This is a genomic window from Variovorax sp. P4_B11, from assembly GCF_056402355.1.
On record NZ_JBFUHO010000021.1, the window covers coordinates 1 to 55,366 of the forward strand.

Here is a 55,366-nt window from a genome sequence, read left to right on the forward strand (position 1 = left end):
GGCCAGGGCCCGGCACGCGGACCGCAGGGACCGGCGCGCGCGCCGCACCATGCGCCGACGCACCACCAGAGCCACCTGCCGCATGAAGAGCGCCAGCCGCGCCACCATGGCAACAGCCACAGCCCGACGCAAGCCGACGCGGTGGCGCACCTGCGGGCCGAAGCCGTGGCCGGCGGTGATGGCCAGCCCGATCCGTTGCGCACCAGCGTCGACAGCCTGGGTGGCGGCCGCGGACGTCGCGGCGGCGGTGGCGGCTACGGCGGCAACCGTTCCGGCGGTGGCGGCCGTTCGGGTGGCGGCGGTCGCTCGGGCGGCGGCTACGGTGGCGGCGGTGGCTACGGCGGTGGCGGCGGTGGCCGCTCTTTCGGCCGCTGAATCTCAGCGACCCCCGCTTCTCCGACAAAAAGGGCGCGCTGCGCCCTTTTTCTTTTGGCCTTGAGCGCCGGCCTCCGGCAACGGGTGCCGGATGGCGCCGATCGCCGCGGCCCGAGCGCGCTCAGCTCAAGCGAGCGCCGGTCTGTCGGTCGAACAGGTGCACGCTGTCGCTGCCGATCATCAGCCCCACGATCTGGTCCGGCTGGGCATCGACCCGGCCATGCACCGCGAGGATCAGTTGGGCCCCGCCGACCTCGACCAGCAGCTCGGTCTCGGCGCCGGTCGGCTCGACCACGATCACCTTGGCCGGCACGCCGCTCGAGGCATCCGACAAGGTGATGTCCCCCGGCCGCACGCCATAGTGAACCGCCTGCCCGTCGATGGCCGAGGTGGCGACCGGTGCCGGCCACGATGCGCCCTGCGCCTCGACGCGGCATTGCCCGTTGGCGCGCCGCACCGTGCCCTCCAGCACGTTCATCGACGGCGAGCCGATGAACTGGGCGACGAACAGGTTGTCGGGCCGGTCGTAGAGCTCGAGCGGCGTGCCGATCTGCTCGACCGCGCCGTCGTGCATCACGACGATGCGGTCGGCCATCGTCATCGCCTCGATCTGGTCGTGGGTGACATAGACGGTGGTGGTCTTGAGCCGCTGGTGCAGCGCCTTGATCTCGGCGCGCATCGCGACCCGCAGCTTGGCATCCAGGTTGGAGAGCGGCTCGTCGAACAGGAACACCTTCGGGTCGCGCACGATCGCTCGCCCCATGGCGACCCGCTGCCGCTGACCGCCAGACAGCTCGCGCGGATAGCGCCCGAGCAGCTGGTCGAGGTTGAGGATCTTCGCGGCATCGGCCACGCGCTTGTCGGTGAGCGCTTTCTCGGCCTTGCGCAGGCGCAGGCTGAAGCCCATGTTCTCGCCGACCGTCATGTGCGGATACAGCGCGTAACTCTGGAACACCATCGCGATGTCGCGGTCCTTCGATTCGAGCTCGTTGACGACGCGGCCGTCGATCATGATCTGGCCGCCGCTGATGTCTTCCAGGCCGGCCAGCATGCGCAGCAAGGTGGACTTGCCGCAGCCCGAGGGCCCGACCAGCACCACGAACTCGCCGTCATCGATCTCGAAGCCCAGGCGCTCGATGATGCGGGTCTTGCCATAGGACTTCTGGACATCGCGAAAAGTGACTGAAGCCATTTTTTTCGTCTCTTTCTCTCTCTGTTGGCCCGGCGAAGCCCGGGCCTGTTCGGGGGACACCGCGGAACCGGCTTTGCCGGGCCGCCGGTGTCGCCCCCTGAAAGGGGGTGGGCGCCCGGACACGAAGTGCCGGGCAACCTGGGGGTCAGCTCTTCACCGCGCCAGCGGTGATGCCGCCGACCATGTAGCGCTTGAACGTGTAATAGATCGCCGCGGGCGGCAGTGCATAGATGAGACCGGTCGCCATCAGCAGCTCCCAGGGCGAATCGTCGGCCGCGAGAAAGTTGCCGAGCGCCACGGCCAGGGTCACGCTGCGGTCGTTCGACAGCAGCAGGAAAGCGTAGAGGTACTCGTTCCAGGCCAGCAGCAGCGCATAGGTTCCGACCGCCACCAGCGAGGGCACCATCAACGGCAGGTAGACCAGCCGGAACAGCTGCAGCGGCGATGCGCCGTCCATGCGCGCCGCCTCGTCGAGCTCGTAGGGCAGCTTGTCGGAGGCCTGCTTGAGCACCCAGATGCAGTACGGCGAGGCGATGGTCACCATCGCGAGGATCAGCGCCCACTGGCTGTTGAGCAGGCCGTAGTTGCCCATGGTCTTGTACATCGGCACGGCCAGGAAGGCGGCCGGGATGAAGTAGGTGAAGAGCGCCATGTTCATCACCGTGCGGCCACCGCGCACGCGCAGCCGGCTGATCGCGAAGGCCGCGGTGGTGGCGACGAACAGCGTGATCGCCCCGACAGCCACCGCAATGAACAGCGAGTTGCCCAGCTGCACCCAGAAGTGATCGAGGTAGAAGTGCTTCTGCTGGAACACGGTGCTGAAGTTGTCGAGGGTCGGCGACTTCGGCCAGAGCCGGCCGCTGGTCGCGGTGCCGCGCGGCGAGATCGCGAACAGCACCATGTGGTAGATCGGGATCAGCGTCCACAGCAGCACCGGGATGCCGATCAGCAGCAGCTTGGCTTCGTTGCCCGCCGACTTGAGAGTCCAGCGCTTGCGGCTCATTTCGACAACCTCTTCATCATGAAATAGACCAGGGGCAGGATCAACGGCATCGCGACCACGATGGAGGCCATCGACAGGTCGACCTGATCGAGCCGCAGATAGCGGATGCCAATGGTCGCGAGCACGTGCGTCATGTCGGCCGGGCCGCCGCCGGTCAGCAGGTAGACGCTGTTGAAGTCGCCCAGCGTCCAGATCATCGACAGGATCAGCGAGGTGACATAGAGCGTGCGCAATGCCGGCCAGCTGATGAAGCGGAACTTCTGCCACGAACTGGCGCCATCGACCGAGGCCGCCTCGTACTGCTCGCCCGGTATCGCGAGCCGCCCCGCCACCAGGATCAGGGTCCAGAACGGCAGCGACTTCCAGATGTGCATCAGCATCGAAAAGCTCAGGGCCAGGGTCGGCTCGTTGAGCCAGTTGGGGCCGTCGAGGCCGGTCAGGTGGAAGATGGTGCTGTTGATCACGCCCCACTCGGGATTCAGCATGAAGCGCACCGAGAGAATGGTCGGGATCGACGGCACCGCCCAGGGCAGGATGAAGATCCCCGCGAGGATCTTGATCCACCAGCGCGACTGCACGAAGAAACCCGACAGCACCAGCGCCACGAGCATCTTGATGTTGATCGCAACCACCAGGAAGACGATGGTGTTGATCACCGAGCGGAAGAAGATCGGGTCCTCGACCAGGTGCACGTAGCTCTGCGGATGGCGTGCCAGCCAGAGGCCGTAGCACACCGGATAGAGCACGAAGACCAGGAACACCAGCAGGTAGGGAACGACCATCAGCCGCCCCCAGAACTGCCAGCGTCCGAGCTTCGCGGGAGACGCCGCGGCACTGCCGGCCACGGTCACGGCGTTGGCTGTGGAACTCATGGTCGGCTTCCGCTTCAGCTCAACGCGCGACCGTCTTGATGCGCTCGATCATCTCGTCGACCGCCTTGTCCACCGGCACCTTGTCGCTCACGATGCGGTTCATCGCCTTGGCCCAGACGTTCTCGTTGTTGAGGATCGTGAACTTGTAGTTCTTGGTGAATTCGAAAGTCACGGTGCCGGCCGCGTACTGGTTGAACACCGACTTGCGATGCGGATCGGCCTGCCAGAACGGGCTCGCCTGCCCCGCCTTGGTGACCGGGAACCAGCGGCCCAGCGAGCCTTCGACGTAGGGCGTGAGGTTCTCTTCCTGCAGCAGGAAGGCGACGAACTCCTTGGCGCGCTGCTTGTTCTTGGCTTCCTTGAACACCACGCCGGTCTTGACCGCGGTGCGGTAGACCATCTTGCTGCCGTCGGGCTTGTTCGGGAAGCCCGCGGTGCGGATGCGCTCGGTGTAGTTCTTCTTGGCCTCCTCGCGCTGCTCGGGCGTGAGCGTCGCGTTGTTGGAGTCGTCGAGCCACTTGGCAGGCAGCGAGATGGTCGCGTTGTGCGTCATCACGGTGGTCTTGTTGTTGAAGGCGACGTTGTTGTCCGGGTCTTTCCAGCTGGTCGAGGACGGCGGCGTGCAGCCCGTCAGGTAGGGCTTGGTGTAATCGGTCATGGCCGCGACCAGGCCGGCGCGCACGGCCGGGTCGTCGACCAGCAGCTTGCCGCTGTCGCTGACCATCTTCACGTTGTAGGCGTCGGCGAAGGTCAGGAAGGAATAGAACGAATCGCTCGAATCCACGCCCATCGGCATGCCGATGCCGAAGTTGCGCTTGCCGCTCTTCTGGCGGCTGGCCGGCTGCACCTTCTCGCACCAGAACGACCAGTAGTCCTTCCAGCCCGTCGGGATGTCCGACTCCTTGAAGCCGGCCTCGCCGAGCATGTCGATCCAGTATTCGATATGCATCGTCTGCTGCTTGATCGGGAAGGCGTAGTAGGCCTTGGCCTTGGTCTTGTCGTCGTAGAGGAAGGTGGTCTCGATGGTGTTGGGCGCGAAGCGGGAGGCGATCGGCGCCATGACGCTGCTGATGTCCTCCAGCTTGTCGTCGAAGGCCCACTTGCCGGTGACCTGGAAGTCGTAGACGTCGGCATAGGCGACGTCGGGCGGGCTGCCCGAGTCGAGCGCCGAGACGGTCTTCGGGATCATGTCCTGCACGGGGTACTGGGACAGCTCGACCTTGACGCCCTTGTGCTTGTCCTCGAACTTCTTGATGGCGGCGAACAAGGCATCGTCCTCGGCCTTGTAGAAGCCCTTGACCCACCAGACGGTGAGCTTCTCCTGCGCCGAAGCCTGGCCGGCGACCGTGAGGCCCAGGGCCATCATCGCCGGGACCACGAGTGCTTTGAATTTCATGTGTCTTGTCTCCTTCTTCTTGCAGCTGAACAGCTCGGTGCACGAGCGGGGTGGGTAAGGGAAATCTCGGCGAGCCTCAGACGGCCGCCCGCAGGCGCGGCGGCGGACGCGACAAGCGGGGCAGCCGGCGGCGCGAGCCCAGCACTTCGTCGATGTCCTGGCGGGCGCCGTCGATCAGCTTGATGATGGCCCGCTCGGCCCGTGCGGGATTGCGGGCGATGACGGCGTCGAGCACCGCGCGATGCAACGGCAGCGACTGCGCTGGGCCGTCCTTCTTGACGGTCGAGATCTCGAAGCTGGTGCGCAGCAGCGCATGCAGGGCCTTGCTCATCTGGGCCAGCATGCGGTTGCGGGCGCTGCGCAGCAGGCCGTTGTGAAAGCGCAGGTCGAAAGTGACATAGTCGCCGCCGAATTCCACCGCGTGCTTCATGCCGGCATAGGCGGCCTCGATCTCCTCGATGTCCTCGGGCGTGGCGCGTTCAGCGGCCAGCCGCACGGCGGCGGGTTCGACCGCGCGCCGCAGGTCCTGCAGGTCGCGCAGGAACTCGGGCGTGAGGCCGGCCCGGGCCTGCCAGGTGATCACGTCGGGGTCGAACCAGTTCCAGTGCTCGTCGGGCAGCACGCGGGTGCCGAGCTTGGGCCCGGTGACGATCAGACCCTTGGCCACCAGGGACTTCACGGCCTCGCGCACCACCGTGCGGCTGACGCCGAAGGCCTCGCAGAGCAAGGGCTCGGCCGGCATCGGCGTGCCGACCGCGTACCGGCGCGAGACGATCGCCTCCCCCAGCAGATCGAGCGTGCGGCCATGGGTATTCTTGGCCATGGGCGTGCCGCTCAGGCGGCGACCGGCGTCAACAGCGGCTGGCCGGCGAAGTGGGCGCGCAGGTTGTCGAACACCAGCTGGCCCATGGCTTCGCGCGTCTGCCTGGTGCCGCTGCCGATGTGCGGCGTCAGCACCACATTGGGCAGCGCGCGCAGGGCCTCGGGCACGTTCGGCTCGTTGGCGAAGACATCGAGCCCGGCGCCGGCGATCGTGCCGTGGCGAAGCGCGTCGATGAGTGCCTCTTCGTCGACCACGCTGCCACGCGCCACGTTCACGAGGTAGCCCTCGGGGCCGAGCGCCTTCAGCACGCGGGCATCGATCAGGTTCTTGGTGGCGGCGCCGCCCGGGGTGATCACGACCAGGAAATCGACCGCCGCGGCCAGCGAGACCGGATCGGGATGGTAGGTGTAGCCGACGCCGGCGCGCGGCGAGCGCGCGGTGTAGGCCACCGACATCTTGAAGGCCAGGGCGCGCTCGGCGATCGCCTGGCCGATGCGGCCCATGCCGACGATGCCGAGCCGGCCGCCCGTGACCTTTCGGCTCAACGCGATCGGGCCATGCGTCCATTCGTTGGCGCGCACGAAACGGTCGGCTTGCGGAATGCGGCGTGCGGTGGCGATCAGCAGGCCGATGGCGAGGTCGGCCACGTCGTCGTTGAGGACCGAGGGCGTGTTGGTGACGGGCACGCCGCGCTCGCGCGCGGCCGGCACGTCGATGCCGTCGTAGCCGACGCCGAAGACCGAGATCACCTCGAGGGCCGGCAGCTGCGCGATCAGTTCGCGCGGCACCTTGGCCTCGCCGTTGGCGACCACCCCGCGGATCCGCGGCGCCACGGCGGCGAAGGCGGCCGGGTCGCTGAGATGGATGCGGTCGTGCAGCGTGTAGTGCTGCCGCAATTGCTCCAGCAGGAAAGGCATCAACGGTGCGACGAGCAGCAGCTCGGGCCGTGCGGCGTTTTCTGGGGTCAATTCATCTCCTGCTGAAACCATCCGTGCGCAAATGCACCCTTCGGCAGCGCCGGTCAACGGCCGCTGTTCGATCGAATCATATGATGATTGAAATGACAGTCGCGCAGGACAAACCCTGATGGCGAAGCGACGGCGCTAGCGCGCCGCGTTCACCGTGCGCTTCACGAAGCGCCCCGCGCGCGCACCCGTCGCGCGGCCTTCGGCCGTGTAGCTCAACACCCCATTGACCCAGACCCGCTCGATGCCTTCGCTGAACTCGCGCGGCCGCTCGAAGGTCGCGCCGTCCTTCACGCGCTGGGGATCGAACAGGACGATGTCGGCCATGTAGCCGGCCTTGAGCAGGCCGCGTTCGCCGATGCGGAAGCGCGCCGCCGACAGGCCGGTCATCTTGTGTACCGCCTGCTCGAGCCGCAGCAGGCCCTTCTCGCGCCAGTAGTTCGCCAGCACGCGCGGAAATGCGCCCCACAGCCGCGGGTGCGGCCGCTCGTCGTGCGGCAGGCCGTCGGAGCCGATCATCGCCAGCGGATGCGTCACGACGCGCTGCACGTCGTCCTCCCGCATCTGGAAGTAGCAGGCGTTGCCTGGCTTCAACCGGCGCGCGGCATCCTGCTGGGAGACGCCCCACTGCGCCGCGATGTCGGCCAGGTAGCGACCGCCGACCTCGGGATGCGGCTGGCTGCCGGTGATCAGGATGTCGATGATGCCGTCGACCAGGTCCTCGCGCAGCACGGTCGAACCGGCGGTGTACGGGTAGACGTCCATGCCGATCTCCTGGCCGCGCGCCAGCGCTTCGATGAACGGCAGGGTCTCGCGTGTGCGGCCCCAGTTGGCGGGGCCGGCGCACTTGTGGTGCGAGATCACGAGCGGCAGGCCGGACTGGCGCGCGGTCAGCGCGGCCTCCTGCAATGCAGGCAGGATGCCGGCCAGCTCGTCGCGGATGTGGGTCGCGTAGACGCCACCGTTGCGCGCCGCCACGCTGGCGACGGCGACCAGTTCCTCGACGTTGGCCGCGAAGGCCTCTTCGTAGAATACGCCCGAGGACAGGCCCAGGGCGCCCGCATCCATGGCCTCCTGCATGGCGGCTGCCATCGCCGACCGCTCGGCCTCGTTGGCGGGCCGGTCGAGCACCGCCATGTGGCGCATCCGCAGCGCCGTGTGGCCCAGCAGCGCGGCGACGTTGACGGCCGGCCGCGCCGCATCCACGGCCTCGGCATAGGCCCGCATCGTCGCGTGGCGGAACTGGCCCCGGCCCAGCAGCGACAACGGCGCCCCGGGCGAGTCGGTCACCATCGGCGCCAGCGAGATGCCGCAGTTGCCGACGATCACGGTGGTCACGCCCTGCGAGATCTTCGGCAGCATGTCGGCCTTCTCGATCGCGGCCGCGTCGTCGTGCGTGTGGACATCGATGAAGCCGGGCGCGACGACCAGGCCGGTGCATTCGATCTCGTCCACCGGCGCTTGCGCGCGCAGGTCCGCGAGGCATTCGGGCGGCGTCCGGCCGGGCGCCGCGACCGACACGATGCGCTCGCCGGCCAGCAGCACATCGCCCTGCCAGCCCGGCGTGTCGCTGCCATCGACGATCGTGCCGCCCTTGAGCAGCGTCGCGCGTCCGGCGCCCGCCGCGTGCTTGTCTTGCATCGTCATTGTTCGTCTTCGAAAGCTTCCGAGGCGCCGGAATACTCGGCGCTGTCGAAGCCGTGCTTGTGGAGCAGCTGCTTGAACTGCTGCAGGCCGCGCGTCGCGACCGGCCCGAGCTTCTGTGCCAGCCGGACCATCAGGATCTCGATCACCACCAGGTGCGCGAGATAGGCCTCGGTGCCGACGCGCATCACGGCGTCCTGCGGCACCGACACCGCGATCACCAGGTCCGCGGCCTCGGCCAGCGGGGTCTCGGGCTGCGTCAGCGCCACCACGGTGGCGCCCTGCGAGCGTGCGAAGCGCGCGGCCTCCAGCGTGTAGGGCATGCGGCCCACGTGCGAGATCACGAAGGCCACGCCGTCGGGTCCGAGCGTGCTCGCCGAGACCAGCTGCTGGTGGGCGTCGAAGATGGCGTTGGCGGTGCAACCCAGCCGGAACAGCCGGCTCTGCAGTTCGTTCGCCATGAAGGTCGAGGCGGCGCCGACCGAATAGCAGTCGATGCGCCGGGCTTGCGCCAGACGGTTCGCGACCCGGTCGAGCACGTCGACGTCGATGCGCCGGCCCAGCTCGGTCAGCGAGGACACGGCCGCATGAACGATCTTGCTCGCGACGTCGCCCGCACTGTCCTCGGCCAGCACGCTGCGGTGCAGGTAGGAGCCCGTGACGGCCAGGTCTTGCGCCAGCGCCAGCATGAATTCACGCACCGACTCGAAGCCGAAGCTGCGGCAGGTCCGCACGATGGTCGGCATCGAGACACCGGCCTGCTGCGCGAGCTGCTCCACGGTGGCGGCGACGGCGGCGCGCGGATCCTCGAGCACGCACTGGACCACGCTGCGCTGCGCGGCCGGCAGCTCGTCCATGCGCTCGCGCAGGCGCTGCAGCAGATGGATGGAAGCGTTGTGGGTCGCCGTCATCAGAAGCGCGTGCTGATGGCGCCCGTGACCGCCATGTCGTCTTCGACCAGCGCCAGCCAGCGCCACTTGTCGAAGGTCGTGCAGGGGTGCGAGATGCCGAGCGCCACCCGGTCGCCGACCTGCGGCCGCACGCCTGCGGGATCGAAGCGCAGATAGGCGTGCTGGTCATTGAGGGCGCTGATCTTCCAGCCAGTGGGCGCTTCGGCTGCCGCTCGCGCGCCGCGCGGCGCATGGCGCACCGGGATCGGCATCTCCAGGTCGTAGGAGATGTCGCGGCGTCCGCAGGTCAGCAGCGCCAGCCCGGGTTCGGGCACCGACTGCACCATCGTCCAGACTTCGAGGGCCGCGCGCAACGATGCGTCCAGCCCTTCGCGCTGCTCGACCTGCTTCAGGAAGCGCGCGTAGTTGCCGTTGTCGTGCGTGACGTAGCAGCCCGAGCGCAAGACGCCCTGCACCGGCCGCGACAAGCCCTGCGCGCGCAGCAGCGGCACGACCAGATCGAAGACCGCCGAGCCGCCGGCCGTGAGCATCACGGGGCCGTCGCCGAAGAGGCTCTCCGCATCGCAGCGGCGGGCCACCTCCAGGACGCGGCCCACCAGCGCCGTGACCTCGCGCGCATCGTGTTCGCTGTCGCAGCGGGCCAGCCCGCCTTCGTAGCACTCGATGCCCCCGAGCTGAACGACCGGCGAGCGCGCGATGGCGACAGCCAGCGCGAGCGCTTCTTCGAGCGTGCGGCAGCCGGTGCGCTGGCCGGGGATGCCGACTTCCAGCAGCACGTCGAAGCAGCGCCGGGAGTCCCGGCGCCGCGCCCAGTCCTCGATCAGGGCGAGCTGCGCGAGCGAATCGACCAGGAACCACACGCGCAGGTCGCTGTGGCCGGCGAGCAGCATGTCCAGTCCGTCGAGGTCGGCATCGCACAGCACCTGGTTGGCGATGATCGCGTTGCGCGCACCCGCTTCAACGCCGACGGCGAGCTGGAAGATGGTGGCGAAGGTCAGGCCCCACGCGCCGCCGGCCAGTTGCTGCGCAAACAGCTCGGGCGACATGGTGGTCTTGCCGTGCGGCGCCAGCGCAATGCCCTTGCGCTGCGCGTAGGCCTGCATCCACGCGATGTTGTGCACGAGCGCGGAACGCTGGATGACGGCGAGCGGGTACGACAGGTCGTCGGCCAGCACGTTCCACCCTTTCTCGCCGATGTCGGCCGCGCGGCAGGGCGCGGCCTCGAGCGGATAACTCTTGCTGCGGTGGTCGAGGATCGGATCTTGGGTCATGGTGTGCGAAGCTTACTCAAAGGTCGTCGCGCCAGCAGGCATGCCAGTGGCCAGTCTGCACCTCGCGCAGCTGCATGTCGATGCTCGCGCAGCGCGCCTCGGCCAACGGGCAGCGGGTGCGGAAGACGCAACCCGAGGGCGGATTCGCCGGGCTCGGCAGGTCGCCCTGCAGCAGCGGCACGACGCGGCGCTGGGCCGGGTCCGGAATCGGCGCCGCCGCCAGCAGGGCGCGCGTGTAGGGATGGCGCGGATTCGCATACAGCGCCTCGGTGGGCGCGATCTCCATCACGCGGCCGAGGTACAGCACGACCACCCGGTCGCAGAGGTACTCGACCACGTCGAGATCGTGGGAAATGAACAGCAGCGTGAGGCCCAGCGCTTCCTTCAACTCGCCGAGCAGGTTGACCACCTGGGCCTGGATCGATACGTCCAGCGCCGACAGCGGCTCGTCGGCGACGATGAACTGCGGCTCGACCGCCAGCGCCCGCGCGATGCCGATGCGCTGGCGCTGGCCGCCGGAGAACTCGTGCGGAAAGCGATCGGCATGCTCGGGGCGCAGCCCCACCTGCTGCAGCAATTGCTGGATGCGCGGCTTGCGCGCCGCACCCTTGGCGAGCCCGTGCGTGTCCAGCGCTTCGGCCAGCACGTCGCGGATCCGCATGCGCGGGTTGAGGCTCGCATACGGGTCCTGGAAGATGATCTGCACCTTCGAGCGCAGCGGCCTGAACTGCGACTGCGACAGCCGTGCCAGGTCCTGCGGCGCCGCGTCGGAACCCTGCGCCTGGTACAGCATCTCGCCGCCGGTCGGGTCGACCAGGCGGGTCAACAACCGGCCGATGGTGCTCTTGCCCGAACCCGATTCGCCGACCAGGCCCAGCGTCTCGCCCTTGCGGATGTCGAAGCTCACGTCGTCGACGGCACGCACCGGATGGCTGCCCTTGCCGAAGTATTTCTTCAGCTGGCGGATCTCGAGCAGGTTGTCGCTCGCCAATGTCGCGCTTGTCGTCATTCGGTAACCTCCACGCTTCGCGTTGCGGTATTCGCCTTGGGGGCGGCCCGGCGGCTCATGCCGCCATCTCCTCGGTGAATCCGATGCAGCGCACCATGCGCTCGCCGCCCGTGGTTTCGAGCCGCGGCATGCACGCATCGCAGGCCTCTCGGCGGAAGCTGCAGCGCGGTGCAAAGGCGCAACCGGGCGGCGGCGCGAACGGGCTCGACACCTGGCCCGGAATGGCCACCAGCTGCGCTCGCTTGCCCGCAACCACCGGCGAGCCTCGCCGCCGCGCCACGCCCGGCAGGCAGGCCAGCAGCCCGCGCGTGTAAGGATGCGCGGGCCGCGCGAACAGCTCGTGCACCGGCGCCGATTCGACGATGCGCCCGGCATACATCACGGCCACCGCATCGGCGTACTGCGCAACCACCCCAAGGTTGTGGGTGACGAACAGCATGCTCATGCCGGTCTCCTTCTGCAGCCGGCCCATCAGGGCGAGGATCTGGGCCTGGATCGTGACGTCGAGCGCGGTGGTCGGCTCGTCGGCGATCAGCAGGGTCGGGTTGCAGGCCATCGCCAGCGCGATCATCACGCGCTGGCGCATGCCGCCCGAGAGCTGGTGCGGATACTCGTTGACGCGCTGTGCCGCGGCCGGGATCTCGACCAGCTCGAGCATGCGCTGCGCATGCGCGTGGGCGGCCTTGCGGTCGAGCTTGAGGTGCAGGCGCACCGATTCGGCGATCTGCTCGCCGATGGTCAGCACCGGATTCAGGCTGGTCATCGGCTCCTGGAAGATCATGCCGAGCTCGTTGCCGCGCAGCGCGCGCTTCTCCCATTCCGGCATGTCGAGCAGGTTCACGCGGCGGCCGTCGCGCCTGACGAACCAGGCCTGGCCCTCGACCTGCGCATGCGAGGTCTTGGCATGCAAGCCCATCAGCGTGAGGCTGGTGACCGACTTGCCCGAGCCCGATTCGCCGACCAGCGCCAGCGTCTGGCCGGGGCGGATCGCGAACGAGACGTCGGCCACGCTCTGGATGCGGCCGGCCTCGGTGGCGAAGGAAGTCGACAGGCCCTGCACTTCGAGCCGCGCTGCGGCCATGGTCGTGTTCATGCGGCTTTCCTCAACTTGGGATCGAGCAGATCGCGCACGCCGTCGCCGAGCATCTGCAGCGACAGGGCCGTGAGCACGATCGCGAGGCCCGGACAGAAGATGGTCCAGAACGCGCGGTCGGCATAGTCGAGGCTGCCCGCGATCATCGTGCCCCAGGTCGGGATGTCGGGCGGCACGCCGACGCCGAGGAAGGACAGGCCCGCCTCGGCCAGGATGGCGTAGGCGAAGATGAAGGTCACCTGCACCAGGATCGGCGACATCAGGTTCGGCAGGATGTGCTTGCACAGGATGCGCGGCGTGCGCACGCCGAGCGCCCGTGCCGCGTCGACGAACAGCAGTTCGCGCAGCACCAGCGTGGTGGCGCGTACCACCCGCGCCACGCGCGGCGTGTAGACGATCACCAGCGCCAGCATCACGTTCCACAGCGAGACGCCGAGGATCGACACCAGCGCGATGCCGAGCAGGATGTCGGGGAAGGACATCATCGCGTCGACCACGCGCATCAACGGCGCATCGAGGCGGCGGAAAAAGCCCGCAAGCATGCCCATCAAGGTGCCGAACAGCACCGCGCCCGCGGCCGTGACGAAGCCGATCAGCAGCGAATAGCGAGCGCCGTGCACGATGCGCAGCATGACGTCGCGGCCCAGCTCGTCGGTGCCGGCCCAATGGACGAGCGAAGGCGCATGCAGGCGCTGGCCGATCTCGATGGCACCGGGGTCGGCATCGGACAGCATCGGGTACAGCAGCGCGACACCGACCACCAGCAGCAGCACCAAGGCCGCGGCCGCCACGATCTTGCGCGCGAACAGGCGGCGGGCCACCGGCATCGCACTGCACAACCAGGAAAGAACTGCGGCTTTCATTTGCCCTCCAGCCGGATGCGCGGATCGACCAGCGTGTAGACGAAATCGACGCCGAGGTTGATGAAGACGTAGATGGCGGCGATGACCAGCAGCGTGCCCTGGATCACCGGGTAGTCGCGCCGGAGCACCGCGCGCACCACCAGGTTGCCGACCCCGGGCAGGTTGAAGACGGTCTCGGTCACGACCGTGCCGCCGATCATCAGCGCCAGCGTCAGGCCGAGCACCGTGACGATCGGCACCAGCGCATTGCGCAGCACGTGCTTGACCATGATCACGTGCTCGGGCAGGCCCTTGGCGCGCGCGGTGCGCACGTAGTCCTCGCCGAGGATGTCGAGCATCGAGGCCCGCGTGAAGCGGATGATCAGCGCCGAATTCAGCAGGCCCAGCACCAGCGCCGGCAGCAGCAGGTGCTGCAGCCGCTCGTGCAGCGACGCGCTCGGGTCGCCGTAGCCCGAGGCCGGGAACCAGCCGAGCTTGACCGCGAAGAACTGGATCAGGATCAGGCCGAGCCAGAAACTCGGAATGCTGGCACCGAGCATCGCCACGCCGCTCACCGCCTGGTCGGCCGCGCTGCCGCGCCAGATCGCAGCGGCCATGCCGGCCGGAATGCCGATCAGCGCCGCGATGCTCACGGCGAACAGCGCCAGGAACAGCGTCGGCTCGGCGCGCTCCAGCAGGGCCTGCGCCACCGGCCGCTGCAGGAACAGCGACTGGCCAAGGTTGCCTTGCAGCAGTTCGCCGACCCACAGCATGAACTGGGTCGGCAGCGGCTTGTCGAGCCCGTACTGGATGCGGGCCTTCGCAATGTCGGCGGTGGTCGCCTGGTCGCCGAGCAGCAGCGCCACCGGGTCGCCCGAGGCCAGCCGGGTCAGCGCGAAGACCAGCACCGCGACGATGGCGAGCACCACCAGGGCCCCGGCCAGGCGGGTCAGCAAGAAGCGCAGCATGGAGCGTTCCGTGTCGGCTTACTTGGCCAGGCCGGTGTTCCAGAAGAAGGGCCAGATCGCGGGCGTGTAGCCCTCGAGCTTGGCCGAGCGCGCCGACAGCCCGTTGAACTTGCCGACCTCGATGAAGGGCACCTCGTCATACACCGTCTGCTGCACCGCACCCCACAGCGCGCCGCGCTTGGCGGGGTCGGTTTCCTGGTTGAAGGCCTCCAAGCTCGACTTCTTCGCGGCCGAGTCCCACCAGCCCGGCGCGTCGTCGCCCAGTTGCGGCGGCGACAGCATCGGCTCCGGGAACAGGCCCGAATGCGTGAAGTACACGTCCCACAGCTTGGCGTCGTTGCGGCGCTGCACCAGCGTGGCCCAGTCGACCACCTGCAGGTCGGTCTTGAAGCCGGCCTTCTTGAGCTGCTCGGACATCACCAGCGCCATGTTGTAGTGGAACTCGTACTGGCGGCTGGCCATGATCCGGATCGGCTGGCCGTTGTAGCCGGCCTTCGCCGCGGCTTCCTTGGCGGCTTGCGGATTGCGCGCGTTGTAGACGGTGCTGCCGGCCGCCGCGTAATACGGCGTGCCCTTCGGGAAGAAGTTCGGCTCGACCACGAAGAAGCGGTTGTCGCCGAAGCCGGCCGCCATCAATTCGCCCTGCCCGACCGCGGTCTGCACCGCGCGGCGCAGCGGCTGCGAGGCCAGCACGCCTTCCCTGGTGTTGAACACGATGTAGGGGAAGCCGAAGTTCTTGGTCACGATCGGCACCACCGCCGGCGCGCCCTTCTCGATCCGGCCGATGGCCTCGACCGGCAGCAGGTCGGCGTACTGGAACTGGCCCGAGAGCGAGCCTTCGACGCGCGTGTTGGCGTTCGGCACCGGCACGAAGCGCAGTTCGTCGAGCAAGGCTTCGCGCCGGCCGGCATAGCCGCTCGGCGCCTCCTTGCGCGCGCTGTAGCCGTCGAAGCGGGTCAGCACCGTGAACTGGTCGGGCCGGCGCTCCTTGAACTTGTAGGGGCCGGTGCCGATGAATTCCTTGAGCTGCGGCGCGATGCTTTCCTTGGCCATGATGGCGGCCATGCCGCTCGGCAGCGCCAGTTGCGCCAGCAGCGGCGCGTACGGGTTCTTCAGCTTCAGCTCGACGCTGAGCGGACCCTTGGCGGTCAACGACGCGACCTCCTTGCCGACCGACTTGCCGCGCGGCGAGAGTTCCATCCAGCGCTGCAGCGAAGCCACCACGTCGTCGGCATTCAAGTCGCGCCCGTTGTGCAGCTTCACGCCCTTGCGGATCGCGATGGTGTAGCTCAGGCCGTCCTTCGAGACCACCGGCATGCCTTCGGCCAGCATCGGCGCCACGTGCCAGTTGGCATCGAAGGTATAGAGCGGCTCGTAAACGTGCTGCATGATCGTGCCAACCAGGTCGGCGGTGCTGACCATCGGGTCGAGGCCCTGCGGCTCGCCGACCATCGCGAGGTTGGCGGCGCCGCCCTTGGGCAGATCGGCGTGCGCCACGCCGGCCCCCAGGCCGAGCGCCACGGCGGTGGCGAGCGCCCCCGTGAAGCTTCGCCATGGCGACGCGCGCAGGGGCTTCAACCAGGAAAAACCAGATGTGGCTACAGTGTTGGCGGACGATTGCATCGCGGCTCCGTGAGTAATAACATTACATCGGCAATCGTATTTCTCTGCGATTTGCGCGTCAAACTGGTGTTTACCCTTAATTTTTTTGTAATTCTCTTACAAGTTGATCTTCATGTCTCACGTTGAAATGCTCGGCCAGTCGCCGATCGCCTCCGACCGCCAAGCCCGCCCCCTGTCCCCCGCCACGCGCGCCGGCGACTTCGTCTTCGTCTCCGGACAGGTGCCCACGGACGACCAGGGCCAGGTCATCGTCGGCGGCATCGAGGCCCAGACCCGCCAGGTGTTCAAGCGCATCGAGCAGGCCCTCGCGCTGGCCGACTGCACGCTGGCCGACATCGCCAAGGTCAGCGTCTGGCTCAATGACGCGCGCGACTTCGGCAGCTTCAACCGCGTGTACATGGAATGCCTGGGCGACCATCGGCCCGCCCGTTCGACCGTCGAGTCCCGGCTGATGATCGACGCCAAGGTCGAGATCGACGTCACGGCCTACAAGCCGCGCGGCTGAACCCTTCACCGGAGCAGAACCTGATGACGCACGGACACCTCGTTGCCGTCGACTGGGGAACCAGTTCGCTGCGCGGCGCCCTGCTCGATGCCGACGGCCGCGTGCTCGAAGAGCAGAGCCACCCGCGCGGCATCCTGAGCGTCAAGCCGGGCGGTTTCACCGCGGTGTTCGAAACGCTGTTCGCCGACTGGATGCGCCCGCACGGCACCCGCTGCCTGATCTCGGGCATGGCCGGCAGCAAGCAGGGCTGGGTCGAGGCGCCGTATTGCGCCTGCCCCGCCGGCCTGGCCGAGGTACGCCGCAAGATCCTCGAGATCGAACCCGGACGGATCTCGATGGTGCCGGGCCTGAGCGACAGCCACGACGGCGTGCCCGACGTGATGCGCGGCGAAGAAGTCCAGATCTTCGGCGCCATGGCGCTGACCGGACTGCGCGACGGCCTCTTCGTGCTGCCTGGCACGCACAACAAGTGGGCGCGCGTGAAGAACGGCATGGTGACCGGCTTCCGCACCTTCATGACCGGCGAGTTCTATGCGCTGCTGAGCCAGCACTCGATCCTGGCCCGCACGCTCGACACCTCGGCCGCACTCGACGAGGCCGCGTTCCTGCAGGGCGTGACGCAGTCCGACAATGGCCAGGGCCTGCTGCACAACGCCTTCGGCGCACGCACGCTGGCCCTGTTCGACCGCATGCCGGCGCGTGAACTCTCGAGTTACCTGTCGGGCATCCTGATCGGCGAGGAACTGCGCACCCAGTCGGTCCATTCCGCGGTCGAGGTGGTGCTGATCGGCGCGCCCGCACTCACGCAGCGCTACCTGCTGGCGCTGCAGGCCGCCGGCAACCAGGCACGCACGCTCGGCGCCGAAGCCACCTGGGCCGGCCATCACGCACTTCATTCCTGGAACCACAGAAGACCATGAGCTCCGCAACGACCCGATTTTCCGCCGCCATGCAGGCGCTTCCGCTGGTGGCGATCCTGCGCGGCCTGACCCCGGCCGAGGCGCCGGCCGTGGGCGACGCGATCGTCGACGCCGGCTTCCGCCTGCTCGAGGTGCCGCTCAACTCCCCGCAGCCGCTCGAGAGCATCGCGCTGTTGCGCCAGCGCTTCCCGCAGGCATTGGTCGGCGCCGGCACCGTGCTGAACGCGCAGCAGGTGCGCGAGGTGCATGCGGCCGGCGGCGAACTGATCGTGGCACCCAACTTCAACGCCGAAGTGATCGCAGAAGCGGCCCGGCTCGGCCTCGTGAGCCTGCCCGGCGTCATGACCCCGACCGAGGCCTTCGGCGCCCTGGCCGCGGGCGCCACCGGACTCAAGCTCTTTCCGGCCGAGCTGGCCTCGCCGGCGGTGGTCAAGGCCCTGCTCGCGGTGCTGCCGAAGGGCACGCCGCTGATGCCGGTCGGCGGCATCACGCCCGACAACATGGAGGCCTGGCGTGCGGCCGGCTCGGCCGGCTTCGGCATCGGCTCGGCGCTCTACAAGCCGGGCAAGAGCCCGGCCGCGGTGCGCGAGGACGCACTGCGTTTCGCCGCCGCGTTCCAGCGCGCGCTGCGCACCTGAATCCACTTCGAGCCCAGCCCATGTCCGCAGATTCCGACTACGCCAGTCCCGCCGTCCGCACCCTGCGCCAGGACCTCGCGCTCGCCTTGCGCGCCGCCGCGCACCACGGCCTGTCCGAAGGCGTGTGCAACCATTTCAGCGTCATGCTGCCGGGCGCCCAGGACCGCTACCTGATCAACCCGCGCGGACTGCACTGGAGCGAGATCGGTGCCGACGACATCGTGCTGATCGATGTCCATGGCGAGGTGCTTGCGGGCCGTCATCGGGTCGAGCCGACCGCCCTCTTCATCCATGGCGCGGTGCATCGCATCACGGGCCATGCGGTGGTGCTGCACTGCCACATGCCCTACGCCACGGCGCTGACGCTCACGGCCGATCGCGCGCTCGACCCGACCCTGAGCCAGAACGCGATGCGCTTCATGCACCGGATCGCGATCGATGCCGAGTACAACGGCCTGGCGCTCGACGACCGCGAGGGCGAGCGCATCGCCCGCGCGATGGCCGGCAAGGACGTCGCCTTCCTCGCCAACCACGGCGTGGTGGTGGCCGGCGCCGCCATCGCCCACGCCTACGACGATCTCTACTACCTCGAGCGCGCCTGCCTGCACCAGGTGATCGCGCAGTCCACCGGCCGGGCGTTGCGGCCGGTCGATGCCGCGCTGGCGGCGCAGGTGGCGGCCCAGATCCAGGGCGAACGGGAACAGTCCGAGCTGTTCTTCGAGGCCCTCAGGCGCCTGTTGCCGGCGCCGCGAAGCGCTCAGCTCGCATAGGCCGGCGCATCGGCCGACAGGCCCTGCTTGACCTGCCGGGTCAGCGCATCGGCCAGCACCTCGAACTGCCCGGCCTCGAGCGCCGCGAAGGTCTGCTGGACCACCTCATCGGGCGAGGCCTTGGGGCCCGGGATCTTGCGGGTCATGTCGGTGTCCATGAAGGCGACATGCAGGCTCAGCACCTGCGTGGCCTGCTCGCGCAAGGCCGTGCGCAGGCCGTTGCTCAACGACCAGGCGGCCGACTTCGAAGCGCTGTAGGTGGCGGAACCCGGCAGGCTGAGCCAACTCAGCACCGACAGCACGTTGATGACCGCGCCGCCGCCGTTGGCGGCCAGCACCGGCGCGAAGGCGCGGGCCAGCGCCCAGGGGCCGAAGAAGTTGGTCTCGAATTCGGCCCGTGCCGCGTCGAGGCCGTCCGCAGGCCCGAGCAGGCTGACGCCGCGCGAGATGCCGGCGTTGTTGATCAGCAGCGTGACATCGCCGCAATCGCGCGCCGCGGCCTCGGCCTGCTCGGGCCGGGTGACGTCGAGCGCGATCGGATGCACGCCGGCCAGCGTGATGCTCTTCGGGTCGCGCGCCGCCGCATAGACCTTTTTCGCGCCGGCGGCGAGAGCGGCCTTCGCGAAGGCCAGGCCGAGGCCGCGGTTGGCGCCGGTGATGAAGACGACGGAGTCCTTGAGGTTCATGTCGAGCTTTCGAATGGGTTGAAGAAAATCAGGAAGCCTGGAGCCGGCGCAGCAGCGCGCTCGTGCTGCGCGGCCAGCCGACGCGGCCGAACCAGGCCCCGCCGGCGATCGCCGAGGCGATGACGACGCCGTACACCACGAGCGCCACGCCCTGCACCGCGAAGACGTGCAGCAGGTCGCCGCCCCAACGCAGCGCCAGCCAACCGCCGACGCCGGCCACGATCAGGCGCGCGAGGTTGCCGAGCACGGGCCACAGCAGACGGCCCGCGCCCTGCGACGCGAAGTACAGCACCAGCCCGACGCCGAAGAAGCCGTAGAACGGCCCCACCGCGCGCAGGTACTGCGAGCCGGCCTCGAGCATCGCGGGATCGTTGCCGAAGAGCAGCAACCAGGGCCGCGGGAACAATGCCGCGGCGAGGCCGATCGCGCCCGAGAGCGCGAAGGCGATCGCCGCACCGGCCCAGGTGGCGCGCAGGGCGCGCTCGCGCTGCCCGGCACCGATGCAGGTGCCGACCATCGCGACCAGCGGTGCGCCGAGGCCGAACACCAGCGGCACCAGCAGGTATTCGAGCCGCGACGCGGTGCCGTAGCCGGCGATCGCACCCGGACCGAAGTGGCCCGTCAGCGCGGTCGCGATGCCGATCGACAGATTGGTGGCGACAGTGGACACCGCCCCCACCAGGCCGATGCGCAGAATGTCGCGGAACAGCGGCCAGCGGAAATGCACCTTGGCCCACGACGGCTTCAGCAGGCTGCGCGGCGATTGCAGATAGATCCACAGCGCGAGCGTGCCGCCAAGGTAGTACACCAGCAGCGCCACCGCGCCGCCCGCGATGCCGAGGCCCGGGATCGGGCCCCAGCCGAAGATCAGCAGCGGCGACAGCGGGATCAGCACCGCCACACCGGCCACCGTGACCTTGGCCGGCACCGCCATGTTGCCGGTGCCGCGCACCACGGCGGCCAGCGAGTTGAACAGCCACACCAGCACCGCGCCCGCGAAGGCCACGTGCGAATAGATCAGTGCCGCCTCGAGCGAGGCGCCGGTGCCGCCCATCAGCGTGAACAGCCAGCGCCCGCCGAGCAGCATCGCCAGCATGAACAGCAGGCCGAAGCCGACCGCGATCGCGATCGCGTGCAGCACCAGCGCATCGGCATCGTCGCGCCGGCGCGCGCCCAGCGCGCGGGCGATCGAGGAGGCGATGCCGCCGCCCATCGCGCCGGCCGAGGTCATCTGCATCAGCATCACGATCGGGAACACCAGCGCCATGCCGGCCAGCGCATCGGTGCCGAGCTTGCCGACGAAGAAGGTCTCGATCAGGCCGACCGAGGCCTGCGCGACCATCACGACCACGTTGGGGGCGGCCAGCCGCAGCAGCGTCGGGACGATCGGCGCCTCGAGCAGCCGCCGGGTGCGCGGGTCCAGGGCCGTCATGCCAGCGCCCTTCCCGCCAGCATCGGCCGTGCCTCGCGGATCGGCAGGTTGACCAGCGCCGCGCCGACGGCCAGCACGATGTCGATGGCCCAGACGATGTCGTAGCTGCCGGTGGCCTGGAACACGTAGCCGCCGAGGAAGGCGCCGAGGAAGCCGCCGACCTGGTGCGCCAGCATCACGATGCCGAACAGCATCGCCATGTTGGCGGGCCCGAACATCTTGGCGACCAGGCCCGCGGTCGGCGGCACGGTCGACAGGAAGGTCACGCCCATCACGGCCGCGAAGACCAGCATCACGGCCGGCGTCTTGGGCGCCAGCAGGAAGACCAGCACGGCCAGGCCGCGGGTCGCATAGAGCAGCGCCAGCAGCGACTTCATGCGCCAGCGGCCGACCGCCCAGCCCATCGCCAGGCTGCCCACGATGTTGAAGAGGCCGATCATGCCGAGCGCCCAGCCGCCGATCTCGGGCGGCAGGCCGCAGGCCGCGACGACGCCCGGCAAGTGGGTGGCAAGAAAGGCGACATGGAAGCCGCAGACCAGGAAGCCGAGGCTCAGGTAGCGGTAGCTCGGCGTCGCGATCGCCTGGCCGATCGCCTGGCGCGCGCTGAGCGGCCGGGCGCCGCTGGCGGCGGCCGATTGCGCTGCGAGATGCGTCGAGTTGCCCTTGAGCACCCACACCGCCGGCAGCGCCAGCAGGATCAGGATCGCCAGCCATTGCATCGCGCTGGCCCAGCCGACCGCGGCCATCAGCCCGATCGCGATCGGCGCCATCGCGAACTGGCCGAAGGAGCCGCCCGCGTTGACCACGCCGGTGGCCAGGCCGCGCTTGTGGGCCGGCACCAGCCGCGTTGTGGCCGCCATCAGCACCGAGGGCCCGGCCATGCCCGCGCCGCCCGCGGCCAGCACGCCGATCGCGAAGATCAGGCCGGCGGTGCTGGTCATCAGCGGCGTGATGAAAGTACCCAGCGCCACCAGCAGCACGCCGAAGAAGATCACGCGGCCGGTGCCGATGCGGTCGGCCACGGCGCCGGCGAAGGGCTGCGTGAGGCCCCACCAGAGCTGGCCGAAGGCGAAGGCCAGGCTGATGCTGCCGATGCCCAGGCCGGTCGCGGTATTGAGCGAGGACAGGAAGAGCCCCATGGTCTGGCGCACGCCCATGGTCAGCGCGAAGGCGCCGGCCGCGGCCAGCAGCACCAGCCAGACGGCATGGCGGGCGACGGGCGTCGTGCCCGCGGTGGTCTTGTCATTCATCGAACTCTCCTTCGGCGATCTCGTCCGTGCCCTGCAGCGTCGCGATGCTCTCGTCGACCAGCTGGTGCAGCGCCAGCACGCGCTCGATGCCGAGCAGCGCGTTGAGCTTTTCCTGCGCGTCGCGCCAGTGGCGCTGCGCCTCGGTGCGCTTCTGGCGGCCGTCGTCGGTGATCTCGACCAGCTGGCTGCGCGCATCGGGACCGTCGCTCTGCATGAGCCAGCCGGCGACGACCATCGGCTTGAGGTTGCGCGTCAGCGTCGAGGCGTCGACCCCCATCGCCTTCGCCAGGTCGACCGGACGGATCGGTCCGAGGTGCAGCACATGCGACAGCAGCGAGTACTGCGTGGTCTTGAGGCCGCTCTTGGCGACCTCGGCGTCATAGAGGCGCGAGACCTGCCGCGCCAGGTGCCGCAGCCGGAAATTGGTACAGCCCTGGGGCTTTGCGATGGCATTCATGGCGACAATTGTAGCTACAATCATTGCATATGCAACTGTTAGGGGAAATTGAATGACATCGACGGATCAACTGGCCGCCTGGATCGCCGAAGAAGCGGCCATCACCGAACGCCTGGACGCGGGGCCCGGCCCCGGCGTGGCGCGGCCGGAGCAGGTCGCGGGCAAGACCGGGCTCGAGATGATGCAGGCCATGCTGCGGGCCGAGATCCCCTATGCCGCGATCGCCAAGACGCTGTCCTTCCAGCTGATCGAGGTCGGTCCGGGCCGCGCGGTATTCCAGGGCGCGCCGAAGGCCGAGCACCTGAATCCGCTCGGCACCATCCACGGTGGGTGGTTCGCGACACTGCTCGATTCGGCGCTGGGCTGCGCCGTGCACACCCTGATGCCGGCCGGCCGCGGCTACACCACGGCCGAGCTCGGCGTGAACCTGGTCAAGGCGCTGACGCCCAAGGTGCAGCGCGTGCGGGCCGAGGGCAAGGTGCTGCACTGCGGCCGCCAGCTGGCCACCGCCGAGGCCCGCATCGTCGGCGCCGACGGCACCCTGTACGCGCACGCCACGACCACTTGCCTGGTCTTCGAGCTGCCCAGCCGCTAAAGCCACTTGTCCCGCGATTTCCTGGGTGCATCGCGCAGTCGGCCAGCGACTGCCATTGATTATGATTCGCATTGGCGAGCGCGCAGCGCGCGCCGACGCCCTTCATCCCCCTGTCCCCTGGAGACGCTTCATGAACGCACACACTGGCGCGCCCGCCCGCACGGCCCTCGCCCTGGGCGCAGCCGCCCTGGCCCTGCTGGCCGCCGCCCTGCCCGCCCACGCGGCTGGCGAGGTCACGCTCTACACGACCCGCGAGCCCGGTCTGATCCAGCCGCTGCTGGCGGCCTTCAGCGCCCAGAACGACATCAAGGTCAACACCGTCTTCGTGAAGGACGGCCTGCTCGAGCGGGTCAAGGCGGAGGGCGCCCGCTCGCCGGCCGACGTGCTGATGACGGTCGATGTCGGCAACCTGGTCGACCTGGTCGACGGCGGCGTCACGCAACCCGTGAAATCAGCCGTTCTGGAGTCCGCGATTCCTGCCAACCTGCGGGGCGCCGACGGCCAGTGGTTCGGACTTTCGCTGCGCGCCCGCGTGCTGTATGTCGACAAGAACCTGCCGCTGACCTCGTTCCGCTATGAAGACCTCGCCAATCCCAAGTACAAGGGCAAGGTCTGCATCCGCTCGGGCCAGCATCCCTACAACGTGGCGCTGGTCTCGGCGCTGATCGCGCACGAGGGCGAGGCCAAGGCCGAGCAATGGCTGCGCGGCGTCAAGGCCAACCTGGGGCGCAAGGCCACCGGCGGCGACCGCGACGTGGCCCGCGACATCCTCGGCGGCATCTGCGACATCGGCCTGGCCAACTCCTACTACGTCGGCCAGTTGAAGGGCGCCAAGGAAGGCACCGATGCGCGCAAATGGGGTGACGCGATCAAGGTCATCAAGCCGACCTTCGCCCAGGGCGGCGGCACGCACGTCAACATCAGCGGCGCCGCGGTGGCGAAGAACGCGCCGCAGCGCGCCAACGCGGTCAAGCTGCTCGAATTCCTCGTCTCGCCGCCGGCGCAGGTGCTCTACGCCGAAGCCAACTACGAGTACCCGGTCCTCAAGGGCGTGGCACTCGACCCGATCATCGCCACCAGCATCGGCGAACTCAAGGTCGATCCGCTGCCGATCGCCGACCTCGCCAAGTACCGCAAGCAGGCCAGCGCGCTGGTGGACAAGGTCGCGTTCGACCAGTGAAGCGGTTGCGACCGGTCGGCCCCCTCTGGCGGACCGCCACGGTCGCCATCGCGCTCGGCGTGCTGGCGCCGGTGCTGAGCCTGCTGTGGCTCGCGTTCGGATCGGGCCTGGGGCACTGGGCCCACCTGGCCCGCTACGTGCTGCCGCAGGCCGCGCTCGACACGGCCGGGCTGCTGGCCGGCGTCGGGCTGCTGGTGCTGGTGATCGGCACCGGCTGCGCCTGGCTCGTGAGCACCTGTGATTTCCCCGGGCGCGGTGTGCTGCACTGGGCCTTGCTGCTGCCGCTGGCGATGCCGACCTACATCGTGGCCTTCGTCTACCTCGACCTGCTGCATCCGCTCGGTCCGGTGCAGGGCGCGATCCGCTGGCTGCTGGGCTTCGAGAGCCCGCGCCAGTTTCGCCTGCCCGACCTGCGTTCCATGCCCGGCGCCATCTTCGTGCTCGGTTTCGTGCTCTACCCCTATGTCTACATGACCGCACGCGCCATGTTCATGACCCAGCCCGCCCACCTGATGGAGGCCGCCCGCTCGCTCGGCGAGAGCCGCGTGGGCGCCTTCTTCCGCGTCGCGTTGCCGCTGGCCCGGCCGGCGCTGGCGGTCGGCCTGAGCCTGGCGCTGCTCGAGACGCTCAACGACATCGGCGCCTCCGAATTCCTCGGCATCCAGACGCTCACGGTCGCGGTCTATACCACCTGGATCACCCGCTCCGACCTCGCGGGCGCGGCGCAGATCGCGTCCGCCATGCTGTTCGTGGTGATCGCGCTGGTGCTGCTCGAACGTCACGGCCGGCGCCACCAGCGCTTCGGCTCGGCGCAGCGCATGCGCGCGATCCAGCCGCGCCGGCTGCATGGCGCGGCGGCCTGGCTCGCCAGCACCGCGGCCGCGCTGCCGGTGCTGATCGGCTTCGCCGCGCCGGCGCTCTACCTGGTGTGGGAAACGGCGAAGCGCCTGCGCCTGGGCGACGGTATTTCCGCCGGACTGGTCTCGAGCCTGGTCAACACCCTCAGCGTGGCCGCTGGCGTGACCACGGTCGCGGTCGCGGCCGGCCTGGTCGTGGCCTGGGCGGTGCGCACGCAGGGCTCGACGCGCAACCGCGGGCGCTGGACGGGCCGGGTCGCCACGCTGGGCTATGCGGTGCCGGGGACCGTGCTGGCGATCGGCCTGCTGACGCCGGCACTGGCCGTCGATGCCGCGCTGGCGGCGCTGATCGGCCACCCCGGCCTGCCACTGATGGGCGCCGGCATCGTGCTCGTGGTGGCCTGCGCGATCCGTTTCCTGGCGATGCCCGTCGGCGGCATCGAAGCCGGCCTGGCACGCATCCCGCCGGCGCTCGAACAGGCTGCCCGCCTGCTCGGCGAAAGCCCGGGCGGCACGCTGCGCCGCGTCCACCTGCCGCTGCTGCGGCCGGCCATCGCCGCCAGCGCGCTGCTGGTGTTCGTCGACGCCATGAAGGAACTGCCAGCCACGCTCCTGCTGCGGCCGGCCAACTTCGAGACCCTCGCCACCTGGCTCTACGCGGAGGCCGCGCGCGGCACCTACGAGGAAGGCGCGATCGCGGCACTGGCGATCGTGCTCGCGGGGCTGCTGCCGGTGGTGCTGCTGGCACGCAACGGTTTTTCGGAGGCCACATGAGTGCCGCTCTCTCGATCGAGGACCTGCGCCTCGGCTACGAAGGCGAATACGGACTGCACATCGTGGTCGACCGCTTCTCGCTGACGCTGGATGCCGGCGACATCGGCTGCCTGCTCGGCCCTTCGGGCTGCGGCAAGACCACGGTGCTGCGCGCGATCGCCGGCTTCGAGCCGGTGCGTGCCGGCCGCATTCGGCTCGGCGACGTGCTGCTGTCCTCGCCCGACGTCCACTTGCCGCCCGAACGGCGCCGGGTCGGCATGATGTTCCAGGAGTACGCGCTGTTTCCGCACCTGGACGCGGCGCGCAACGTGGCCTTCGGGCTGCGCCACTGGCCGCGTGAAGCGCAACGGCAGCGGGTCGCCGCGATGCTCGCGCTGGTGGGGCTGCCGGACGCCGGCGAGCGCCATCCGCACCAGCTCTCCGGCGGCCAGCAACAGCGCATCGCGCTGGCCCGCGCGCTGGCGCCCGAACCCGCGCTGCTGCTGCTCGACGAGCCGTTCTCGAACCTCGATGGCGCCACCCGCGAGCGCCTGACGGTCGAAGTACGCGAGATCCTCAAGGCGGCCGGCCAGACCGCGGTGCTGGTGACCCACAACGAGGCCGAAGCGCAGGTCATGGCCGACCGCATCGGTGTGATGCGCGAGGGGCGGCTGACCCGCTGGGGCGCCCCTTTTCACACCTAGAGGACGGCAGTGGCGCGACAATCTCGCCACAACAACCGGACGACCACGATATGCGACTCCTTCACACCATGCTGCGCGTCGGCAACCTGCAGCGCTCGATCGATTTCTACACCCAGGTGCTGGGCATGCAACTGCTGCGCACCTCCGAGAACCCCGAGTACAAGTACAGCCTGGCCTTCGTCGGCTACGAGGGCAATCCGTCCCAGGCCGAGATCGAGCTGACCTACAACTGGGGCACCGAGCGCTACGAGATGGGCACCGCCTACGGCCACATCGCGCTCGGCGTGCCCGACGCCTACGCGGCCTGCGAGAAGATCAAGGCGGCCGGCGGCAACGTCACGCGCGAGGCCGGGCCGGTCAAGGGCGGCACCACCGTGATCGCCTTCGTGACGGATCCGGATGGGTACAAGATCGAATTGATCCAAATGAAATCAGCGGCTTATGACGACAGCCGCCAATCGGCCGCCAAAGACGCCTTGCGCAGCTCATGAACTTCGATTCCCGCAAGTTCGACGAGCTCTGCGCGCGTGTGCGGGAGGAGGCAAAGGCCAGTGCAGTTCTTTTGATCGTCGTGGGTGGGCCCCAGGGCAGCGGATATTCGGTGCAGTCCGTGGAGCCTCTCCAGCACGGCACAGGGTTCGCCACTGCCTTGCCGCGCCTGCTGCGCGAGATGGCCGACGAAATGGAAGGCAAGAACGATAGGCCCACCACGGGGCACACGCACTGACCCTAAATCAAACGGCCACCACCTCGGCAAAGACAGCCGTCCAAAACCAGTTCTCCCACTTGCCGCGGCTGCTGCTCGACAGCCTGTACTTGATCCGCACCCGGCCGATGTCCGGCACATCCACCTCGGCCTGCATCTCCGCAGGCTTCCCGGCGCCGGGAGGCGGAAGGGCCTTGGACCCTTGGAGCGATCAGCTCGCCGGGGATCTTGGCAAGGATGCCGTTGGACTTGAAGGGCATGGCGTCATGCATAGCGATTCCGCCGCCGAGTTCCTCCCCGATCCACCGTGGGCTCGCTGCACTGTCAGTGCCTGTAACATCCGCGGCCTATGAGTTCACCCCGGCGAGATGCCGTTTCTCTTGCCTTGACGGCAATGCTACTGGTGCTGGTCATGATCGTGACGGGCGCCTTCGCCGTCGGTTTCTTCGCCCAGGCTCACCAAGGAAGTCCCGCAACTCCTCCAGCATGGGCGACTCTCCGGGGCGATGTGCAGATGGAAGCGCGCCCGGAGCCTGTCGAGAGAGCGGTCTTCGTTGCACTTGCCGCCTTCACTCCAGCTGCGCTGTTGATTGCTTTCCTCTTCCTGAAGCGCTACTCGCTCGGGCGCACGGCCAGTTACTTCGAAAATTCAGTCTTCGGTGCCGCCGTCGCCGCCTTGGCCGCCATCGCATTTACTTATCCATTCCTGTGGTCCGACTTCAACGACGTCATGTTTTTCCCTAGCTCATGGGCTAGGGAGCATCGATCGACTTTCATTGCAGTTGCATCACTTCTGTGCGCTGCGGTAGTCGTTCATAGCCAGCTGGGAGTACGGCGTCGCCGACGATCGTCTTTCGCATTCCTAGCGATCGCCGCCTGCATGGCAGTAGGCGTCCAACTCCTTGCCACGCGCGTGACGAGCATTGATGCCGTCACGACATCTCCGACCTGGAATGTCAGTTTTGACGCCGTGATTTACGCCCTGAGCCAGGTAGTCGGTGGAAAGACAATTCTTGTCGACATCCCTTCGCAATACGGCCTCTTTCCCGAGGTGCTTGGGCCGTTCTTCAAGGTCATCGGACTTTCCGTTTTCACCTTCACAGCGACCCTGGCCGTGATGCAAGTAGCCGCCCTTTGCGCGGTGGCGGTCTTGCTCAATCGACACGTGGAAAGCGGGCCGCTGAAGATCCTGAGCTTCTCGACGCTTCTGATCGCCACTGGCCTTTTCCTGTTCCTGGCGGGGTACACCACTGAACTGTATCTTCAATATTTTCCCATCCGATTTTTTTGGCCTGCGCTCGCGCTCTTGCTCTTCTCCGCATATGCAACGCGACCCCGCCAATCTCTGCTGATCATCCTCGCCGCGGTGTCCGGCCTGACACTGTTCTGGAACATCGATACTGGCGTGCCGACGATCTTGGCTATCGGTGCGACCCTCTTTTCAAAGGCCCTTTTTCAGGTACGCCCGCGACTCCGGAGCTTCTTGCCCGCGGCTATTTTCTTTGCGATCGCGCTGTGCACGTTCGCCGCCGCGTTGGTGATTCTTCGAATTACGGCGAGCGGTCCTTTGCAACTGGGCTCAGCGCTCGCCTATCAGCGAATATTTTTCGGCTCGGGCTTTGGCATGCTGCCGATGCCCCTGTGGATACATCCATGGCAGTCGGTTCTTTTCATCTACCTCGCCGGCGCCGTGGTCGCGCTCACAGCCTGGAAAGATCGGGTCGGTGGCACAACGTCCGATCTGCTTTTTTGCAGTTCGATTCTCGGCCTTGGCCTGTTTGCCTACTATCAGGGCCGCTCGCACATTTACTGCCTGCTGATGGTCATGTGGCCTGCTCTGTTGATCGGCACGATTCTCACCGACCGAATTCTTAAACTCGTGCGTTTGAGGCAAGTCAGGCGATCCGCATTGCTCGCAATACTTCCGCTGATCGGTTTCTTTTCGCTTGCGTCGGTCACTCTCTTCTCCTCGATACCAACTTTACTTAGAAGTGCAAAAGCTGCCTTCGAAGCGCCGCCGGATCCGGTGATTGCCGATGAGCTGGCATTCATGCGTGCGACACGTGCCAACAGGCCGTGCCTGATTCTGTCGCAACGCCAAGGCATCTACTACGCGACCCTGAATAGTGCGTCGCCATTGGACGGCCCAGGTCTTATCGAAACGATCCTGCAGCGCGATCTCGACGCACTCATCGTGGGCGCCACGACGAAACCTCTCGAATGCATCTACCTGGGCATCGGGCCCGCATCCGAGACCTTCATCGATGTCCGCACTGCAGCCCTCGAAACCAAATACCCTGTCGCCGCCAGGAGCCCCCTCGGCACCATGCTGCTACTCGAGCCGCGCCCGTAGAAACGGAAAAGGCCCCCAACCGAAGCTGAGGGCCTGAATCCGAAAGAGGGGATGTCATCACTCCCAGTGCGACGCTCCGCCGAGCCTCACGCCGGCCCACAGCATCCAGACGCGCCAGCTTGGAACGCCATCGATGAGCGCGGCTTCCTGGAGCAACGCATCGGCCGTCGCACGGTCAGGAACTGGATGCGTGCCATCCGGTCGCTTCGCGTAGAGGTAATCGTGCAGCGCGGCTGGCCTCGATGCAGTATTTCCGCACAACAGGAACGCGATCGGCACGCGCGGCACCGATGCGAAGTCGGACTTGAACCCCACCGGCACGGTGTATTCGTCGTTGGTCAGGTCGGACTCGTAGATCAGCGGAGCGATCAGGCGCCACAGCCCCCGGCCATCGTCTGCGGTGTCGTTGACTTGCTCGACGCGCAGGCCGCTGAGGAACTTGCTCATGATTTGCCCTCCGGCAATTCGGGCAAGTCGACGGTTTGGCCGGCCAACGCATGCGTGCAGTCGCCCAGGAACTGGATGCGGCCATCGGTCACGAACGAGTGGCAGATCATGTCCCGGCCCGGCCAACGCCGAACCGGAACGCCGTCGCGAATCTCGCCCGTCAGCGGCGGCTCTTCGCCGGCATCCATCCGCCGATCGCTTTCTTCGCTCATCTCATACCAGCGCGCGAGGATGGAGGGCTGGAAGGTCGGGCGCTCGTAGTCGCCATTGAACGTCCAGCGGGCTTTGTTCGACGGCAGCGCGGCCTCGGGCGTCTCTTGCGTCGGCAAAACATGGCTGCCACAGCCCGGGTATTTCATGCGCACGCCGTAGAACTGGCCGCCTACAGTCATGACGCGCTTGGCCCTGCTCACGATGCCGCTCCGACGTTCCCCGCCGCTTGGATCGCGCCCTGCAGGATGATCTGCGCGGCCGTGACGTCGAGGATCAGCACGTTCTTCTGCTGGTCGCCCAGCGGTGCCGCCTTGATGGCGCCAATGAGGGTCGGCATCACCGAGGCGTTCATGGCCTGGAGGCTCGACAGGTCGAGCTTCGCGCCGGCGCCGCAGACGAGGCCCACGGCCACATCGGCCGCGACTAGCTAGGTTGCACGTTGTGGTTAGAGCCTCGTTGGTGTTGATCGCACCTTCGGGGCTCGCCTTTTTGTCTCAGATGGATGTGATGAGTTCACGCATCCCGCCCTGAGGCGCGGCGGCTTTTCTTGGGCGCATCCATTTCACTTCGAATGGCGGGGAAGCGAAGCGAGGGCGTTCGGAACGCGCCAAGGGAAAAGTCCGAAAGTGCCGCCGGCGCTTCAAAGGTCGCGCAACACGGGCCGTGTCGGTGCCGGCAAGATCCGCTTTCGGGGCCGGACTGCCATCGGAACTTCAGCCGGCAGCGCATCGATCTCTGCGTCACTGAGTTCGACCGCAGGCGCTTCGGGCTCGAACGCGGGCCGAGGGCGTGGCAACGGCGTCTGCATCAGCTCGGGCGGCCGTGCGGACGTGGCTGGCGCTGATGACACCTGCGATCGCGGCGCCGCACGCTGTGCATCGCCACTCGGCAGCGGCCCCTTCGCCGATTGGGCAGACATCACATGGAGCAAGGCGCGGAACTCCTCGGCGCGGCGCTCCTCCTGATCCGCCTGCCAGCGCCGCAGTTCCTCCGCTCGGGCCTGATCACGTTCCGCCTGCTGCCGTTCCTGAAACTCGAGCTCGATCTGGATGGCCTGGCGCACGGCCTGGGCGACGTCCGCGTTGCGTCCCGGCGCGTCCACCGGCTGCGGCCGCCCTTGCGCCGATGCCGGCAGATCCCGCAGCGCCAGCCGGATCTGCTCGCCGAATGCGGCTCGGAGCCGGCGCACGCACCACCATGCCACCACCGAGGCCCCTGTCAGGACCGCCAGCAGGCACCCGAACCAGAGGATGGCCATGAACTGACCCCAATCACTCATGCTTGGGCTCCTTCACCAGCTGTGTCATCTTCCAACTCCCATTTCTTCAGCAGGTCCAAGGGGATCGCGTCGGCCACCTCGTAGAAGCGCTTGCCTACCATGCGCTCGGCCTGCTTGAGCAGCACGGCCACGGGGCTGCTCGGCTCATGCGTTTCGAACCACTCGCGCGCCGAGCGGATGCGGCCCAGGATCTCGACGCGCGTCGCGGCGCCTTGGCCGGACCGCGACCAGGTCCCCGGATCGGTCGACGCCGAGGCGTCCGCGCGCCCACCTCCCTCGTGCGGCGCCGCCCGGACATCCGCCGACGCGTTCTCCAACGTGGCGGCGTTCGCCATCTCCGGTGTGACGAACAGGTCCAGCAATCGAACCAGCGGCTGCAGCGAGGGCGCGACGTCGCCCAGATGGGCCTTGGTCCAGGCATCGATCTCGCGCGCATGCTGCGCTGCTTGCGCCAACAGCTTCACGGGCGCCTGCGCATCCCGCCCGGCGGCCGCATGCAGCGCAAGCAACTGCTGGCTCACCGACTCCGGGCTCTGCGCATCGGCGGGCCGCGGCACGGCAAAGGCCCGCTCGACATCGCGCACCGTCAGGCGCAAGGCGGTGCTGGAGGCGACAACGATCTCGCGCACGTCGCTCATCAATCCCTCGGGATCGACCAGCGCAGCCAGCGCGTTGGCGCGCACCTCGGGGTCGGCCTGGCCCTCGATCACGAGTTGCGGATGAATGGCGTCGGGCCAGGTGCGCAATGCGGCCTCCAGCATGGCCAGCACCTGGGCCAACCCCGCGGCCTGGCTCTGGCGCGCGCGTGCGCGGCAAAGCCACACGAACAGGCCGATGTCCTTGGTCCGCAGCAGCAGGCGACGGCAGTCGCGCTCGATCTCGGCCCAATTGGGCGCATCGTACGTGCCGACGAACTTGCCGTACTGCGCTTCGCCGCGCGGCGTCATGCGCGACAGGAGCACCGCGTATTCGGCGTCGTATTCCAGGCTGGCGCCACAGGGCTGGGTGCTGCTGATCGGCTGCAGCCAGTCGGGGACTGTGGCCGCTGGCGGGTTCGAGGGATCGGAAGCGTGAATCATGGATCTGGAATGGAATGAAGTGAGCTCACTGAATGCTGGTGGGGCCATGGCAGCTACGCAGGCCGATGTACTCCTCCGGCTCGAACACCATGCCGACCGCGTAGTCGGGGCCGCCGACTCCCGGCCGGCCGTGCACGACGCCAACCCCCGCGCCCTCCGAGCCGCCCAGCCAGGTCGACCAGCCGAGCTTCTCCTTGTCTTCGAGGCGAGCCGGCGGCGCGCTGTCGTTGCGCACGCGCAGTTCGACCTCCCAGACGAACTCGAAGCCGATGAAGCCGCGCACCCACTCGACCAGCATCGGCAAGTCCTTGCCTTGCGGCGTGAAGCGGAGGTACTGCTCGAGGCTCAAGGGCCCGATCACGAGCCGGAACTTGTTCTGGCGATCGGCCACCACCTCGCCGGCGATGGCGCCCAGGCCCATCACGCTCGAGGTGCGTGGCAAGCCCAGGTGGGTCTGGTCCTCGGCATCGATGCGGATCCAGTGCATCACGAATTCCTGCAGCTGCACCGGCACCGCGAAGAAGCGCGCCAGCGTGGAGGCCAGGCCGTCGGGGTTGCGCGCTTCGCGGCTCAGGTGGGTGGAGGCGGCCAGGCGCGCGTGCGCAGGCAGCACCGAATCCCGGATCTCGAGCGGATCGTGGCCGGTCAGCCGCGCGATGTAGCGGCTGAAGGTCTCGTCGTCGGCACGGTCGAGTCCCGCCGCCGCCTGGCTCTGTGCCCAGGCCCGGTACATGTGCGTGAGAAAGCGGTGATGGAAGAGGTCGAGGAAGTCGGCCAGCGTGCTGTCGCGGTGGTTCTCGGTGCGGTCGCGCACGAGTTCGGTGTAGTGCAGCGGCAGCGGCCCGTTGGGCCCGAGCAGCCCGAGCCCGTACAACCGCACCATCGGCAGCGCCGGGTTGTTGCCGGTGCGCGCCGGCGCACTGCCGGTCCCCGGCGACGGCACGCTCGCGCCCGGCAGCGCCACCTCGGCGATCTCGCGCGGCGCGAAGCTCAGCGCCGCGGTCTGGCCGAGCCTGAAACGCTCCTGCTGCGGGCGGCTGGCCCGCCCGATGGGCGGCAGCTCGGAATGCAGCGCACCGAAGCGGCGCATCAGCACCGTGAAGCCGAACTTCCAAGGCGCCTGGCGCAGCCGCTCCAGCGTTTCTTGCAGGGCCGGGCCGCTCATGCCACCCCTCGCCCGCCCATGCGCACCGGCCAGCGCGCGACCGCGCCGCGCTGCATCGACTCGAGCACCGTCTGGGTGAACACGTTGATGCTGACGTGCCGCGCGAGATAGTGCTCCAGCACCAGCCCGAACAGATAGGGGCTGGTGCCCGAGAAGCCCTGCTCGTCCACGCTCAGGATGCAGCGCACGCCGCGGCCGTAGATCAGCGGGCCGGCGCCAGGCAGGCGCCGGGTGACGGGCTCGATGCGCGACCCCACCAGGCTCTCGATCTGGCGGCGCTGCACGTCGTTGTCGATCGAGACGAACAGCCGCAGCATGTCGCGCAGCGCCTGCGCGCCTTCGCGGTGCGGCAGGTCGGCCAGCGGCAGGTGGTTGAAGCCGAGCTGGCGGATCAGCCGCCAGGCGATCTCGCGCTGGGCGAACGGCGACTTGGGCGTGCTCGGCGGCCGGATCAGCCCCACGCCGGCCACCGGGATCGACTCGGCCACGGCCAGGTCGGTCTTGCCGTTGCGCGGCACCAGGCACGGCAGGTCGCGGTTGGTCAGCAGCGCCTTGACCGAGAGATAGCGGATGGTGTCGGCATAGGGCGCCTCGTTCTGGTCGACCAGCGAGACGAAGACCTCGGTGCCGACGTAGGGCGTGCGGGTGCCGTACTTGCGCGAGGTGTCGGAGGCCAGGCGCGGCTCGCGGCGCACCGAGAAGTAGCGGCCGTAGTTGCCCTCGTCCTCGTTGAGGGTCTGGTAGAGCGGCCGGAAGTCCATCGCGGCCGTGGTCTGCGCCTGCTGGCCCGCGATGCCCTTGACCGCATAGACCTCGAAGTCGAGCGGGCGCGAGCGGTCGGGCACCAGGTGGAATTCCGGCTCCGCGGTGTTGAGTTCGATGCGGTCGGTGCGGCGCTCGAACAGATTGACCACCGGCGTGCAGAACAGCGCGAACTGGCCGGCATCGACCAGGCCGGCCAGCGCGCCCGGCGGCCGGGTCAGCAGGATCAGCAGTTCGGCCTCCTTGCCCGCCACGCGCGACAGGCCCGGGGCCAGTTGCGTCAGCGTGAAGAAGTAGAAGCGCTCCGGGCAGGCAAAGTACTCGTGCAGCAGGTTGTGGCCGTGGAAGGTGTTCCATTCCAACGGCAGCAGTCCCTGCCCCGGATCGAGTCCCTCGTGCACCAGTGCACCCTCGGTCACGACGTGCGGCCGCTGCATCAACTGTCCCGGCACGCCGGTGAAGGTGGCGACCGCCGAGGTGTGCAGCAGTTCGAACAGATGGGAGGCCACCTGCTCGTTGCCCTGCAGATAGACCGGCAGGCGGTCGAGGCCCTTCAACGCATCGAAAGTGAGTTCGCCGACCGTGCGCAGGCGCAGGCGCAAGGCGCCCGTCACCTGCACGTGGGGCGGCACATAGCGTTCGAGCGCAGGGATGTCGGGCGGGGCGCCCGTCAGCCGGGCATCGACGATCTCGATCGGCCACAGCATCACGTCCTGGCTGGAGCGGAACTCGCAGGGCGTTTCCTCGCCTGCAGGGACGCGTGCATGAAAGGCGGTATCGCGCGGCACCGCAAAGCCGCGCGTGAAATCGCCCTCGGTCACGCTCGGATTCAGTTGCGCCACGGCCATCGACGGTGTCGGGCTGAGGTAGTTGGGGTACAGCACCTCCAGCAGCCGTTGCGTGAAGCGCGGGAACTCGGCATCGAGCTTGATCTGCATGCGCGCCGAGAGAAAGCTGAACGATTCGATCAGCCGCTCGACGTAGGGGTCGTCGACCTCCACGCCGTGCATGCCCAGCCGCCGGGCGATCTTCGGATGCGAAGCCGCGAACTCCGCCGCCGCCTCGCGCATGTAGACGAGCTCTTTGTTGTAGTAGTCGAGAAGGTCGGGGTCCATAGGGTTCCAGCAGGGCTGCGGTTCAGCCCGAGGCGCGCGACGAGGCGCGCAACGGCAGGGTGACGCTCATGCGGTTGGTTTCGAGATCGACCAAGCTCTGCACGGTGAGCTCCAGCGGGTAGGGCTTGAGATTGATCATGGCGCGGATCTCGAACAAGAGGACGTTGTAGGACTCGCTCGCGCCCTCCTTCATCAGCGGCGAGACCTTGATGCTGCCGGGCAGCAGGCGCGGCTCGTAGTCGGTGATGGCGCGCCGGATGATGACTTCGATGTCGGCCCACTTGCGCTCGGAGATGTAGCTGCCGGCGAGCGGCGGCACGCCGAAGTTGACGGTCGAGGCCGCCGCCTCGGGGTGACGCGCGCGGTCGATCAGGTCTTCGGCGTTGCTGGTGTTGAGCAGGAAGGCCAGGTCGCGCTGGACGATGTCGCGCATCTGGCCGGGCGTGACTGTGTAGTCGGACGGCCGCTCGCCGGCGCGGCCGGGCGCATCGTCGCGCAGGCGATCGAAGAGCGTCGGCAGCAACTGCGCGTGGGTGCGCACCGCGCGCTCGTCGGGCGGTCGCGGAAGGCGGATTCCCGGGTGGACCGGGTGCGCGCGGTAGGCACCGCCGGCGCGAGGCAGCGCGGGCGCGGGCGAGGCCTCGGTGTCGGCGTCGGGGGCTTCAGCGTGCGTCATTCGCCCTGCCCTCCCACGGCACCGAACTCGCAATGGCGCAGATCGAGCAAAGCCATGTCGCCGGCATCGGTGGTCCACATCTTCTGGCCGCGCGCCAGCACGCCGGTGCGGCCGACATCGGACCAGACCGTCTCGCGCGCCATCAGCAGCGCATCGCGGTCGCCCGCATGGACCGGGTAGCGCATCGGCATGTAGACCTTGAGCGGCGAGCCGTCGCGCAGCACCAGGTCGGCCTGGGACCAGACCAGGTCGAGCAGGCGCGCGGGGCCGGCCTTGGTGACGGACCTCAGGTCGTCGAAAGGCAACCAGCGGTAGGCGCCGGCCAGGACCACTTCGCACACCGGCCCCAGGCGCGTGTCGGAGTCGGAGATCCAGGCGAAGGAGAGTCGCAGGTTGCTCGCACCCGGCACGTCGGGCGCCTGTGCTAGCGCCGCCTCGCGGACCCGATCGCCGCCCTCGATGGCCGCCGGGTCGCCACCGGTTGCCAGCTTCAAGGCCTCGGCCAGCCCTGCCACCCAAGCAGGCACCTGACGCTCGCTGGCGATCAGCGTTGCGGGCTCGGCGCGACCCGCCAGGACTTCCATGCGCTGATGCTCGGCCCGAATCAGCCCGCGCATCACATGCGCCGTGCTCTCGTTGTCGCGCGAGAGGGTCGCCCAAGTCTGCAATTGCTTGAGGGCACGCTCCCACTGCCCGAGCAGGCACAGCAGTTCGAACAGGAGCCAGCGGGCGTCCGAGGCCTGCGGCCTGGTGCGCACCTCGGCTTCGGCGCGAGACAGGGATTCGGACAGGGGGTGGGCCTGGGACCAGTCGCGGAAAGACTGGGAAGTGCCCGGCGCAGCGCGCGAAGAACTGGATGGATTCATGGAATGCGTGGTGGGCTCAGAAGTCAATCAAAGTGATGGCCTGTCGAGGTCGTCAAGACCCGCTGATTCGTTCGGCGCGACGACCTGGGTCGTTTTTGCCCGAGGTTCCTGCTGTCCCTCGAACGCCTTGCCGTCAGCTCGCGCGTCGAGCGTCGACATGTGGCTGTCGGGCGACAGCGTGTGATGCTCACGCCGTGTCAGGCTCGGGATGGCGGGCTGGCTGCCGTGCATCAGTTCCGGTGCAAAAAGCCGCAACAGCTCCTGGGGCGCCTCGTCATCGAGAGAGATCGGCCGGCCCAGCGGATCGAAGCTGTCGAGCACCTTGTCGATGCCCGCGCGCGACTGCACGATGTCGCACACCATGGGGTACTTCTCCCCGTCCCGGCTCAGCTCCTCCATGCTGGGTGCGGTCGGACCTTCGGGCGCAGATGCGCCCTCCCAATCGACACCCCCGGTGAGACGGGTCGGATCGCGCACCACGCGGGCGAATTCCGCATGCAGACCGTCGAACAAGTCGGGCTCCGACAGCTGCAGCGCAGTGGGGTCCGCGGCCGACGACGCCAGCGCCTGACCCTCCGCTGCGACATGCGCAAGGCGCGTGATGTCCAAAGGCGTTGCGGCAGGCCGTAGCGGCCGCTCACCCAGCAACTCGGCCAGGGGATCGGCCACAGGCCGCGGCAGGGCCCCGGCGATGTCGAGCACGCCGAAGGGAGCGTCGAAGGCTTGCGCCGGCCCCGGGTTGCCGGACGGCGCGAGGTCGCGCAGATCGAAGGCTTCTTCCGCGGCACTTGCGGCTTCTTCTGTTTGAAGGGGTGATGGGGCGCTGTTCATGGCTCGATGCTCCAGAGGTCTGTCAACCGGTTCGCCGCGTGGACGAATCCGCCGTGGGCGTCCTGCAGCCAGAACACACAGTCCGCCTCGTCATGAAGCAGGCGGGCGGGCCAGTCGGCCCACGACAGGTGGTAGCGGGCGCCGCTCAGGTATTGCGCGGGGTCGTCGGGCGATGCGGGGCCGGCCGTGCTGTCGAGCAGCGCCATCGCGCGGAGGCACTCCGAGTCGGTGAGTTCGCGGCACCGACGGCGCGCGCCCAGCTCGCGCCAGCCCGGCGCGTGCAACCGCCACAACGCCTGCACCGAGCGCTCGAGGGGCCGCAACTCGGCCGCTCCGCGCTCCCCGGTGTGGCGAGCGACCGCCAGCGCCAGCCAGAACAGCCAGTCGCGCGGCTGCCGGGCATGGGCTTCGAAATGCCCGCGCATCCAGGCCGGATGCGCGCGCTGATACACGAGCAGTGCATGGCGGCGCCCCGCCCGGTCGGCCGAAGGCATGACCACACCGAGCACGAAGTGCGTCGGCGCGAAGGCCAGGGTGCCCGGAGGCAGCACGAAAGCGACCGGCAGCGCGCTCTTCAGGTCGAGCGCCGCCATGTCGGCATGCCGGGCCAACCAGGGTTGCCAGCCTTCGATCTCGCCGTGCCGCACGCCGCTGCGCACGAAGTCGGCATGGCCGCGCAGCTTGCCCCAGAGGGCAGGCGGCGAAACGAGAGCGTTCGCGATCAAGCGTTGCAGCATGGCGCCGGCTCAGGCAAAGCGGCCCGGGCAGCGGAAGCCCTTGAGCACATCGCTGTTGAGCGGATTCGGCTGGCTGCCCGAATGGATGTCGAGCAGCGCCTTGCGGCCGTCGAACTGGAACTCGACGCTCAGGCGACCGGGCGTGGCGGTGCTGACGATGCGGCCTTTTTCGAGCAATCGGAACAAGGCCCAGGGCCCATGGGCCTGCACCGTCGACGTCGCCCCCGAGATGCGTGGATTGGCGGTCAGCTCGGCCGTCGAACCACCGCGCGGTCCGGGCCAGCTCACGGCAAAGGATTGCACCGGGCCATGCACATAGCGCAGGCCCTGGCCGTCGATGTCGATGATGAGATCGGTGACGCTGGGCTCCAGCTCCATCACCTTCAGCTCCATCTTCCAGGCGAACTTCTTGCCGGCCGCGTCGCGGAAGAACAGCTCGCGGATCTGGCGCGCACGGTAGAAGGCATCCAGGTTGGGGCCGCTCTGTGCGAGCAGCTTCAGCAACTCGCCGAGCAGGGTCGGGCCTGCAGTCGCGGGCTGCGGCGCAGTGCCGTTGGCCACGCCCTCGGCGCCGACCATCGCGTTGGCCATGTCGGGATGCTTGTAGCGCCAGGGCCGCACGCTGGTGTCGACGAAAGGCGCCAGGTACTTGGTGAAGAATTCGTCCGCCGCGCCGCCGGCCGCGAACACCTGCGAGAAGTCCTCGATCGAAGCGTCCTCCGCCACGGCCGCGAGCGGATAGCGGCCTTCGACGCCGCGCCGGCAGGGCTCGCTGACCTGCATCGCCATCAGGCCCATGATGCGGTCGAGCTGCGCCTGCGCCTGCTTGCGCAGGATGCCGGCCGAGCCCTCGGCCACCTTGCCGCCGCCGCTGTCGGCCAGGGCCGTCAGCACCTCCCGAAAAGGCGCCGGCAACTTGCCGGCCTCCAGCTTCAGTCGGGCGCCCACCTCGGCGCCACTGGGCGGCAGGCTGCCGGCCGTGAGCGCCGTGTCGGCCACCACCAGCGTGGTGTAGAACTCGTTGATCAGGCCCGAGATGGCTTCGAGCCCGGGCTTGGCGCTGCTGGAGCCCACACCCGAGCTCAGCGCGATGTCGGGCTGCCCCGTGACCACCTCGCGCAGCGCGGCGAAACGGTTGTCGACGATCTCACGCTCCAGCCGCTCCTCTGCGCGGATGCCGAAGTTCTTGCCGATCTCGCGCGTCTTCTTGTCGAGCTCGTCAGCCGCCTTGTCGAGAAAGCTTCGCTCCTGCTGCGCCTGCACCACGAGCGGACGCGAGAGCGTGGTCTCGCGCGCCGCCGCGCGCGCCAGCCGCGACAGCGGCGAATCGGGCGCGGCCAGCAGGCGCAGCACGCTGAGGTCGAAACCCAGGCTGGTGCCGGTGACCTCGCTGCCGCCGACGGTGCGGATCGAATCGAGAAAGCTCCCCCATTCGCTCGCGTACTCGTTCAGGTACTGGCGGCGCACGTCCTCCAGCAAGGCGCTGTGGCGCAGCCGGTCTGCCGGCTCGTCCGCCGCGCCCTTCTTCAGGCCGTCCAGTGCGAAGGCCGCATGTCCCTGCCCCATGACCCAGGCATCGTCGCCCAGCGCGCGCGCCACGAATTCAGGCAGGCGCTTGCTGAAGAGCGCGTGGTAGCCGTCGTAGGTGAACATGCCGGGCACGCCCTTCTCGAGCGGCTGGCCATCCACGCGCGAGAACACCGTGCCCGCCTGCGGCCCCACGGCGCGCACCAGCGTGAACTCTTCGGGCGCCTGCTGCCGCATGGCCGCCTTGGCGCGCTCGTAGACGCGTTGCGTGGAGGTGTTGCTGTTCAGGAAGCTCTGCACCTGGCGCACCAGCGCCTCGTTCGGCAGCGAAGCCGACTGCACCGGGCGCTGCCCCGAGAACAGGGCCTGCACATGGCCCACCATCGAGGCGCGGCCACCGAAGGCGGCGGCGCTCTCCGTGGTCTCCCAGTCCTTGAGCACCCAGTCGCGCACGTCGCGCGCGCCGCCGCTCATGAAGCGCTCCTTGTCGTGCAGCAGCTTGTAGACGCGCAGGGTTTCGTAGGCGCTCTTCGCGTCCTGGTCGCGCACGCTCTGCGCCAGCACGGCCTCCATGCGCTGCAGGATGGCGGGCACCAGCATGTGGTCCTGCAGCTGGGCATAGGTCTGGGATGAAGCCTCCAGCACCGGCGGCACGCTGTACAGGCCGTAGAGATGGCTGAGCGGCGGGTTGTCGACGTCCAAGCCCGGGTGGCCCGGCAGCTCGCGCGCGCCGTTGAGCACGTCGGGCACGCCGGTGGGCTTGAAGCTGGCGTACAGGGCGCGCACCTGGCCCATCAGCGCCTGGGCCCGTTGGCCCACCGTCGCCAGGTAGTCCTTGTTGTGGCCGAAGCTCAAGGTCAGCGCACCGGCCAGCCACAGGAAGACCACCACCGCCAGCGCATGGCCCAGCAGGCGCAGCAGGCGGAAGCGAAATTCCCAGCGCAGGTTGGGACGCACCAGATGAGCCTCGGGGATGATCACCTTGGTGAGCAGGTCCTGCAGGAAGAAGCCCTGCTTGCCGCGCTCGGCATCGGTGACGATCCGCTCCGGGCCCGCGGCGACGCTGACGATCGGCACGCTCGCGGCCGCCTTTGCAGGCTGCGTCACGGTGGACGATGCCTCGGCGTCTGGCGATGCGCCGCCCTGCTCGGCCCCTTCGGCCGGATCGGCTGCCGGCGCCGGCGCCGTTGCCGGCGCCTCCTTGTCCTTGCCCGGCGAGGCGCGGCCCGCGAGCTCCAGGCTTTGCCACAGGCGCTGCATCAGCGTGCTCTTGTCCGCGAAGACGGGTTTCAGGGCCTGCGCGCCGCTCGTGAAGTACACGCCGCGCAGCGTGTTGTGCAGTTGCGTGGTGTCGTAGCGCGAATCCAGGAAGATCTCGTCGATCGCCTCGACCAGGGGTTGGATCAGGCCCTGCAACTCCTGCGGAAGGCCCAGCAGCCGATGGCGACGGTCGATGTCGTATTCCTCGTTCAGCCGGGTCCGCAGTCCTTCATGGAGGCGGCCGACGAGAAGACCGAACTCGGCGCCGAGCTTCGTGCGCAGGGCGTCGCGCCGGGCGGCGAAGTCGGCGGCCGAGTTCTGCGGCCTGCCCTTGAGCCCCTCATAGGGCAGCGTGAAGCCCCAGGTCTGGGCGCGACCTTCGCTGGTGAGCGACTGGAAGTACTCCGAGAAGCCGCTCAGCAGGTCGGTCTTGGTGACGACCACGTACACCGGAAAGCGGATGCCCAGTTCCTGGCGCAGCTCAGCCAGCCGGTCGCGCACCATGCCGGCGTGTTGCCGGCGCTCGATGTCGGTCCTGCGCAGCAGCTCGGCCGTGTTGAGCGCCACGATCGCACCGTTGATCGGCGCGCGCGTGCGGTGCTTGCGCAGCAGGCCCAGAAAACCGCGCCACTCGATGGTGTTGGCGGCGTCGCTGTCTTGCGTGGTGTAGCGGCCCGCGGTGTCGATCAGCACCGCCTCGTTGCTGAGCCACCAGTCGCAGTTCAGCGTGCCGGCGCCGGATGCGAAAGCCGCGCTGCCCGAAGGCCCGCTCATCTTGCGCGCCAACGGAAACTGCAGGCCCGAGTTCAGCAGCGCAGTGGTCTTGCCGGCGTCGGGGCTGCCGACGATCATGTACCAGGGCAGGTCGTACAGGTAGCGCTTGCCTTCGAAGAGACGACGCAGTCCACCGGTGCCCCGCAGGTTCCTGAGCTGCGCGAGCGCTCCCTGGACCACGCTGGTGACGCTCTTGAGCTGCTCCTTGGTGTCCTGCCGGAGCTTCTCTTTCTCGGACTTGGCGGTGAAGAACTTGGCGATCGCCCCCGGGTCCGCCTTGACGGCCTGCCACAGCTTGTAGAGCCAGTAGACCGCGCAGAGCCCCACGATCACGCCGATCACCGTCGCGCGCACCCACACGGGTTGGAGCGGTCGCGCCGCGCCCAGCGAGAGCAGCGGCCCGGCATGCCAGGTCAGCAGGCACAGGGCCGCCACGCCCGCGAGGCTGACTGGCGCGGAGGCCAGCGACAGGATCGCGAAGGCCAGCAGCAGCACCAGAAGACTGACGCGCACACCGACCCCTGCCAGCGGCCGCAGGCCGTCCACCGCGATCAGCGGGCCGACGAACCAGATCGCCAGCCCCAGCACCACCAGAGCGATGAAGGCCAGCATGGCGCGGGAGAAAAAGAACGCGAGAAAGGATCTGAGGTATTGCATGAGAACTTGTCCTGGGTGGCTCAGCCGACCGTCTGGTCGACGGAGCCGATCAGCACCGAGCCGCAGGCCGTGCGGTGCCCTTCGAGCGCCACCGGCCGGCCGCCGATGTCATAGCCCGGCTCGCCTTCGACGATCTTGTTGACGCCGTGCAACGGGCAGTCCACTTCGTCGCCAAGCCGGGCGACGGGCCTGTCCTGCACCGTGTGGTCGGCGGCGCCGGAGATCACCTTGCCGCCATGGGTGGTGGCGTCGCCGACCACGATCACTCTTCGACTCATGGCTTCGCTCCAGCGTCGCTGCCGGGCGGCATGCGGCCGCTCGTCGGCGCGGGCGCATCGCCCTGCGTCACCACGATGTCCACACGCCGGTTGCGCGCGCGCCCCGCGGCCGTCGCGTTGTCGGCCATCGGTTGTGAGTCGCCCCGGCCCTCCACCACCAGGCGGTCGAGCGCCACGCCACGGCCCTTGAGCACCTCCGCCACGGCGGCGGCGCGCTGCTCGCTGAGCGCCTGGTTGTCGGGAAACTGGCGGGTCTTGATCGGCCGGTTGTCCGAGTGCCCCGTGATGCGCACGGTGCCCGAGACTTCGTTGATCTCGCTGGCCACTTTGGCGATCGTGGGCAGCAGCCTGGCGTTGACCCGCGCCTGGCCCGGCACGAACATGTCGTCGCCCTTGAAGCTGACCGCGCTGTGCGCGTCGTCTTCCTCCACGCTGACGCTGCCGCGCGCGATCTCGGGCGCCAGCAGTTCCTTGAGCCGCAGCGACCTGTGTGCGGGCGCCGGTGGCGCGGGCGGCGGGCGCAGCGCGCCGATGGCGCGGATGCTGGCCTCGACCTCGGTGCTGCTGTGGACGAGCTGGTACTTGTACCAGGCGTACTGCCCCAGCAGCCCCAGCGACAGCAGCGACACCGTGACCCACACCGGCACCGTGCGCAGCAGCCGGAACCTGCCCGCGCCCACGCCCTTCCAATGCGGAGACAGCGCGCGCGGCACGTCGCCGCGTGCGCGCATCACGATGTCGTAGAGCCGATGGCGGATGGTTTCGAGCTGACGCGGGCTGTTGGCGCCCGAGTGGTAGCGGCCCTCGAAGCCCAGGGCCAGGATGAAGAACAGCAGGTCGAGCAGATCGATGTGCTCCTGCGGCGAGGCCGCCAGCCGGCCGATGAGGAGGAAGACCTTTTCGCCGCCCTTGTGGTCGTCGTGGAACTTCTGCGCCAGTTGCTGTTGGGCCCAGACGCCGGTGCTGCCGCCCACCCCGCCGCCCCAGGCGGTGCGGTTGGCGGCTTCGTCGATGGCGGTGCACAGCGCATAGCTGGCCGCCACCACGTGCTCGTTCCGGATCTGGGCATTGCTGCACACCATCTGGAAGGTGGTGACTTCGCGCACCAGCAGACGGTGCAGCACCTCGACCCGATCGGCAGCGAGTTCCTTGGGCATGTCGCAGAGCGCGCGCAGCAAGGGCTGCGCGGCTTCGAGCAAAGGGTTCTGGGCCGCCTTGACGGCCGCAAGGCGCGCGTCCTGAGGCGGTTCGGGCGCGAGAGCCACGGCTTGCGGCAAGCCTGGGGTCGGCTTGTGTTCGGCGCCGTTGGCGCCATCGGCACCTTGCGGCGCATGTTCGTTGCTCGCGCCGGACGTGGTGCCGGGATCCTCATTTTTTATCATTGGGAACCATGGAAGGGAGAGATGACTGAATGGGGATGAACGACTGCCCGCTTGCATGCGCATCCGCGGGCACGTGGTTCACGGCTGCAGGGCTGGCAAGGTCCTCATCGTTCGGGTGCAACCCGTCGGCAACGGCCGCCTCGCCATCAGGTGTGCGACCGACGGCCAGCGCAGAGGCGACAAGGGCCCAGATGAAGACACCGACCATGGCGCAGCCCGAGGCCAGGATGGCGAGCACCCAGGCCTCAGCATTGCAGGCCGAGCCCCGACCCGAGCACGCGCTCAGGCCTCCTGACAACAGAAGGACCGTCGACACTGTCAACATCGCAAAGAACATCCATAGATGGCCGGGTGATTTCAAGACAAGGGCTCCAGGAAAAGGTCGAGGGGAAGGGCTGGCGAGCCCGCCTTGCGACGTGGGATGACGGCGCCGCTCTCATCGGCGGCAGGCTGCCCGAGGCCGACGCGCGCATGGCCGTCGGGAATGTGGGCGCGGCCCGTGCGGCTGGCGCCTAGGGTGGGCTTGGGTGCAGGGACCGCAAGGACGGTCTTGGCGGCCTCGATCAGGCTCTCGGGCTTGCCGTCCCACGCAGGCAGCGGGGAGGGGGGCAAGGGAATCACCTTGTCGAGATTGGGGAAGCGAAGGTCGGGGTTGTGGTACAGGGCGTCAGCGAGGGTCTTGTAGCGACGCGCGCGAATGGGGTCTTTGGTGTGGGCGACCATGGGATCGCCATCGTCAAAGGTGCCGAACAGATAGTTCGCGGCTCTCTCGCTGCCGAACTTCACGCCTTCGTGAAGAACTTTGAGCGCGCGTTTGAGATCCAGAAACTCGGGCGTCGTGGTGCTCAGGCTCACTCCCAACTCCAGTGCCGCCTGCCCGTACCCCTGTGCCACGGCACACTCAAGCATCTGGATGGCAATAGGCATGTTCCCCCAGAAACCCTCCTCCGGGTTGTCATAGGTCGCCGCCAGTGCCTTGCCGATGTGCGTCAACGCCTGCGGATTGCCCATCTCCGCCGCCATCTGCCAGAAGGCCCACGCACGACTGCCATCGCGGACCACGCCACCCGTGCCTTGCGAGTGGTAGTTGCCCATCTTGTCGAAGGCCGCGGGAATGCCCAGGCGCATCGCCTCCTCGACGATCGCCACGGCTCGGTAGGTGTCGCGCTCAACCGAACTGACGGCCTTGTATTCACCATCTCCCTCGCCCCTCTCGTAAAGGCTCGCGAGATTCATCATCGCCTTCCAGTGGTGGCGCTCCGCCGCCTTGAGCCACAGCGTCTCGGCCTTCTTCCAGTCCTTGTCCTCGATCCACTGCGCGAAGCGCGTCACGTACAAGGCCTCGTCGTTCCACCGGTCCGCCTCGGCATCGATCGGTGGCACCGCGTCGGCCTCGTGCTTGCACATGAACGCCTTGCGGTGCGGGTCGAAGGCCTTCAGGGACTGGTGGCGGGGAAGCGGATCAGTGAAGGTCATTTTGTCGCAGGCGGTGAGCGCGCACGCCAACGCCACGGGCCATGCGAGACGCACCACGACCCCGCCCGTCCCAACAAGCAAGTGCTTCATACCGGCAACACCATCGGCCACGCACCCGGCTCGACCAGCTTCCACTGGATCTGTCCTTCGGCTTCCATGCCCCAGGCGCGGGCGTCGGGCATCAGTGCGCCCTCCTCGAAGAAGCCCTGGCGCCACCACTGGCTCGCGAGCGTCCTGCGATGCGGATGCTCCGGTGCCGCCACGGCGTCCCAGATGCCGGTCTGCGGGCAGCGCTTGCCCGCGCCACAGGTCAGCGGGCTGCCGTCCACGGCCACCTCGCGCACGATGCCGGCGCGCACGAACGGATGGCTCGGCGCCTTCGCCGCACGCTCGGGCAGGCCCTGGTAGTGCCACATCACCCACCCGTGGCCCGGCGGGATGTGTTCCGCCAATGTGGGCAGTTTCTCTCCAAGCTTGAAGTGCCAGGGCACCTGGGCCTCGTTCCAGTCCACTTGCCACTGGCTGCGCAAGACCGTGATCTGCGGCAGCCAGTAGCCCGTGAAATGCGCGATGTCGCGCGCCTCGCGTGGCTTGGGGCCGTAGGGGTTGTATGGGTTCTCGTCGGGCGAGGGCTGGCCATTGCCGGTGATCACATAACCATTCGGGATGTGGGCGCGGCCCGTGCGGCTCGCGCCTGGGGTGGCCTTGGGCGCGGGGACCGCGAGGACGGTCTTGGCCGCCTCGACCAGGCTCTCGGGCTTGCCGTCCCACGCGGGCAGCGGCGCCGGGGGCAAGGGGATCACCTTGTCGAGGTTGGGGAAGCGAAGGTCGGGGTTGTGATACAGGGCGTCGGCGAGGGTCTTGTAGCGGCGCGCGCGAATGGGGTCTTTGCCATGGCCGACCATGGCATCACCATCTTGGAAGGTGCCAAAAAGATAGTTCGCAGCGTTCTCGCTGCCGAACTTGACCCCTTCGTGAAGTGCTTGAAGCGCACGAACATTGTCTTCGCCGATGTTCGAATTCGTGCCGCTTAGTGTCACACCCAGTTCAAACGCTGCTTGTCCAAAGCCCTGCGCCACCGCGCATTCAAGCATCGGAAGCGCAATCATGCGGTTGCCCCACACGCCCTCTTTCGGATTGTCATAGGTGCCGCGCAACGCCTTGCCAATGTGCGTCAGCGCCTGCGGATTGCCCATCTCCGCCGCCATCTGCCAGAAGGCCCACGCACGACTGCCATCGCGCACCACGCCACCCGTGCCTTGCGAGTGGTAATTGCCCATCTTGTCGAAGGCCGCCGGGATGCCCAGCTGCATCGCCTCCTCGACGATCGCCACGGCATGGTACGTATCGCGTTCGACGGAACTGGCGGCCTTGAACATGCCGTCGCCCGCACCCTCCTCGTACAGGCTCGCGAGGTTCATCATCGCCTTCCAGTGGTGGCGCTCCGCCGCCTTGAGCCACAGCGCCTCGGCCTTCTTCCAGTCGTGGTCTTCGGTCCACAGCGCGAAGCGCGTCACGTACAGCGCCTCGTCGTTCCACCGGTCCGCCTCGGCATCGATCGGCGGCACCCCGTCGGCCTCGTGCTTGCACGTGAAGTCCTTGCGATGTGGATCGAAGGCCTTCAGGGCCTGGTGGCGGGGCAGCGGATCAGTGGCGGTCATGTCGCAAGATGTGAGTTGAAAGGCTAGAAGGGCGGCGAGCAGGCCGACGGCGAGTCGCTTCAAGATCGGCTCATGCATAGCGCGTAAAGCTGAACTTGCTGTCGCGAAAGGTGCAGAGAAAGCCCTCGAGTCCTTCCCCTTTCACCTTTGCTTCATCGTTTTTTCGCATCAACTTTTGCCATTGCGCAAACGTGTCGGCGATTTGCGGTGGAGACCCGTCCCTTCCGTCCTGCGTCCCCCCCGTATGCAACCCCCACACATCCTTGCGCAGCGCCCGCGCCTTCTCCGGGTCCTCGGTCGCGAGATTGATCTCGCTGTCCGCGGCCATGCTGCGCTGGTTCAGGTTGGCGCTGCCCACGGTGAAGAAGACGTCGTCGATCATCAGCAGCTTGCTGTGGATGTAGATCTGCCGGTACCGGTCGGCAGGGCCCCGCTGCTTGAGCTGGCTCGATCCGTCGTCGCAGCTCACCAGCATGCCGATCAGCACCTTCAGGCCGATGTCATCCAGGTCCTTCGCGCTGGGCTCCTTGATCCCGGCCTCGTAGCGCCCGACCTCGCTGGTCTGGGGCGGCCGGGGCGGTTGCGGCGGTGCGTACATCCAGCCTCCGGGCTGGAACTTCTTCAGCCACACGGCGTACTCGCGCGCCCATCGGTCGTGCGCCTCCCGCTCCGCCTTCATCTCCAGGTACTGGCCGGTGTCCACGCCTTCGATGTCCTCGTCGTGCATCTGGTCGCTGCGCCCCAGGGTCTTGACGGTGTCGAAGGTGCGCGGAACCATCTGGGCGCGCTCCGGCCGCGGGATGACGATGAAGGCGTGCAGGATGCCCACGGCCGACGGCCCGCCGGCGCCGCACTCGCGCATCTTGGCGGCGAAGTTGCGCCGCATGCTCTTCAGGTGGCTGGCCCATTGCTCGTACTGGAAGTACTGGTTCTCCATGTAGAGGTAGTTGCGCGCGAATTCGGTGGCGTGGAAGTACGCCTTCTTGATGGTCTTGTCGCCCTCCTCCGGCTGGGTGCGGATGATCTGCACGCGCGAGGCTTTCTCGGGGAACTTCGCTCGCTTGAGTTCGGCGGGCACCGGCTGGAGGGCCACGGCCGAGCCGCCCGCGCGCATCCAGGCGGTGGCGAAGTTGCGGTGCACGAACTCGAGCGCCTCGCCGCGCAGGCGGCAGGCATAGTCCTGGTAGGGGTCCAGACGCACCCGGCGCACGTCGCCGCGGGCCTTGTCCACGCGCTCGGCGGTTTCGGTGGCCCGGCCCTGGTCGTACTCGCGCCGCGGGTCGTTGAACTGATGTTCGCGCGTGTCCCAGTAGCCGGTCATGGAGTTCAGGCCCATGACGTAGCCGACCGCCCGGATGCCGCCGTCGGCCTGGTAGTCGATCAGGACGGTCTTCTGGTGATGGGTGCCGCTGTCTTCGAGCAGGCTCTTTTCGTTGAGGCGCGGCAGGCCCTGGCTGCTGGGTTGGATGACTTCGCCGATCGCGTCATGCCCCACGCCCAGGGTCTCCCTGATCTTGTCCGGGTCGCCGTTGCGCACGATGATCTCGATGCGTTGCGCGTTGCGCTTGTCGAAGGCCCAGCGCCACCACTCGACGCAATGGTCGGCGCGCTGCACCAGCGGCGGCTTCTTGTGCTGCGGCGAGGGCAGGTACACGCCGCCGCCCAGGGCGGCGGCCGTGGCGCTCCATTCGTCGGAGGTCCGGCTGCCGAGCCAGCTGACATAGCCGGGCATGTTGTCCTGGACCCGGCTGCCGAGCGTCGCGTACCAGATCAGCAGCCGGATCTTCACGGGGTTGACCTGGCGCGTGGCCAGGCGCCTGAGAATGTCGCCATAGGTTTCGCCGCGGGGCCATTCGCTGCCCTTGCGCTCGAGTTCCATCGCCGGGTCGAAGCCCCAGCACACGAGGTCGATCGAGTGCTGGGCCTTGTTCAGGTCGCCGGCGATGGAGCGGAAGCCCTCCTCCCCGCAGACGAGCATCTGGATGTGGCTGTTGGTGATGCGATGGGTGCCGGCTTGGCTTTCTTTCTCGAGCAGCCACTGAATGCTCGCGGTCGCGCGGCAGCTCTGCTCGTCGATGTGGACGGTTTCGGTGCGGTGGGTGGGTGAGGTTGCCATGCGTGATTCGTCTCCAGACAGGGGCGGTCAAGTCAACGAGGGGTAGCTGTCGCGGCGCAGGCCCGGGCCGGCCGTGCGGCGGAAGCCGGCGCTGGACTCCTGCTGCTCGCCACCGCTGAGTCGGTCGCTGACCTGAAGGTCGAACTCGGCCCCGTTGAAGAGCCTGACCTTGTAGGCCGGCGTGCCTTCGGGGTGGTCCTTGATCTCGATGCGGCCGTGCTTGTCGGTGATGCCCTTGGCGATCAATGCGCCGCCCCGGTAGAGCTCATAGGGCTCCCCGACGAAAAGGTGGCCATGCTGCGCGAAGGCGACGAGCGACAGTGCCAGGTTGCCCTTGGCTAGGGGCGGCTCGGGCAGTTGGGGGCCCGGCTTGGTGCGCGGACCGGGATGGCTGGTGCTGGCTGCGTAGACGGTGACCTGGCCGCTGGTGCCGCTTTCGATCTGGCCCGCCTTCCACAAGGTGTAGCTGCCGCCGCCATTGACGAGCACTTCTTCCTTGGCCGTGATGGTGATGCGGTTGGCGGTGATGGTGACGTCGAGCTTGGCGAGCAGGTGGATGCTCTGCTTCAAGGCCTTGATGTCGATGTCGGCCAGCGCGGAGACGATGCGAATGCCGGCCTTGTAGGCGAACAGGCGGATGGCGCCCTTCACGCTGGCGAGCAGGTTGCCGGCCGCGCTGACGCTGGTGTGCCTGCCGCTGGTGATTGCGACGTGCTCGCCGCTGGCGATGTGCGTGCTGGCCGGCGTGGTGCTTTCGATGCCCGCAGGACTGGCGAGCACGAGATGAGGCGCCTCGAATTCGGGGAAGCTTTCCGCGTCGCCGGCGTCGGCGATGCCCTTGATCTCGTCGTTCTGGCGCTCGAGGGCGGCGCAGACGTCGCTCTGGTCGGCGTCATCGTCCTGAGCCCCGCCGTTGCGCGCCGTGTCGGCGAGGTCCTCGTGCTGGTCCCGTGCCTGCGCCAGGCGTTGCAGTGTTTCACCACTGTCGAGCACGTGCGATGCGGCGTCGGTGCGCGCTTCGGTGGTGACTAGCAGGCCCCAGCGCGCCCGGATGGCGCCGTGGCCATCGCTACGAAGCTCGAAGCCCTGCCCCCGATAGTCCTTGCGCCCGGCGTTGTCTTCGATGCGCGTGATGCGGCCCAGGCTGAGGGAGGTGCTCAGGTAGTCGCTCTTGAACTGCGTCTGGATCTTGCCTGGCGTGTCGTCCATCAGCAGGTGGTTGCTGCGGCCCGCGCTCGAGTTTCCGCCTCCCTGGGTCAGCTCGCGGCTGCGAAAGCCGCTGATGGCGTACTGCTCGGGCAACCGCCAAGACGGCAGGTTGTTCTGGTTGTGCACGCGCCCGACGCAGATCGGCAGGTCGGGGTCGCCGCCCAGGAAGTCGACAATGACCTCCTGGCCGATGCGCGGGACGTGCGTGGCGCCCAGCTGGTTGCCGGCCCATGGCGAACTCACGCGCACCCAGCAGGAGCTGTTGGCGTTCTTGTCGCCGATGCGGTCCCAGGGGAACTGCACCTTGATGCGGCCGAGGTGGTCGGTCCAGACGTTCTGCCCTTCGGGTCCGACGACCAGAGCGGATTGCGGACCCCGCACGTAGGGCTTGGGCTGGGTCAACGCCGGGCGCAGCGGCTCGGTGACGGGGTGAGCGGTGAAGTCGACCTCGACCTTCCATTGCTGCTTGCGTCCGGGCGCGGCATCCTTGACCTGGCTGTCCTGGGCCACATCCTCGATCAGGAAGTGCGTGTCCAGGATGAGGTACTCGGCATTGGCCTTCTGGCGCGGGTGCTTCTGCAGCTTGAAGGTGCAGCCGGGCACCATGCCGCGCAGGTTGCCGCTGGCCCTGGCTCTGGCGCCATGGGTGCGCAGGGCCTGCATGCGCAGCAGCGCCAGCTGGCGGCCTTCGTCCTGCGGGTCGTTGGCCTCGGCGGTGCCGGCTCGCGGCTGCGCATAGTGGCTGCCGCCCCGGCCCGCGTGCCACTGGTAGACCTCGCCGTCGGCCTGGCCGGTGGGGCGCGGGTCGCTGCGCGATTGGGTGAGGTCAGCACGCGGACGGGTGTAGTCGTAGTCCCGGGTGGTGTAGCGCCCGCTGGTGAGCTGGTGCTCGGGCACGAAGCTGTGGAGGTATTCGGCATCGATCTTCCAGCCGGGCGCGTGATATTCGACCTGCCGGTAGGCCTCGCTATCGTTCTCGCGGTAGGCGGCCATGGCGTCGCTGAGCACCAGCCGGTGCTTGCCTTCGCTGTGCTCGAAGTGGTAGCTGATGCCCCACTCCTGGCACAGGCGCGAGAAGAACTCGAAGTCGCTCTCGTTGTGCTGGGTCTGGTAGTCGCGCTGGGGGTAGCTGTCGAACAGGCGCTTGTCGACCGGGAAGGGGTAGGCGCCGAGCAGTTCATCGAGAATTTCGACGACGGTCTTGTTCTGGAAGATTTTGCAGTCGGTGCTCTGGTCCAGCAGATGCAGCCAGGGGCGCAGCGTGAGCTTGTACTGGAGGTGCCGCCCCTCCTCGCCCCAGAAGGCCGCGACCGCGATCACGGCGTTGATCTGGCGGGTGCCGGCGCCCACGTGGTCCACGCTGGCGCCGACCGCGCCGGGAATGAATTCGCCCGATCCGTCGAGCTGGATGTTGCAGCTGATCTCGCGCCCGATGAAGTCGTCGAGATCGAAGTCGGCTGCGCCGCTGGCGCCGAGGTTCAAGGCATCGGGCGTTTTGAGCAGAAGCTCGTATTCGAAGAGGCTGTTCAAGCCCTCGCGGCCCGACAGGCGCACGGGCTCCAGCGCCGGACGGCCCAGGACGACCGGGATCGCCGGGGACTCGATGGACAGGGTGTGGTTGCTCGACATGATGGATCTCCTCTACGTGATGGCGCCGCGGTGCGGCGGGCCTACTTCTCTCGCACGCCCCACAGCTCCATGCGCAGGCCCGGGATCTCGCCGGCGATGTGCAGCGCGAGCCCGCCGTGCTTGAGCAGGTGTTCCCACAGAGCGCCGCGCGAATCGATCTGGAAATAGACGAAGCCGGCGTTGAACGGGATCTGCCGCGGCGGCACCGGCAGCGCCTGCAGCGGGATCCCGGGCAGGTGCGAGCGAATGAGCTCAGGCAGGCGGTCGCTGGGGCCGACCTTGCAGCGCGCAGGAAACTGGCTGGCAAGCACATCGGGCGGCGCATGGGCCGCGACGGCAAACACAAGGCTTGCAAAGCCTTGCAGCTCGCCGAGGTCGACGCTCGCCACGCGCACGCCGTTGGCCCGATCGGCCAAGGGAATGCTCTGGGCACTGCGCACCAGCACATCGTTGAGCAGCGCCTGCACGTCGCCCACCAGCTTCCTGAAGGACAGGTAGGGGTCCATGTGCTGGTAGGCCGGATGCTCCGTCGGCCGGCGCGTGCTCGCCCGCACGAAGGTCGCGAGCTCGCCGCTCAGGGTGCGCAGCGCGACGTAGAGCGCCTCGGGCGAGGTCTCGCGCACCTGCAGCCAATGCGCCAGCATCGGCTCGTAGCGATTGAGGATCTGCAGCAGCAAGAAGTCCGACACCTCGGCCGCCTCGCTGGACTTGCCGTCGCTGCCGCTGAGCCGCGCCGCCAGCGATTCGGCACGCAGGCGGCACAGGCCGTGCAGGTTGGCGATCCAGTCGGCCAGCAGCGAACTCGCGCCATAGCCGGCCACAGGCGGAATCAGCTGCGTGTCGAGCGTGATGCTGCCGTCCGAGCGCAAGGTGGTCACGCGGGTCAGCGGCAGGCCGATCCAGGCGTCGGTCATCTCGCGCTGCGGCAACAGGCGAAGGCGCAGGCGCGACAGCTGCACGGTCTTCGGGCCCTGCCCGACGGAGTTGGCATCGCGAAGTTCGCAATCGAAGACCGAGAAGCGGGCCAGCGACGAGCTCAGTTCCGCGCCGTCGTCGAAGGACGTCTCTTCGCCGTTGGGCGTGCGAATCGGCACCGCGAGGTAGATGAGCTGCTCCAGATGCTCGGGCAGGATCGTGAGCGGCGCGGGCGGCAGCGTCTGGCCGGGCGTGTCGAAGGGCGTCCCATCAGAAAAGATGCCGCTCGCGCTCGCCAGCACCACCTTGCCCAGCGACAGCGACTCGGCATCGATGGCGTAGCGGCCGAAGCCCCAATAGAACGGGCTCAGCGCGGCGGCGCGCTTGTGCGCCAGGTGTTCCAGGTAGCGCTCCTGCTGCTGGAACAGCTGCGGGCGCAGGAAAAGGCCTTCGCTCCAGGCGACCTTGTTGTACCAACTCATGGTGTCGTTGCTTCCGCTCGCAGGCAGTGGGGATCAATCAATGGATGGGCGTCAGCTGCACGCCCTGGGCCTGCAGGTCGATCTGCAGCCTGAGCTTCTGGGCCGGCAGCACGGCCCGGTACCAGGCGGCCTCGGGTGCGGGTTCGACCTTCTGCACCGCGCGCCAGTCGGCGTGGGCGAGGTCGCGGTAGCCCGCCAGCACGCCGATCGCGGCCAGGTCGGGATGCGATTTGCGACGGATGGTCCGGACGTCGCCGGGCCGCATGACGAATTCCTCGCGCACCAGCAGGTCGCTGCCGATCAGCGCCTTGTCGTGCTGCTGGAGCGTGAAGTAGTCGGCCGACTCGAAGCCGGCTTCGGAGCGCAGTTCGTAGATGCGCACCAAGATCGGCGCCGCCCTGCCCTTGTCGTCCGGGTTCAGGTCGCTGGCCGCCGTGAGCCTGATGTCGAGCTTGGTCTGCTCCCTTGGATAGGAGAACGGCGTCGAGAACGAGGACGGCGCGGCGAAGGATGGTGCCGAGGGCATGGACGGCGGCTCGACGGACACCGAGATCTGCGCCCGCGCCGTCAGGGCAATCGCCGCCAGCGCGCAGGCGATTGCGATGCGCCAGGGAGCTGACAAGTGGAGGGCCATGCTGAACTTGGTGAGGATCGAAAAAAGAAAAGGAGCCCGCCCCCGACGCGCGAATGCACGCACTCGCGGACGGACGCTGGCTTCCTCGAAGGGCCCGGCATGCCGGGCCCTCGGCATCAGGACTCCTTGTTGCCCTTGATGTCGTAGCCGGCCGTGATGGCGCCGGCGCTGCCGCCCTGGGCGTTCTGCACCGCGTACTCCTGCTTCACCTTCGAAAAGGCAAGCGAGACCTGCTCGTGGATCATTTCGTCGGAGGCTTGACCGCTCGGCTGCACCATGCTGATGATCACGTCGGACATGGTGATCGTCAGGTACTCGAGCGGGTTGCCACCGGCCTTGCGAACGGTCAGCTTGGCCTGCGGAACGTGCTTGCCGGTCAGGCAGTACTTCATGAGGTTGGGGC

52 protein-coding genes and 1 pseudogene (1 of these 53 cut by a window edge) are annotated in these 55,366 nt (G+C 68.1%); 12 read left to right on the forward strand and 41 right to left on the reverse strand.

Annotation, left to right across the window (positions count from 1 at the left end; translation table 11 throughout):
- Positions 1–375: pseudogene (locus AC1DYD_RS19250) on the forward strand (DEAD/DEAH box helicase); the annotation flags it as partial.
- Between the two features lie 121 nt (positions 376–496).
- On the opposite strand, the gene AC1DYD_RS19255 reads toward AC1DYD_RS19250, so the two are convergent.
- The 14 genes from AC1DYD_RS19255 to AC1DYD_RS19320 form a co-directional block, all read right to left on the reverse strand.
- A complete protein-coding gene (locus AC1DYD_RS19255) occupies positions 497–1,567 on the reverse strand; it encodes an ABC transporter ATP-binding protein (protein ID WP_478174353.1) in 1,071 nt (356 codons plus the stop codon).
- A 145-nt stretch (positions 1,568–1,712) separates the two neighbouring features.
- A complete protein-coding gene (locus tag AC1DYD_RS19260; RefSeq protein ID WP_478174354.1) occupies positions 1,713–2,570 on the reverse strand; it encodes a carbohydrate ABC transporter permease in 858 nt (285 codons plus the stop codon).
- A complete protein-coding gene (locus tag AC1DYD_RS19265; RefSeq protein ID WP_478174355.1) occupies positions 2,567–3,442 on the reverse strand; it encodes a carbohydrate ABC transporter permease in 876 nt (291 codons plus the stop codon). The genes AC1DYD_RS19260 and AC1DYD_RS19265 overlap by 4 nt, the downstream gene beginning before the upstream one ends.
- Positions 3,443–3,461: 19 nt before the next feature.
- Entirely contained in the window at positions 3,462–4,838 is a 1,377-nt protein-coding gene (locus AC1DYD_RS19270) for an ABC transporter substrate-binding protein (protein ID WP_478174356.1), read from the reverse strand.
- A 76-nt stretch (positions 4,839–4,914) separates the two neighbouring features.
- Positions 4,915–5,661, reverse strand: coding sequence for a FadR/GntR family transcriptional regulator (locus AC1DYD_RS19275; protein ID WP_478174357.1), 747 nt, complete (start codon positions 5,659–5,661; stop codon positions 4,915–4,917).
- Positions 5,662–5,672: 11 nt separating this feature from the next.
- A complete protein-coding gene (locus AC1DYD_RS19280; RefSeq protein ID WP_478174452.1) occupies positions 5,673–6,578 on the reverse strand; it encodes a 2-hydroxyacid dehydrogenase in 906 nt (301 codons plus the stop codon).
- 186 nt (positions 6,579–6,764) lie between these two features.
- Entirely contained in the window at positions 6,765–8,273 is a 1,509-nt protein-coding gene (locus AC1DYD_RS19285) for an N-acyl-D-amino-acid deacylase family protein (RefSeq protein WP_478174358.1), read from the reverse strand.
- Positions 8,270–9,181, reverse strand: coding sequence for a MurR/RpiR family transcriptional regulator (locus AC1DYD_RS19290; protein WP_478174359.1), 912 nt, complete (start codon positions 9,179–9,181; stop codon positions 8,270–8,272). The genes AC1DYD_RS19285 and AC1DYD_RS19290 overlap by 4 nt, the downstream gene beginning before the upstream one ends.
- The gene (locus tag AC1DYD_RS19295) at positions 9,181–10,452 is read right to left on the reverse strand and encodes an amino acid deaminase (protein WP_478174360.1); all 1,272 of its coding nucleotides are present in this window, start codon (positions 10,450–10,452) and stop codon (positions 9,181–9,183) included. The genes AC1DYD_RS19290 and AC1DYD_RS19295 overlap by 1 nt, the downstream gene beginning before the upstream one ends.
- 16 nt (positions 10,453–10,468) lie before the next feature.
- Positions 10,469–11,461, reverse strand: a complete 993-nt coding sequence (locus tag AC1DYD_RS19300; RefSeq protein ID WP_478174361.1) for an ABC transporter ATP-binding protein — start codon at positions 11,459–11,461, stop codon at positions 10,469–10,471.
- Between the two features lie 55 nt (positions 11,462–11,516).
- Positions 11,517–12,554, reverse strand: a complete 1,038-nt coding sequence (locus tag AC1DYD_RS19305) for an ABC transporter ATP-binding protein (RefSeq protein WP_478174362.1) — start codon at positions 12,552–12,554, stop codon at positions 11,517–11,519.
- Complete coding sequence (locus AC1DYD_RS19310; RefSeq protein WP_478174363.1) at positions 12,551–13,417, reverse strand: ABC transporter permease; 867 nt, start codon at positions 13,415–13,417, stop codon at positions 12,551–12,553. Before AC1DYD_RS19310 ends, AC1DYD_RS19305 begins: the two co-directional genes overlap by 4 nt.
- Complete coding sequence (locus AC1DYD_RS19315) at positions 13,414–14,364, reverse strand: ABC transporter permease (protein WP_478174364.1); 951 nt, start codon at positions 14,362–14,364, stop codon at positions 13,414–13,416. Before AC1DYD_RS19315 ends, AC1DYD_RS19310 begins: the two co-directional genes overlap by 4 nt.
- An 18-nt stretch (positions 14,365–14,382) precedes the next feature.
- Positions 14,383–15,987 (reverse strand): ABC transporter substrate-binding protein, encoded by a 1,605-nt coding sequence (locus AC1DYD_RS19320; RefSeq protein WP_478174365.1) that lies wholly within the window; start codon positions 15,985–15,987, stop codon positions 14,383–14,385.
- Between the two features lie 112 nt (positions 15,988–16,099).
- Between AC1DYD_RS19320 and AC1DYD_RS19325 the strand changes: the two genes are divergently transcribed.
- The 4 genes from AC1DYD_RS19325 to AC1DYD_RS19340 are packed head-to-tail and all read left to right on the forward strand — an operon-like array spanning position 16,100 to position 18,820.
- A complete protein-coding gene (locus AC1DYD_RS19325) occupies positions 16,100–16,492 on the forward strand; it encodes a RidA family protein (protein WP_478097372.1) in 393 nt (130 codons plus the stop codon).
- A 23-nt stretch (positions 16,493–16,515) separates the two neighbouring features.
- Positions 16,516–17,412 (forward strand): 2-dehydro-3-deoxygalactonokinase, encoded by an 897-nt coding sequence (locus AC1DYD_RS19330; protein WP_478174366.1) that lies wholly within the window; start codon positions 16,516–16,518, stop codon positions 17,410–17,412.
- Positions 17,409–18,050: a 2-dehydro-3-deoxy-6-phosphogalactonate aldolase gene (locus tag AC1DYD_RS19335; protein ID WP_478174367.1), complete on the forward strand. Its 642-nt coding sequence runs from the start codon at positions 17,409–17,411 to the stop codon at positions 18,048–18,050. Before AC1DYD_RS19330 ends, AC1DYD_RS19335 begins: the two co-directional genes overlap by 4 nt.
- Before the next feature lie 20 nt (positions 18,051–18,070).
- Positions 18,071–18,820 (forward strand): aldolase, encoded by a 750-nt coding sequence (locus tag AC1DYD_RS19340; RefSeq protein ID WP_478174368.1) that lies wholly within the window; start codon positions 18,071–18,073, stop codon positions 18,818–18,820.
- Here the strand turns inward: AC1DYD_RS19340 and AC1DYD_RS19345 are convergent.
- The 4 genes from AC1DYD_RS19345 to AC1DYD_RS19360 are packed head-to-tail and all read right to left on the reverse strand — an operon-like array spanning position 18,808 to position 22,645.
- Positions 18,808–19,506 carry an SDR family oxidoreductase gene (locus AC1DYD_RS19345; protein WP_478174369.1) on the reverse strand — a complete coding sequence of 233 codons (699 nt, stop codon included), beginning with the start codon at positions 19,504–19,506 and terminating at the stop codon, positions 18,808–18,810. The genes AC1DYD_RS19340 and AC1DYD_RS19345 overlap by 13 nt on opposite strands.
- 28 nt (positions 19,507–19,534) lie before the next feature.
- Positions 19,535–20,938, reverse strand: a complete 1,404-nt coding sequence (locus AC1DYD_RS19350; protein ID WP_478174370.1) for an MATE family efflux transporter — start codon at positions 20,936–20,938, stop codon at positions 19,535–19,537.
- The gene (locus AC1DYD_RS19355) at positions 20,935–22,188 is read right to left on the reverse strand and encodes an MFS transporter (protein ID WP_478174371.1); all 1,254 of its coding nucleotides are present in this window, start codon (positions 22,186–22,188) and stop codon (positions 20,935–20,937) included. Before AC1DYD_RS19355 ends, AC1DYD_RS19350 begins: the two co-directional genes overlap by 4 nt.
- Positions 22,181–22,645, reverse strand: a complete 465-nt coding sequence (locus tag AC1DYD_RS19360) for a MarR family winged helix-turn-helix transcriptional regulator (RefSeq protein WP_478174372.1) — start codon at positions 22,643–22,645, stop codon at positions 22,181–22,183. Before AC1DYD_RS19360 ends, AC1DYD_RS19355 begins: the two co-directional genes overlap by 8 nt.
- A gap of 52 nt (positions 22,646–22,697) precedes the next feature.
- Here AC1DYD_RS19360 and AC1DYD_RS19365 point away from each other — a divergent pair, with 52 nt between their 5' ends.
- The 6 genes from AC1DYD_RS19365 to AC1DYD_RS19390 all read left to right on the forward strand — a co-directional run bounded on the left by AC1DYD_RS19365 (position 22,698) and on the right by AC1DYD_RS19390 (position 27,461).
- Positions 22,698–23,240, forward strand: coding sequence for a PaaI family thioesterase (locus AC1DYD_RS19365; protein ID WP_478174373.1), 543 nt, complete (start codon positions 22,698–22,700; stop codon positions 23,238–23,240).
- 130 nt (positions 23,241–23,370) lie between these two features.
- Positions 23,371–24,420, forward strand: a complete 1,050-nt coding sequence (locus AC1DYD_RS19370) for an extracellular solute-binding protein (protein WP_478174374.1) — start codon at positions 23,371–23,373, stop codon at positions 24,418–24,420.
- Complete coding sequence (locus tag AC1DYD_RS19375; RefSeq protein ID WP_478174375.1) at positions 24,417–26,051, forward strand: ABC transporter permease; 1,635 nt, start codon at positions 24,417–24,419, stop codon at positions 26,049–26,051. Before AC1DYD_RS19370 ends, AC1DYD_RS19375 begins: the two co-directional genes overlap by 4 nt.
- The gene (locus AC1DYD_RS19380) at positions 26,048–26,734 is read left to right on the forward strand and encodes an ABC transporter ATP-binding protein (RefSeq protein WP_478174376.1); all 687 of its coding nucleotides are present in this window, start codon (positions 26,048–26,050) and stop codon (positions 26,732–26,734) included. Before AC1DYD_RS19375 ends, AC1DYD_RS19380 begins: the two co-directional genes overlap by 4 nt.
- A gap of 50 nt (positions 26,735–26,784) precedes the next feature.
- Positions 26,785–27,225, forward strand: coding sequence for a lactoylglutathione lyase (gene gloA / locus AC1DYD_RS19385; RefSeq protein ID WP_478174377.1), 441 nt, complete (start codon positions 26,785–26,787; stop codon positions 27,223–27,225).
- A complete protein-coding gene (locus AC1DYD_RS19390) occupies positions 27,222–27,461 on the forward strand; it encodes a hypothetical protein (protein WP_478174378.1) in 240 nt (79 codons plus the stop codon). The genes gloA and AC1DYD_RS19390 overlap by 4 nt, the downstream gene beginning before the upstream one ends.
- Positions 27,462–27,468: 7 nt before the next feature.
- Here the strand turns inward: AC1DYD_RS19390 and AC1DYD_RS19395 are convergent, their stop codons facing one another.
- The gene (locus AC1DYD_RS19395) at positions 27,469–27,597 is read right to left on the reverse strand and encodes a hypothetical protein (RefSeq protein WP_478174379.1); all 129 of its coding nucleotides are present in this window, start codon (positions 27,595–27,597) and stop codon (positions 27,469–27,471) included.
- 246 nt (positions 27,598–27,843) lie between these two features.
- On the opposite strand from AC1DYD_RS19395, the gene AC1DYD_RS19400 reads away from it, so the two are divergent.
- Positions 27,844–29,793, forward strand: a complete 1,950-nt coding sequence (locus AC1DYD_RS19400) for a hypothetical protein (RefSeq protein WP_478174380.1) — start codon at positions 27,844–27,846, stop codon at positions 29,791–29,793.
- A gap of 57 nt (positions 29,794–29,850) precedes the next feature.
- On the opposite strand, the gene AC1DYD_RS19405 is transcribed toward AC1DYD_RS19400, so the two are convergent.
- From AC1DYD_RS19405 to AC1DYD_RS19510, 22 genes are all read right to left on the reverse strand, one after another.
- Positions 29,851–30,240: a DUF1353 domain-containing protein gene (locus AC1DYD_RS19405; protein ID WP_478174381.1), complete on the reverse strand. Its 390-nt coding sequence runs from the start codon at positions 30,238–30,240 to the stop codon at positions 29,851–29,853.
- On the reverse strand, positions 30,237–30,653 hold the full coding sequence (locus AC1DYD_RS19410) for a ubiquitination-like system serine protease family protein (RefSeq protein ID WP_478174382.1): 417 nt from the start codon (positions 30,651–30,653) through the stop codon (positions 30,237–30,239). Before AC1DYD_RS19410 ends, AC1DYD_RS19405 begins: the two co-directional genes overlap by 4 nt.
- The gene (locus AC1DYD_RS19415; protein ID WP_478174383.1) at positions 30,650–30,859 is read right to left on the reverse strand and encodes a hypothetical protein; all 210 of its coding nucleotides are present in this window, start codon (positions 30,857–30,859) and stop codon (positions 30,650–30,652) included. The genes AC1DYD_RS19410 and AC1DYD_RS19415 overlap by 4 nt, the downstream gene beginning before the upstream one ends.
- Positions 30,860–31,093: 234 nt before the next feature.
- Positions 31,094–31,711 (reverse strand): hypothetical protein, encoded by a 618-nt coding sequence (locus tag AC1DYD_RS19420; protein WP_478174384.1) that lies wholly within the window; start codon positions 31,709–31,711, stop codon positions 31,094–31,096.
- A gap of 17 nt (positions 31,712–31,728) precedes the next feature.
- Positions 31,729–32,811, reverse strand: coding sequence for a type VI secretion system protein TssA (locus AC1DYD_RS19425; RefSeq protein ID WP_478174385.1), 1,083 nt, complete (start codon positions 32,809–32,811; stop codon positions 31,729–31,731).
- 25 nt (positions 32,812–32,836) lie between these two features.
- Positions 32,837–33,976 (reverse strand): type VI secretion system baseplate subunit TssG, encoded by a 1,140-nt coding sequence (tssG, locus tag AC1DYD_RS19430; RefSeq protein ID WP_478174386.1) that lies wholly within the window; start codon positions 33,974–33,976, stop codon positions 32,837–32,839.
- A complete protein-coding gene (tssF, locus tag AC1DYD_RS19435) occupies positions 33,973–35,853 on the reverse strand; it encodes a type VI secretion system baseplate subunit TssF (RefSeq protein ID WP_478174387.1) in 1,881 nt (626 codons plus the stop codon). The genes tssG and tssF overlap by 4 nt, the downstream gene beginning before the upstream one ends.
- Before the next feature lie 22 nt (positions 35,854–35,875).
- Complete coding sequence (gene tssE, locus AC1DYD_RS19440) at positions 35,876–36,529, reverse strand: type VI secretion system baseplate subunit TssE (RefSeq protein WP_478174388.1); 654 nt, start codon at positions 36,527–36,529, stop codon at positions 35,876–35,878.
- Positions 36,526–37,395 (reverse strand): type VI secretion system accessory protein TagJ, encoded by an 870-nt coding sequence (locus AC1DYD_RS19445; RefSeq protein WP_478174389.1) that lies wholly within the window; start codon positions 37,393–37,395, stop codon positions 36,526–36,528. The genes tssE and AC1DYD_RS19445 overlap by 4 nt, the downstream gene beginning before the upstream one ends.
- A 27-nt stretch (positions 37,396–37,422) precedes the next feature.
- On the reverse strand, positions 37,423–38,226 hold the full coding sequence (locus AC1DYD_RS19450) for a TagK domain-containing protein (protein ID WP_478174390.1): 804 nt from the start codon (positions 38,224–38,226) through the stop codon (positions 37,423–37,425).
- Complete coding sequence (gene tagF, locus AC1DYD_RS19455) at positions 38,223–38,963, reverse strand: type VI secretion system-associated protein TagF (protein WP_478174391.1); 741 nt, start codon at positions 38,961–38,963, stop codon at positions 38,223–38,225. The genes AC1DYD_RS19450 and tagF overlap by 4 nt, the downstream gene beginning before the upstream one ends.
- Positions 38,964–38,972: 9 nt before the next feature.
- The gene (gene tssM, locus AC1DYD_RS19460; protein ID WP_478174392.1) at positions 38,973–43,181 is read right to left on the reverse strand and encodes a type VI secretion system membrane subunit TssM; all 4,209 of its coding nucleotides are present in this window, start codon (positions 43,179–43,181) and stop codon (positions 38,973–38,975) included.
- 20 nt (positions 43,182–43,201) lie between these two features.
- The gene (locus AC1DYD_RS19465; RefSeq protein ID WP_478174393.1) at positions 43,202–43,459 is read right to left on the reverse strand and encodes a PAAR domain-containing protein; all 258 of its coding nucleotides are present in this window, start codon (positions 43,457–43,459) and stop codon (positions 43,202–43,204) included.
- Positions 43,456–44,841, reverse strand: coding sequence for a type VI secretion system protein TssL, long form (gene tssL, locus AC1DYD_RS19470; protein WP_478174394.1), 1,386 nt, complete (start codon positions 44,839–44,841; stop codon positions 43,456–43,458). The genes AC1DYD_RS19465 and tssL overlap by 4 nt, the downstream gene beginning before the upstream one ends.
- Positions 44,828–45,202: a hypothetical protein gene (locus AC1DYD_RS19475; protein ID WP_478174395.1), complete on the reverse strand. Its 375-nt coding sequence runs from the start codon at positions 45,200–45,202 to the stop codon at positions 44,828–44,830. The genes tssL and AC1DYD_RS19475 overlap by 14 nt, the downstream gene beginning before the upstream one ends.
- Positions 45,199–46,407 carry an SEL1-like repeat protein gene (locus AC1DYD_RS19480; RefSeq protein ID WP_478174396.1) on the reverse strand — a complete coding sequence of 403 codons (1,209 nt, stop codon included), beginning with the start codon at positions 46,405–46,407 and terminating at the stop codon, positions 45,199–45,201. Before AC1DYD_RS19480 ends, AC1DYD_RS19475 begins: the two co-directional genes overlap by 4 nt.
- Positions 46,404–47,978, reverse strand: a complete 1,575-nt coding sequence (locus AC1DYD_RS19485; protein WP_478174397.1) for a tetratricopeptide repeat protein — start codon at positions 47,976–47,978, stop codon at positions 46,404–46,406. The genes AC1DYD_RS19480 and AC1DYD_RS19485 overlap by 4 nt, the downstream gene beginning before the upstream one ends.
- 70 nt (positions 47,979–48,048) lie before the next feature.
- Complete coding sequence (locus tag AC1DYD_RS19490) at positions 48,049–50,094, reverse strand: phospholipase D-like domain-containing protein (protein WP_478174398.1); 2,046 nt, start codon at positions 50,092–50,094, stop codon at positions 48,049–48,051.
- Between the two features lie 27 nt (positions 50,095–50,121).
- On the reverse strand, positions 50,122–52,932 hold the full coding sequence (locus AC1DYD_RS19495; RefSeq protein ID WP_478174399.1) for a type VI secretion system Vgr family protein: 2,811 nt from the start codon (positions 52,930–52,932) through the stop codon (positions 50,122–50,124).
- Between the two features lie 41 nt (positions 52,933–52,973).
- A complete protein-coding gene (tssK, locus tag AC1DYD_RS19500; RefSeq protein ID WP_478174400.1) occupies positions 52,974–54,329 on the reverse strand; it encodes a type VI secretion system baseplate subunit TssK in 1,356 nt (451 codons plus the stop codon).
- A gap of 37 nt (positions 54,330–54,366) precedes the next feature.
- Positions 54,367–54,963, reverse strand: a complete 597-nt coding sequence (gene tssJ, locus AC1DYD_RS19505; protein WP_478174401.1) for a type VI secretion system lipoprotein TssJ — start codon at positions 54,961–54,963, stop codon at positions 54,367–54,369.
- A gap of 116 nt (positions 54,964–55,079) precedes the next feature.
- On the reverse strand, positions 55,080–55,366 hold the 3' portion of the coding sequence (locus AC1DYD_RS19510) for an Hcp family type VI secretion system effector (RefSeq protein WP_478174402.1). The gene runs 196 nt beyond the window's last position; the window shows 287 of its 483 coding nt (coding positions 197–483); its start codon lies beyond the right edge, outside the window; the stop codon is at positions 55,080–55,082.

What these genes read in the sequence shown, in the direction of transcription:
- AC1DYD_RS19255 (WP_478174353.1), bottom strand. Translation starts at nt 1,567, where the DNA reads ATGGCTTCAGTCACTTTTCGCGATGTCCAGAAGTCCTATGGCAAGACC.
- AC1DYD_RS19260 (WP_478174354.1), bottom strand. Translation starts at nt 2,570, where the DNA reads ATGAGCCGCAAGCGCTGGACTCTCAAGTCGGCGGGCAACGAAGCCAAG.
- AC1DYD_RS19265 (WP_478174355.1), bottom strand. Translation starts at nt 3,442, where the DNA reads ATGAGTTCCACAGCCAACGCCGTGACCGTGGCCGGCAGTGCCGCGGCG.
- AC1DYD_RS19270 (WP_478174356.1), bottom strand. Translation starts at nt 4,838, where the DNA reads ATGAAATTCAAAGCACTCGTGGTCCCGGCGATGATGGCCCTGGGCCTC.
- AC1DYD_RS19275 (WP_478174357.1), bottom strand. Translation starts at nt 5,661, where the DNA reads ATGGCCAAGAATACCCATGGCCGCACGCTCGATCTGCTGGGGGAGGCG.
- AC1DYD_RS19280 (WP_478174452.1), bottom strand. Translation starts at nt 6,578, where the DNA reads ATGCCTTTCCTGCTGGAGCAATTGCGGCAGCACTACACGCTGCACGAC.
- AC1DYD_RS19285 (WP_478174358.1), bottom strand. Translation starts at nt 8,273, where the DNA reads ATGACGATGCAAGACAAGCACGCGGCGGGCGCCGGACGCGCGACGCTG.
- AC1DYD_RS19290 (WP_478174359.1), bottom strand. Translation starts at nt 9,181, where the DNA reads ATGACGGCGACCCACAACGCTTCCATCCATCTGCTGCAGCGCCTGCGC.
- AC1DYD_RS19295 (WP_478174360.1), bottom strand. Translation starts at nt 10,452, where the DNA reads ATGACCCAAGATCCGATCCTCGACCACCGCAGCAAGAGTTATCCGCTC.
- AC1DYD_RS19300 (WP_478174361.1), bottom strand. Translation starts at nt 11,461, where the DNA reads ATGACGACAAGCGCGACATTGGCGAGCGACAACCTGCTCGAGATCCGC.
- AC1DYD_RS19305 (WP_478174362.1), bottom strand. Translation starts at nt 12,554, where the DNA reads ATGAACACGACCATGGCCGCAGCGCGGCTCGAAGTGCAGGGCCTGTCG.
- AC1DYD_RS19310 (WP_478174363.1), bottom strand. Translation starts at nt 13,417, where the DNA reads ATGAAAGCCGCAGTTCTTTCCTGGTTGTGCAGTGCGATGCCGGTGGCC.
- AC1DYD_RS19315 (WP_478174364.1), bottom strand. Translation starts at nt 14,364, where the DNA reads ATGCTGCGCTTCTTGCTGACCCGCCTGGCCGGGGCCCTGGTGGTGCTC.
- AC1DYD_RS19320 (WP_478174365.1), bottom strand. Translation starts at nt 15,987, where the DNA reads ATGCAATCGTCCGCCAACACTGTAGCCACATCTGGTTTTTCCTGGTTG.
- AC1DYD_RS19325 (WP_478097372.1), top strand. Translation starts at nt 16,100, where the DNA reads ATGTCTCACGTTGAAATGCTCGGCCAGTCGCCGATCGCCTCCGACCGC.
- AC1DYD_RS19330 (WP_478174366.1), top strand. Translation starts at nt 16,516, where the DNA reads ATGACGCACGGACACCTCGTTGCCGTCGACTGGGGAACCAGTTCGCTG.
- AC1DYD_RS19335 (WP_478174367.1), top strand. Translation starts at nt 17,409, where the DNA reads ATGAGCTCCGCAACGACCCGATTTTCCGCCGCCATGCAGGCGCTTCCG.
- AC1DYD_RS19340 (WP_478174368.1), top strand. Translation starts at nt 18,071, where the DNA reads ATGTCCGCAGATTCCGACTACGCCAGTCCCGCCGTCCGCACCCTGCGC.
- AC1DYD_RS19345 (WP_478174369.1), bottom strand. Translation starts at nt 19,506, where the DNA reads ATGAACCTCAAGGACTCCGTCGTCTTCATCACCGGCGCCAACCGCGGC.
- AC1DYD_RS19350 (WP_478174370.1), bottom strand. Translation starts at nt 20,938, where the DNA reads ATGACGGCCCTGGACCCGCGCACCCGGCGGCTGCTCGAGGCGCCGATC.
- AC1DYD_RS19355 (WP_478174371.1), bottom strand. Translation starts at nt 22,188, where the DNA reads ATGAATGACAAGACCACCGCGGGCACGACGCCCGTCGCCCGCCATGCC.
- AC1DYD_RS19360 (WP_478174372.1), bottom strand. Translation starts at nt 22,645, where the DNA reads ATGAATGCCATCGCAAAGCCCCAGGGCTGTACCAATTTCCGGCTGCGG.
- AC1DYD_RS19365 (WP_478174373.1), top strand. Translation starts at nt 22,698, where the DNA reads ATGACATCGACGGATCAACTGGCCGCCTGGATCGCCGAAGAAGCGGCC.
- AC1DYD_RS19370 (WP_478174374.1), top strand. Translation starts at nt 23,371, where the DNA reads ATGAACGCACACACTGGCGCGCCCGCCCGCACGGCCCTCGCCCTGGGC.
- AC1DYD_RS19380 (WP_478174376.1), top strand. Translation starts at nt 26,048, where the DNA reads ATGAGTGCCGCTCTCTCGATCGAGGACCTGCGCCTCGGCTACGAAGGC.
- gloA (WP_478174377.1), top strand. Translation starts at nt 26,785, where the DNA reads ATGCGACTCCTTCACACCATGCTGCGCGTCGGCAACCTGCAGCGCTCG.
- AC1DYD_RS19390 (WP_478174378.1), top strand. Translation starts at nt 27,222, where the DNA reads ATGAACTTCGATTCCCGCAAGTTCGACGAGCTCTGCGCGCGTGTGCGG.
- AC1DYD_RS19395 (WP_478174379.1), bottom strand. Translation starts at nt 27,597, where the DNA reads ATGCAGGCCGAGGTGGATGTGCCGGACATCGGCCGGGTGCGGATCAAG.
- AC1DYD_RS19405 (WP_478174381.1), bottom strand. Translation starts at nt 30,240, where the DNA reads ATGAGCAAGTTCCTCAGCGGCCTGCGCGTCGAGCAAGTCAACGACACC.
- AC1DYD_RS19420 (WP_478174384.1), bottom strand. Translation starts at nt 31,711, where the DNA reads ATGGCCATCCTCTGGTTCGGGTGCCTGCTGGCGGTCCTGACAGGGGCC.
- AC1DYD_RS19425 (WP_478174385.1), bottom strand. Translation starts at nt 32,811, where the DNA reads ATGATTCACGCTTCCGATCCCTCGAACCCGCCAGCGGCCACAGTCCCC.
- tssG (WP_478174386.1), bottom strand. Translation starts at nt 33,976, where the DNA reads ATGAGCGGCCCGGCCCTGCAAGAAACGCTGGAGCGGCTGCGCCAGGCG.
- tssF (WP_478174387.1), bottom strand. Translation starts at nt 35,853, where the DNA reads ATGGACCCCGACCTTCTCGACTACTACAACAAAGAGCTCGTCTACATG.
- tssE (WP_478174388.1), bottom strand. Translation starts at nt 36,529, where the DNA reads ATGACGCACGCTGAAGCCCCCGACGCCGACACCGAGGCCTCGCCCGCG.
- AC1DYD_RS19445 (WP_478174389.1), bottom strand. Translation starts at nt 37,395, where the DNA reads ATGAATCCATCCAGTTCTTCGCGCGCTGCGCCGGGCACTTCCCAGTCT.
- AC1DYD_RS19450 (WP_478174390.1), bottom strand. Translation starts at nt 38,226, where the DNA reads ATGAACAGCGCCCCATCACCCCTTCAAACAGAAGAAGCCGCAAGTGCC.
- tagF (WP_478174391.1), bottom strand. Translation starts at nt 38,963, where the DNA reads ATGCTGCAACGCTTGATCGCGAACGCTCTCGTTTCGCCGCCTGCCCTC.
- tssM (WP_478174392.1), bottom strand. Translation starts at nt 43,181, where the DNA reads ATGCAATACCTCAGATCCTTTCTCGCGTTCTTTTTCTCCCGCGCCATG.
- AC1DYD_RS19465 (WP_478174393.1), bottom strand. Translation starts at nt 43,459, where the DNA reads ATGAGTCGAAGAGTGATCGTGGTCGGCGACGCCACCACCCATGGCGGC.
- tssL (WP_478174394.1), bottom strand. Translation starts at nt 44,841, where the DNA reads ATGATAAAAAATGAGGATCCCGGCACCACGTCCGGCGCGAGCAACGAA.
- AC1DYD_RS19480 (WP_478174396.1), bottom strand. Translation starts at nt 46,407, where the DNA reads ATGAAGCACTTGCTTGTTGGGACGGGCGGGGTCGTGGTGCGTCTCGCA.
- AC1DYD_RS19485 (WP_478174397.1), bottom strand. Translation starts at nt 47,978, where the DNA reads ATGACCGCCACTGATCCGCTGCCCCGCCACCAGGCCCTGAAGGCCTTC.
- AC1DYD_RS19490 (WP_478174398.1), bottom strand. Translation starts at nt 50,094, where the DNA reads ATGGCAACCTCACCCACCCACCGCACCGAAACCGTCCACATCGACGAG.
- AC1DYD_RS19495 (WP_478174399.1), bottom strand. Translation starts at nt 52,932, where the DNA reads ATGTCGAGCAACCACACCCTGTCCATCGAGTCCCCGGCGATCCCGGTC.
- tssK (WP_478174400.1), bottom strand. Translation starts at nt 54,329, where the DNA reads ATGAGTTGGTACAACAAGGTCGCCTGGAGCGAAGGCCTTTTCCTGCGC.
- tssJ (WP_478174401.1), bottom strand. Translation starts at nt 54,963, where the DNA reads ATGGCCCTCCACTTGTCAGCTCCCTGGCGCATCGCAATCGCCTGCGCG.